41 protein-coding genes and 4 pseudogenes (1 of these 45 running past the window's edge) are annotated in these 57671 nt (G+C 67.6%); 21 read left to right on the plus strand and 24 right to left on the minus strand.

All coding sequences use genetic code 11. The annotated features are described in order from the left end of the window. Positions 1-149: pseudogene (locus BLV39_RS32935) on the minus strand (nucleotide sugar dehydrogenase); the annotation flags it as partial. A 239-nt stretch (positions 150-388) separates the two neighbouring features. Between BLV39_RS32935 and BLV39_RS32940 the strand changes: the two are divergent. From BLV39_RS32940 to BLV39_RS43265, 3 genes are all read left to right on the plus strand, one after another. Beyond that, on the plus strand, positions 389-1237 hold the full coding sequence (locus BLV39_RS32940) for a hypothetical protein (protein WP_090800966.1): 849 nt from the start codon (positions 389-391) through the stop codon (positions 1235-1237). Between the two features lie 1061 nt (positions 1238-2298). Continuing rightward, on the plus strand, positions 2299-2598 hold the full coding sequence (locus tag BLV39_RS32950; protein WP_204082746.1) for a hypothetical protein: 300 nt from the start codon (positions 2299-2301) through the stop codon (positions 2596-2598). Between the two features lie 22 nt (positions 2599-2620). Further along, the gene (locus BLV39_RS43265) at positions 2621-2764 is read left to right on the plus strand and encodes a hypothetical protein (RefSeq protein WP_176985204.1); all 144 of its coding nucleotides are present in this window, start codon (positions 2621-2623) and stop codon (positions 2762-2764) included. Between the two features lie 207 nt (positions 2765-2971). Here BLV39_RS43265 and BLV39_RS32955 read toward each other — a convergent pair. The 3 genes and pseudogenes from BLV39_RS32955 to BLV39_RS32965 form a co-directional block, all read right to left on the minus strand. Beyond that, positions 2972-3238 (minus strand): annotated as a pseudogene (locus BLV39_RS32955) (thiolase family protein); the annotation flags it as partial. A gap of 19 nt (positions 3239-3257) precedes the next feature. Beyond that, complete coding sequence (locus BLV39_RS32960; RefSeq protein WP_090800968.1) at positions 3258-4124, minus strand: zinc-binding dehydrogenase; 867 nt, start codon at positions 4122-4124, stop codon at positions 3258-3260. Positions 4125-4833: 709 nt separating this feature from the next. Next, positions 4834-5430: a DUF5317 family protein gene (locus BLV39_RS32965; RefSeq protein WP_090800970.1), complete on the minus strand. Its 597-nt coding sequence runs from the start codon at positions 5428-5430 to the stop codon at positions 4834-4836. 1359 nt (positions 5431-6789) lie between these two features. On the opposite strand from BLV39_RS32965, the pseudogene BLV39_RS44460 reads away from it, so the two are divergent. Further along, positions 6790-7134: pseudogene (locus BLV39_RS44460) on the plus strand (transposase); the annotation flags it as partial. A gap of 22 nt (positions 7135-7156) precedes the next feature. Here the strand turns inward: BLV39_RS44460 and BLV39_RS43770 are convergent. The 3 genes and pseudogenes from BLV39_RS43770 to BLV39_RS43775 form a co-directional block, all read right to left on the minus strand. Next, positions 7157-7384, minus strand: coding sequence for a hypothetical protein (locus BLV39_RS43770; RefSeq protein ID WP_204082749.1), 228 nt, complete (start codon positions 7382-7384; stop codon positions 7157-7159). Between the two features lie 34 nt (positions 7385-7418). Continuing rightward, a pseudogene (locus BLV39_RS45180) lies at positions 7419-7640 on the minus strand (transposase); the annotation flags it as partial. A 735-nt stretch (positions 7641-8375) separates the two neighbouring features. Then, entirely contained in the window at positions 8376-8648 is a 273-nt protein-coding gene (locus tag BLV39_RS43775) for a hypothetical protein (RefSeq protein ID WP_204082745.1), read from the minus strand. Positions 8649-9288: 640 nt separating this feature from the next. Between BLV39_RS43775 and BLV39_RS42585 the strand changes: the two genes are divergently transcribed. Then, entirely contained in the window at positions 9289-10074 is a 786-nt protein-coding gene (locus BLV39_RS42585) for a hypothetical protein (RefSeq protein ID WP_143049988.1), read from the plus strand. A 498-nt stretch (positions 10075-10572) separates the two neighbouring features. On the opposite strand, the gene BLV39_RS32985 is transcribed toward BLV39_RS42585, so the two are convergent. After that, positions 10573-11286: a hypothetical protein gene (locus tag BLV39_RS32985; RefSeq protein WP_090800972.1), complete on the minus strand. Its 714-nt coding sequence runs from the start codon at positions 11284-11286 to the stop codon at positions 10573-10575. 243 nt (positions 11287-11529) lie between these two features. Here BLV39_RS32985 and BLV39_RS43270 point away from each other — a divergent pair, with 243 nt between their 5' ends. The 4 genes from BLV39_RS43270 (at position 11530) to BLV39_RS43280 (ending at position 13723) form a co-directional block, all read left to right on the plus strand. Further along, the gene (locus BLV39_RS43270; RefSeq protein ID WP_176985206.1) at positions 11530-11790 is read left to right on the plus strand and encodes a hypothetical protein; all 261 of its coding nucleotides are present in this window, start codon (positions 11530-11532) and stop codon (positions 11788-11790) included. 615 nt (positions 11791-12405) lie between these two features. Beyond that, positions 12406-12579, plus strand: a complete 174-nt coding sequence (locus BLV39_RS43275) for a hypothetical protein (RefSeq protein WP_176985207.1) — start codon at positions 12406-12408, stop codon at positions 12577-12579. A 487-nt stretch (positions 12580-13066) separates the two neighbouring features. After that, on the plus strand, positions 13067-13546 hold the full coding sequence (locus tag BLV39_RS32990) for a hypothetical protein (protein WP_143049990.1): 480 nt from the start codon (positions 13067-13069) through the stop codon (positions 13544-13546). A 12-nt stretch (positions 13547-13558) separates the two neighbouring features. Next, on the plus strand, positions 13559-13723 hold the full coding sequence (locus BLV39_RS43280; RefSeq protein ID WP_176985208.1) for a hypothetical protein: 165 nt from the start codon (positions 13559-13561) through the stop codon (positions 13721-13723). A gap of 197 nt (positions 13724-13920) precedes the next feature. On the opposite strand, the gene BLV39_RS32995 is transcribed toward BLV39_RS43280, so the two are convergent. Then, a complete protein-coding gene (locus tag BLV39_RS32995; RefSeq protein ID WP_143049991.1) occupies positions 13921-14706 on the minus strand; it encodes a hypothetical protein in 786 nt (261 codons plus the stop codon). A 427-nt stretch (positions 14707-15133) separates the two neighbouring features. Then, positions 15134-16591 carry a recombinase family protein gene (locus BLV39_RS33000; protein WP_090800979.1) on the minus strand — a complete coding sequence of 486 codons (1458 nt, stop codon included), beginning with the start codon at positions 16589-16591 and terminating at the stop codon, positions 15134-15136. Positions 16592-18036: 1445 nt separating this feature from the next. Between BLV39_RS33000 and BLV39_RS33010 the strand changes: the two genes are divergently transcribed. Then, complete coding sequence (locus tag BLV39_RS33010) at positions 18037-19287, plus strand: AlbA family DNA-binding domain-containing protein (RefSeq protein WP_090800983.1); 1251 nt, start codon at positions 18037-18039, stop codon at positions 19285-19287. A gap of 149 nt (positions 19288-19436) precedes the next feature. Here the strand turns inward: BLV39_RS33010 and BLV39_RS33015 are convergent, their stop codons facing one another. The 3 genes from BLV39_RS33015 to BLV39_RS33025 form a co-directional block, all read right to left on the minus strand. Continuing rightward, positions 19437-23717: a hypothetical protein gene (locus BLV39_RS33015; RefSeq protein ID WP_090800985.1), complete on the minus strand. Its 4281-nt coding sequence runs from the start codon at positions 23715-23717 to the stop codon at positions 19437-19439. Between the two features lie 731 nt (positions 23718-24448). After that, complete coding sequence (locus tag BLV39_RS33020) at positions 24449-26347, minus strand: UvrD-helicase domain-containing protein (protein WP_176985209.1); 1899 nt, start codon at positions 26345-26347, stop codon at positions 24449-24451. A gap of 154 nt (positions 26348-26501) precedes the next feature. Beyond that, positions 26502-28394 (minus strand): ATP-dependent nuclease, encoded by a 1893-nt coding sequence (locus tag BLV39_RS33025; RefSeq protein WP_204082744.1) that lies wholly within the window; start codon positions 28392-28394, stop codon positions 26502-26504. A gap of 1070 nt (positions 28395-29464) precedes the next feature. Between BLV39_RS33025 and BLV39_RS42600 the strand changes: the two genes are divergently transcribed. Continuing rightward, complete coding sequence (locus tag BLV39_RS42600; RefSeq protein WP_143049992.1) at positions 29465-29836, plus strand: hypothetical protein; 372 nt, start codon at positions 29465-29467, stop codon at positions 29834-29836. Between the two features lie 947 nt (positions 29837-30783). On the opposite strand, the gene BLV39_RS33030 is transcribed toward BLV39_RS42600, so the two are convergent. Genes BLV39_RS33030 through BLV39_RS44465 form a run of 3 tightly spaced genes read right to left on the minus strand, consistent with a single transcriptional unit; the run spans position 30784 to position 32604 of the window. Continuing rightward, the gene (locus BLV39_RS33030) at positions 30784-32097 is read right to left on the minus strand and encodes a hypothetical protein (protein ID WP_090800990.1); all 1314 of its coding nucleotides are present in this window, start codon (positions 32095-32097) and stop codon (positions 30784-30786) included. Continuing rightward, positions 32094-32414 (minus strand): sigma-70 family RNA polymerase sigma factor, encoded by a 321-nt coding sequence (locus BLV39_RS33035; RefSeq protein ID WP_239083570.1) that lies wholly within the window; start codon positions 32412-32414, stop codon positions 32094-32096. Before BLV39_RS33035 ends, BLV39_RS33030 begins: the two co-directional genes overlap by 4 nt. Then, the gene (locus BLV39_RS44465; RefSeq protein WP_239083569.1) at positions 32374-32604 is read right to left on the minus strand and encodes a SigE family RNA polymerase sigma factor; all 231 of its coding nucleotides are present in this window, start codon (positions 32602-32604) and stop codon (positions 32374-32376) included. Before BLV39_RS44465 ends, BLV39_RS33035 begins: the two co-directional genes overlap by 41 nt. Before the next feature lie 496 nt (positions 32605-33100). Between BLV39_RS44465 and BLV39_RS43285 the strand changes: the two genes are divergently transcribed. Further along, the gene (locus BLV39_RS43285) at positions 33101-33277 is read left to right on the plus strand and encodes a hypothetical protein (RefSeq protein WP_176985210.1); all 177 of its coding nucleotides are present in this window, start codon (positions 33101-33103) and stop codon (positions 33275-33277) included. 522 nt (positions 33278-33799) lie between these two features. Then, the gene (locus tag BLV39_RS33040; protein ID WP_090800992.1) at positions 33800-34669 is read left to right on the plus strand and encodes an alpha/beta fold hydrolase; all 870 of its coding nucleotides are present in this window, start codon (positions 33800-33802) and stop codon (positions 34667-34669) included. A gap of 68 nt (positions 34670-34737) precedes the next feature. Here the strand turns inward: BLV39_RS33040 and BLV39_RS33045 are convergent, their stop codons facing one another. Next, complete coding sequence (locus tag BLV39_RS33045; protein WP_090800994.1) at positions 34738-35169, minus strand: hypothetical protein; 432 nt, start codon at positions 35167-35169, stop codon at positions 34738-34740. 490 nt (positions 35170-35659) lie between these two features. Here BLV39_RS33045 and BLV39_RS33050 point away from each other — a divergent pair, with 490 nt between their 5' ends. The 5 genes from BLV39_RS33050 to BLV39_RS33075 all read left to right on the plus strand — a co-directional run bounded on the left by BLV39_RS33050 (position 35660) and on the right by BLV39_RS33075 (position 43383). Then, positions 35660-38557 (plus strand): M20/M25/M40 family metallo-hydrolase, encoded by a 2898-nt coding sequence (locus BLV39_RS33050; protein WP_176985211.1) that lies wholly within the window; start codon positions 35660-35662, stop codon positions 38555-38557. A gap of 43 nt (positions 38558-38600) precedes the next feature. Continuing rightward, a complete protein-coding gene (locus BLV39_RS33055) occupies positions 38601-41120 on the plus strand; it encodes a S8 family serine peptidase (protein WP_176985212.1) in 2520 nt (839 codons plus the stop codon). 433 nt (positions 41121-41553) lie between these two features. Then, positions 41554-42429 (plus strand): MBL fold metallo-hydrolase, encoded by an 876-nt coding sequence (locus BLV39_RS33065; RefSeq protein ID WP_090801003.1) that lies wholly within the window; start codon positions 41554-41556, stop codon positions 42427-42429. Further along, entirely contained in the window at positions 42426-42899 is a 474-nt protein-coding gene (locus tag BLV39_RS33070; RefSeq protein ID WP_090801005.1) for a MarR family winged helix-turn-helix transcriptional regulator, read from the plus strand. Before BLV39_RS33065 ends, BLV39_RS33070 begins: the two co-directional genes overlap by 4 nt. Before the next feature lie 37 nt (positions 42900-42936). Further along, complete coding sequence (locus tag BLV39_RS33075) at positions 42937-43383, plus strand: SRPBCC family protein (RefSeq protein WP_090801007.1); 447 nt, start codon at positions 42937-42939, stop codon at positions 43381-43383. Between the two features lie 46 nt (positions 43384-43429). Here the strand turns inward: BLV39_RS33075 and BLV39_RS33080 are convergent, their stop codons facing one another. After that, positions 43430-46492, minus strand: a complete 3063-nt coding sequence (locus BLV39_RS33080; RefSeq protein WP_143049993.1) for a lantibiotic dehydratase — start codon at positions 46490-46492, stop codon at positions 43430-43432. A 64-nt stretch (positions 46493-46556) separates the two neighbouring features. After that, entirely contained in the window at positions 46557-46688 is a 132-nt protein-coding gene (locus BLV39_RS44890; protein ID WP_275414250.1) for a hypothetical protein, read from the minus strand. Here BLV39_RS44890 and BLV39_RS33085 point away from each other — a divergent pair. Continuing rightward, positions 46672-48108, plus strand: coding sequence for an MFS transporter (locus BLV39_RS33085; protein ID WP_143049994.1), 1437 nt, complete (start codon positions 46672-46674; stop codon positions 48106-48108). The two genes, BLV39_RS44890 and BLV39_RS33085, sit on opposite strands and share 17 nt — an antisense overlap. Before the next feature lie 17 nt (positions 48109-48125). Next, positions 48126-48860, plus strand: a complete 735-nt coding sequence (locus tag BLV39_RS33090) for a class I SAM-dependent methyltransferase (protein ID WP_176985213.1) — start codon at positions 48126-48128, stop codon at positions 48858-48860. Between the two features lie 48 nt (positions 48861-48908). Here the strand turns inward: BLV39_RS33090 and BLV39_RS33095 are convergent, their stop codons facing one another. The 4 genes from BLV39_RS33095 to BLV39_RS33110 form a co-directional block, all read right to left on the minus strand. Further along, positions 48909-50849 (minus strand): PqqD family peptide modification chaperone, encoded by a 1941-nt coding sequence (locus BLV39_RS33095; protein ID WP_090801016.1) that lies wholly within the window; start codon positions 50847-50849, stop codon positions 48909-48911. A 10-nt stretch (positions 50850-50859) separates the two neighbouring features. Beyond that, a complete protein-coding gene (locus BLV39_RS33100) occupies positions 50860-51690 on the minus strand; it encodes a hypothetical protein (RefSeq protein ID WP_090801018.1) in 831 nt (276 codons plus the stop codon). Beyond that, positions 51687-52523 carry an MbnB/TglH/ChrH family RiPP precursor modification enzyme gene (locus BLV39_RS33105; protein ID WP_204082741.1) on the minus strand — a complete coding sequence of 279 codons (837 nt, stop codon included), beginning with the start codon at positions 52521-52523 and terminating at the stop codon, positions 51687-51689. Before BLV39_RS33105 ends, BLV39_RS33100 begins: the two co-directional genes overlap by 4 nt. Before the next feature lie 102 nt (positions 52524-52625). Continuing rightward, positions 52626-52823, minus strand: coding sequence for a hypothetical protein (locus BLV39_RS33110; protein ID WP_090801020.1), 198 nt, complete (start codon positions 52821-52823; stop codon positions 52626-52628). 140 nt (positions 52824-52963) lie between these two features. Between BLV39_RS33110 and BLV39_RS33115 the strand changes: the two genes are divergently transcribed. Further along, complete coding sequence (locus tag BLV39_RS33115) at positions 52964-54898, plus strand: S9 family peptidase (protein WP_090801022.1); 1935 nt, start codon at positions 52964-52966, stop codon at positions 54896-54898. Between the two features lie 6 nt (positions 54899-54904). Here the strand turns inward: BLV39_RS33115 and BLV39_RS33120 are convergent, their stop codons facing one another. Beyond that, positions 54905-57671 carry the 3' portion of a lantibiotic dehydratase gene (locus BLV39_RS33120; protein ID WP_090801024.1) on the minus strand. It continues 263 nt past the right edge of the window, so the window shows 2767 of its 3030 coding nt (coding positions 264-3030); its start codon lies off the right edge, out of view; its stop codon occupies positions 54905-54907.

The following is a 57671-nucleotide window of genomic DNA, read 5'->3' on the forward strand; positions in this document are numbered from 1 at the left end:
ACGATCTGCGGAAGCTCGAAGAGCTCGGTCATCGCCTTGCCCTCGGCGATCCGCTCGGGGCAGAACGCCACGTCGACCGCGACACCCTTGCCGGCCAGCAGTTTCTCCGTCAGTGCGGTGACGCCCGGATAGACGGTGCTGCGCAGCACTGCGGAGGCCTACACCGCAGAACCACGCACCACCTTTAGATTTCCTGGTGGCGCCGGGGCCGCATGGCTGACGGTCTGCCTGGTGAAGACCTGCTCGAGGCGACTTCGAAGCGACGTTGGGCCATCGCCGCAGGCGTCATCCCCTTGTGAAGCATGCGTCTGGCAAGGGGTCCGACACCCAGATGAGGGCCGAGTCGTTCTGACGGAACCGATTCGGCCGCGGGTACGTCGCAGCAGGTATGAGACCAAGCCTGCTCGTACTCCTTCTCGCCGGTCTGTTCATCACACCTCTGGCCGGCTGCGCCGAACCCGCCGCTGATCCCGTCGGGTCGGAGCCGGACGGCGAGTCGGCCGCGCCGGCGAGCTATCCGGGCCGCTACCGCGTCAGCGGGACCGTGTTGGAGAACGGCGAGCACGGCCCGCGGCTGTGCCGTGGTGAGGCCCCGGACTCATTGCTACCCCAGTGCGGTGGTCTCGACATCGTCGGCTGGTCCTGGGACGGCCTCGACCACGAGGACCAAGCCGAGACCCGCTGGGGCTCCTTCGAGATCGTGGCGACCTTCGACGGCGAACGCCTCACGCTTGTCGAGCCGCCGCAATCGCCAACCATTCAACGGCCGAGTCCCAAGCCGAACCTCATTACCCCTTGTCCGCCGCCGCCCGGCGGCTGGCGGGTCGTCGACGAGGCGAAGGCCACGGTCAACGCGTACAAGGAGGCGGCCCTGCTAGCCGACGCGGCACCCGGCGCGGCCGGAAACTGGATCGACCAGAACGGCGGCACCAACGACCCACGCAGACTCGTGCTAAACGTCCGCTTTACCGGCGACTTGGCCGCGCCAGAGGCTCGGCTACGCGCAATCTGGGGTGGCGCGCTGTGCGTATCGCATGCGGCCCGCTCTACCGTCGAACTCAACCGAATCGCTGCCGAACTATCGGTCGTGCCGGGCATCCTCAGCGCACGCGTGGCACTACCGACCAACCAAGTCGTCGCGGATGTCTATGTTGCCTCGGACGCCCGCCGCGCGGAGGTGGAGGCCCGATATGGCCCAGGCGTCGTCATGCTGACCGGTTGGCTGCAGCCGGCCTAGAGGTGGCGGACACATCCCAACGACCGCCTACCGGCCAGCATCACGTCGGCGACTAAGCCGCGCCCCTGGGGACAAGTAAGTCGGCAACCGCTGCGAGCGTCCGTTCACAATGGCCACCTCGAGATGCTCTATGGCTCGCTGTCCCTCACCGGATCGTACTGGCGCTATATCACCGGCGTGCACACTCTAGCCCGTGTCTGTTCGTGCTCTCCGGCCGGCGAATCGGCTCGGTCTGGCTTATCTAGGCGTGTTCACAGCCGCGTCAGCACTTTGGCGGCGCACTGAGTGCGACCACATGGATCCGGGCGGACGACGACTTCGTGCCAGGCCTGAGCCTGCTTTCCCTCGCCATGGTGGCGGCCATTTTCGTGCAAGACCTCTCACGGCTGCCTTCCCGAACGGGCCTGCTGTTCTTGACATGGTCCCGGTCCGCGATGCTCATGTACGCCAGCGCGACGAGCCTTCACGTCGCCGTCCTCGAACGGCGCGGCGAGCGGGTCGAAGCCACCGTCACGAGGTTCGGCGCGGTCACGAGATGCTATCCACATATGATCGGAAGGCAGGCTCGTGCTATTACGCCCTGGCGGATCCTGAGGGAGCCCGCATTCCCGGCGAACCCGCGGGTGGAGCCCAAGACCGCAGATCCGCTTGACCGTCACTGCCGAGCTCCAGTCCTCCGTCGGACGAGGTGCGGGCATGGGCGCCGATCACCCGGCACACGTCGTACGCGGACGGTTCGGGATCGACCCGCCCGTTGCCGCGACCGAACCGCTAGCCCGCTCCGACCCGGCACCCGGACCGTCCCGGGTGCCGGATCGGCCCGTTTCCTCGAGACGTTCAGCGCTGGCGCCACCGAACCTGTTCGAGCAGACTTCCCGCCCATGATCGACTTTGCGAACGGTACCGTCTTCAAGCTGCACCCCGCGCCGCCGCAGGAGCTCGGGCCGCTGGTGGCGCCGCTGCTCATCCCCCAGGAGCAGGTGGTCGCCTGCTAACAGCAGGGCATCGTCGATGGCTGGTACGTCGACACCGACGAGCATGGCGCCGAGGACAAGTGGATCATGGTCGCCGCCAGCAACACCGACGTGTCCGACTGGGCGGACGGCGAGCACCCATGCGAGGCGCTCGGCCCTCGTATCCAGGGCAACCCGCTGGGCTTGGAGGAACATAGGTGTGTGCCATTTAACCTGCACGTGCCCGTCCTGCCGGATGCCCCGCGCAGCTACACCGGACTGCGGGCGTATCTAGCCGCGTTGGAGAGCCGGTTCGCCCCCGGCCATCTAGCCGAGGGCATCGTGTTTCACCACCCGGATGGCCGCCGAGCCAAAATCAAGCGAAAGGACTTTCCCCGCGCCGCGTAGCGGGACAGGACTGCTGTGGCGGGTGCTGGCCATCGTCCATGGCGCTTTCGGCGCGCCGACCGACGAGTTCGATCCGCACCTGCTGCGTCACCTCTCCGACGACATGCTCCGGTGGGTGAACGCGGACCCGACGAGGCAGGTCTGGATCACTCGTACCAGCGCTTAGAAAGGGCAGAGCCCGGCCGCTTCGTGCGGAACGGCCACGGCTCCGGCGTGGTGCGCAATCAGGCGAAGTCAAAGCGATCGAGTCCCGTGACCTTCGTGCCCAACGCACGCACATCGGCTACGAACCGCGTACTCGTCCTGCTGGCGTCGCGAAATTCCACGCTGGGTCGCGATGTTCTCCGCTGTCCCCCCATCGTGATGCACACATCACGCGACGCGCCATGTTTGCGCCATGTTCGTCGTAAGGCTCGCCGCAGCCGAGTAGCAGATCATCGATTTCTGCCGGGTCGAGTTGCGGCACCTGTTCGAGCGCCGCATGCACCATCTCCGTGGCGAGGTCATCGGGGCGTAGTTCCGTGAGTGAACCCTTCGCCGCACGGCCGATGGGCGAGCGCACGGCAGCCACGATGACTGCCTCAGGTGCGGTCGTGTCGTGCGGCGTTCGGCGGCTCCACCCTTGCCGAAAACTCTTCATCACTTCCCTGTCGACACGTCTACGCGGTCTCGTCTGAATACTGTGCTGTTCGCATCGAGCCCGGTGTAGCCACGTCGAGCACCGCCTTGCCGTTGACGCGGCGCTGGCGCATCGCTTCGGTCGCCTCCGCAAATCGGTCCCAGGATCCGCGCCAACCGATACGGACCGTTAGGACACGGGTCTCCACGAGGTGAACGAGCGTCTGCAAGTCGCTGCCCGCATCGCCGGTTGTCAGGTACGAGCTCAGCGCCTTCTGCGGTCCGACCGTCGCATACGGCGCGAAGACGGCCGGTTCACCCGAGGTCCAACCGATGCTTTGGAGGCTGCCGCCGGGCGCCAGAAGGCTCCACGCCTGAACTAGTTGTGGACCGCCGACGTTGTCGAGCACAACATCGACCGGCGTGTCGATCCCCTTGAGCCCGACCACCACCTCGTCAGCACCGGCTTCGCGTGGGCCCGCTCCCCTCTCGACAGAGCCGACCGACGCGATTACGTGGGCGCCGGCCGCGGCGGCCAACTGTATGGCGAAGCTCCCCACGCCGCCGGAGGCGCCGGTGACGAGGACCCGCTTGCCAAGCAGCGAACCGCAAGCTCGCAGCGTGCGAAGGGGCGCAAGTCCCGCCACCGGCAGGGCCGCCGCGACGGAAAGGTCGACCGACGCCGGAACTGTCGCCACAGAGGCGGCGTCGACGGCGACTCGCTCCGCGAAGGCGCCTTGGGCAAGTGCGACGACACGGACCCCCTCTCGCGGTCCCGTGCCGTCCGTGGCCGCCCGCACGACCACCCCGGCGATGTCTGATCCGAGCACCCCGCCGGGGGGGATGCGCCCTGAGCGCGCGTCATTTAGATCGCCGTGGTTAAGCGACGCGTGGTGCACCTCGATCACGACTTGTCCTTGGCGGGGTACTGGCTCAGGAACCATGGTCAGGCGCATCGTCAAAGCTATCGTGGGATCGGCCACGAGTGCTCGGATCATTGTGAATCTCCATTGTGGCGTGTCGCAGCCCTGACCTTGCTCGCTTGACGACGCTGGCGTCACGTCGGGGCTGACAGTCGGGGGATCTCGCATTGCTGATTGCCGTTGCCGCCGCATCTCTTGTGCGTCGGGTGCTGTAAGGGTCAGCCGGACAAGGTCGTGGACTTGGCTCCGCCTGTCGATGTGCGCTCCACGAACAGCCTCCGCATCGTGCCGATGCCTTCGATCGTCGAAGACAGCTTGTCGTTGGGTTGCAGGTATCGCTTCGGAGTCCGAGGGCCCAGACAGCGGCGAGGCCGTTGGCCGGCAGGGTCGCGGCCTCGCTGGCACGAATCCCGGTGGGCGCGGCGGTCAGCCATGCGGCATCGAGGACTACAACCTTCGGACGTGCTCCGGTAACCTGCACTCGGTAAGAGCCTTCCACGCTGGGCGATCAGCGCCTTCGACAAGCCAGATCATCCCAGACAGGCAGGCGTTCCTCATTTTTGATCATGAACCACAGCTAACCTTAACAAAGGGCCGAGGCTAGGCTAGGCAAGGTTGACAGCGAACATCCCTAAATTCTCACCGGTTCGCCATTGGTTCGCTCGGCCAACGGAGCGGCGCCCGGCTCGGGTCCTTAGGGCGAACGATTTCCGCCTGCTTTCCAGCTCCTTCGGTCATCGCCAAGCCGGCGCATCATGCCGGCGATCAGGAGCAGTGTGGCGATGACGATGAACAGGTCACCGATGCTGACTACGACGTGAAGCGGCCCGATCGGCAACGTGTCTCCGAGTGCGGCGAGTCGCGTCTGGGAACTCAGAATCGCGTAGCGGGGTTCGCCCGATACGGCAGCGGTGTCGATGCCGACGGCGCGAAGCCCAGCGCCTGAGACAGGCATGTGCCCGTTGGCCGCGATCACTACACCGTTGAGCGCCCCACCGGTCAACGCTAGCCAGATCCCCACCCGGATATGACTAGGGCGCCCCGGGATATTTAATGCGAGTGCCAAGCCGACCGCCGCAAAGCTCACACCTGTAACCCACAATTGAGCCGGTGCCGCGGCGAGTCCGTCGATAAGCGGAACGCGAATGACGGCCTGCGCCGTCGCGGCAAGGAGCACCAACCAGAGCCCCCGGATTCGCCAACGCGCGAGGGATCCGATCCGGCCGCCGAGGAGGCGACCGACGACGACGCCGGCAATGATCGGCCCGGCGAACAGGACCAGTTTTGTCATCGACGTCTGTGCCGAAGATTACCTTCGCCGCGTTCAGCCACCGTGCTCGAACGGCGCTCCCACCGTGTAGAGCAACGAAGCGAGCGCCGTGATGGCCAATGCGATCCTGAGCTTCGCACGCATTGAATTTACCTTCCTATTGTAATGCTTTCCCGGTGGCCGCCACGCAACGCCGACGACCTCTGACAGGAGGATCCTGGGGGAGGGCCCCGCTTATGTCAATCGCGGTCAACGAATTACTCGGTGGTCCGCCCGCGCTCGAGCAAGTTTATGGTCGTTCGATGATTTATCGATGGCATATTGTCGACGGGCGAGATCGGAGTTGGGGTACGGCGACCTTGGGCAACTCATCGGCGGCGGCGCCGTTTCTCGCGTCCTGCCTGCGGCGATGGCAAACCCGTGACGAACCTGTTGAGTCGCGGCCTACCTTTGGCTGGCCAGGGTGCTCCGGGTACAGGGCAGCCGCCGGCCTAGGGATCCCCCGTTTCTCCTAGCCCGGCGGCGCGTACCGGGCGTTTGGGTGATCCCGGCGCTGCATTGCTGTTCGTTACCACACCTTCAACGACGCCAAGGCCGATGTCGAGGTAGGCGTCCCGGTCAGCACCGTGACCGAGGGGGCCGGGCAGGTCAGCGGAGGCGAGCTACCCGGGGGTTCGGTCGCGTTCGTTGTCCACTTCGGATCGCACGAAGGACTCGGCGAGGCGTACGAGCGGCTGCGGTCGGGTGTCAACGACGCCGGCCGGGAGGCAGCTGGTCCTGCGTAGGGGATCTATCACTGGATTGACCTCACCGTCGCACCCGATCCGGCCGCCTGGCCCGCGCCGAATGAGTGGCGTACCGACCTCGTGCAGCCGCTGGAGTCGGAGCAACCGATAACGAACTGCACCAGCACCCGCTGCGCCCATGGCGTGGCGTAGGCGAGAGCGGCCACCGCGCGACGGTTCGTGAGAACAGCCGAGGATCGTGCGGTGGCCGTCCGCCAATAGCGCACCTTGCCCGTCCATCCTACGCAACCTGAAACGGCGAGGGTCTCCGTGCTCGAGTCCCCGCCCGGCGAGCCGACCGCACGTGCCACGGTCCAGCTTGGATAGCAGCCACCACGCGATCGCCGTGTACGCCCGCCACGCCACGAGTCAGGACAAGCGCGGCTGATGCCCGCTTCCACCAGGCCCAAGTCGAAGCACCGAGTCCAACATGGCTGGCCAAGCGCCGCCGTAAGCCGCGGTAACGACGCCAACTCCGACGTGTCGTGAGGCATCCGTAGGCACCTGTTGTCGATCGATGATCAACTTGGACTTGATCGTGTAATGGGGTGCCGCGCATGTCCGGTAGGGGCCGCGGAAACGGCGCGAACAGCACCTCAGCGGCGCTCGTGTCCTCGCCGAAATCGGCGACGACCGATCACGCTTCGCTGACGCGAGAGGTCTCGAGGCCTGCGCCGGGGCAGCCCCTGTCACCCGCGCCTCCGGCAAGAGCCGGGCCGTAATCGCTCGCCGCGTCAAGAACCAGAGGCTCGCCGCCGTCGGCTATGTCTGGGCCTTCGCTGCCCTCACCCACTCCACCGGCGCCAGGGCCCACTACGACCGCCGACGGCAAGCCGGCGACCACCACACCGCCGCCCAACGCAACCTCTTCAACCGCATGATCGGGTGCCTTCATCACTGCCTCAACAATTGCCTAACCTTCAGCGAAAGCGTCGCCTTCCACACCGCCCCCAAACCAACGACTACCTGCCGCTGCTTGACAGCACTTCCGCATCGGATGCCTTCTTCCCGGCGTCGTAGCCGCGCGTGTCCAGACCGACTGTGTCGGCGCCTTTGACGCTCTGGTAGTCGATGAGCCCGGCCGACGGCTCCGGTCCGCGACCCTGCACCGCGCGGGCTTCGGCCCGCAACGCGGCCAGCAGGTCCACTGTGACGCCGGCCTGCTCCCAGCGGGTGAAGTACCAATACACCGTCTGCCGAGGCGGCAGATCCGCCGGGCAGGTACCGCCACGGGCAACCCGACCGCACCACGTACAGGATCCCGTTGACGACCTCCCGCCGCGGATGCTTCTCCCGCCGGCCCTCGGTGGCCAGTTCCGGTAGCAGCGGCTCGATCAACGCCCACTGCGCATCGGTCAGATCGGACGGGTAACCACGACGGGATGACGACACCGCGGCAGCCTGCCCGCCGCGACGGTCGATGTCATGGCGCCACACCGACCACATGAGACATTCTCAAACACGCTCTTAGAGGCGTCGCAAACACGCTCGGCGGCTACCTAGCCTCCCTGGTCTGCTGAGCGGCGCCCGGTGCACGCGCCCCAAGAGTCCGAACAGGGCCGTTCGCGGTCGCCAGCTCGACCCAGACGGGGCGCCGCGTCGGTAGCGGATCCGGTCACAGGTCGACGGGTCCCACCGACGTGGTTGCCCAGTCGAGTTCGGGAGCACGAACCGAGATCGGCTAAATCAACGCAATCTTGCGCCCCACATTCTCGGTGGAATCTGACGGCGCCTTCTTGCTAGCCGGAAAGCGTTGCGATGCGACGGGTCCCGCGGTGGGTGGCAGGGTGCCCCGCGAGGTGAGTGTGGGGCGACGTGTGAGCAAGCGTGTGAGCATAAGATCTGAATCCACCGACTTCCGTCGATGGATTCTGTCTCTGACCTGCGCAAACATTGGGTGGGGCGAAGGGACTCGAAACCCTGACCCCCACGATGCCAGTACTCACCGGTCAAGCCTGTGTCGGACATAGTCCGGGTGGGCCGCACCGACCTCGATCCGGTTCTCGTCGGGGCCGTTAACGATCCGCAAGCAGTCGCTGGCGAAGACGAACTCCACTGCCACCGTTCCAGCCGCCAGGTCTCGGTCTGACGGCCGCCCATTCGAGGAGTGCGACCTCGCCCAGTTCCTGACCGAGAAACGATTCGAGACGCTCATCGTCGCGAGACCACTGGGGCGTGAGCTCAAACCACTCCCAGCGCGATGCTCGCCGCGGTGTCAATTGTGTCCCAGCCGATCGAAAGTTCGTCGAACTTCCAGTGGCAGATTTCTACCCGGACACCGTCGAAGTCCAGTACCACCGGGCAGTCTGCCAACCAGTCCCCATCCTCGGCGAACCGCACCAGCGCAAACCGCGTCAGTCGTTTGCCGATGAGTCCCGCCAGGCGCAATCCGTGCGCCTGTCGAACCGCGTCGACCCCGACCAGGAAGGATGGCTCGAAACCGGAAATCCCCATGTTCACAACGCTTGAGTCTCTCGGCCCTCGACCCAGCTGTCCAGCACATATCGACCGATAGGACCTTTGCCGCGCCACTTGACAGGCTGGATTCCATAAAACGGCGGGCGGACTCAATTCCCTGCTCCATGAACAGGGGCAGGTCGTCCCCAGCCGGACAAGCCGTCCGGCCGTCGCACCGGATGGGGGGCATCGCGGGCGCGCCAGCGGCGGACCATGCCGGTGCGACGTCGCCGCCGAGCGGGGCGGCCAGCTCGGCGGCAGTGCCCTATTCGGGGCGCTCCCAAGGCTACGACGATGGCGGAAGTGGAGAGGCGCGGCGCCCACCGCGGGATGACTCCTGCCGCCAGCGATCACGCCGGGTGCAGCTGGTCCGGGTTGATGCCCCGCGTTGACGGGCCAGGTACCGAGGCCGTCCATCGTGGTGACCTTGGTCAGCGGCATGCCTGCGGTCGAGGGTCCGACCAGCCGGCGCACGTCGACGCGGCCTCCGTCCTTGGCGTCGACCCGCCAGACCTTGCGCTCGCGGTCGGGCGGCGCGATCCGAGCCTCCGGGCCCGGACCGTAGACCCGATCCCGCGTGTGCGCACTTGTCCGTTACCCGTCTCGGGCATTTGTCCGATTGCCCTACGCTGGCGCCGTGATCGCTGCGGACGCGCCGAACGTCGCCGACTGGATGCAAGGCTGGGCTAGTCTTGGCGCGGCCGTGACGTCGCTGGTTGCCATCGTCCTAACCGGACGGTTACTCCGACACGAGGTCAAGGCGAGGCGCGATGATGTCGTCGAAGCATCGCGCTCCCAGGCCAAGCTCGTGACGATCGTGCCTCGGGTGCGCGGACTCAAGCTGGATTGGGAAGTCACCAATTTCAGCTCCGCACCCATCTACGGGGTTTTTGTGCTCATTCCGTCGGACCTCTGGGCGGGGGATCATGAGTCGGAGCGGCTCTGGCGTGGCGAGGACTACTACTTGCCCATGGCGCGCCTTGCTCCGGGAGAAATGAAGTCACAGATGGCTACGATCCCGGGGAGGGCTGCGCGGCTGATTGCGGCGGCCAAAGGCGGCCCTGCGTCTAATGCACGCGCTTGGACGATCTCGGTTAGATGCACGTTTGTGGACGCAGGCGGTCAGCAGTGGACGGTATGGCCGAACGGTGGCCTGCGGCAACAACGGGCCGATAGGCCACGACCCGCCTCGGTTCTCGTCGCCGAGTTGATCGCGCATTGGCTACGGCTCGATCGTGTCCGTTCCCGCGTATGGGTTTGGCGGTTCCGGCTCGACATGCGGATCCGCAACCTCCATCGCACGCAGGTGGTGCGCACCGGGTCAATTCCGGCGTCGGCAGCTGCGACTCGCGACGGCCAAGATAGAGGTCCAACTACCAGCGAGCGCGTGCCCGAGCGACCCCGTGAAGACGCGCGGGACTAGGTTGGGTCGGCCGAGCGCGCATCAGTTCAGCGGGCACAAATCGCCGTTTCGCGATGCCTCATTGGTATGGCGCTAAGGGTTGTCGAGGTCTGGGGACTTGCAGAATGCGGCCCTTCCAGAGACGCCCGTTCCTGCGCGTCGCCTACGCCACGTAGAGCGCCGAGCTGGCCCGACAGGTCGCCGGGCTCGTGCACCTCCAGCGCGCCAGCCGCCGCCTCCGCTGGGCCGGTGCCGTTCGGCGACGCCTCCTCGGGCACCTTCGACGCCCTGTTCATCGACGACCCCGCGGCGAGGCTGAGGCAATCGCGCACAGGCTCGAGCCCTACCTTGGTGCCTTGAAACGCGCAGCGGAGCGCATGGGACATCGTGGCGGTGGGTTCGTGCGCGGCCAGGGGTGACCGTGAAACTCGCCGACGAGCACGCGCGCGTCGCGTATGCGACGAGGTGAGGGGCGCGGGCTTTGCCCGGTGGCGAGTACGACCGCTCCGATAGGCGGGGTCAGATTAGTCGGCTGCGGATGGCCTGCAAGCGGCGTCCGACGTTGTGCTCCCAGAGATGATTCGCCACTTCGCGCGGGCTGCTCCCCATCCCGCCGTGGCACAGCCGTTCCTGCAGCTGCCCGAATGCGACCGCCGCGAGTTCGACGTTGCCGAGCAGCTGCCGGGGCGTGATGGTCATGACTGGGTCGGTGCCGCTGGCTGGCGGATGGAGGCGGCGGCTCAGAATCCCGGTCATCTCGCCATGCGCGACCCCGGAGTACAACGAGTAGACGATCGCATGTTCGCCCCGCACTGGGCCGGCGAGGACGGCCGCGACTCGGTCGGTCTTGCTTGGCAGCTGTTCTCCGCCGATGGTCGTCTTTCCCTTGGTCTTGCGGTGTCCCAGCCCTAGGTCGTCCACCCTTGTGAGTATCGATGCGAGATGCGCCTGCGCGCCCGCGATGCTTTGGGCGGAGCCGACCGCAGCTGCGTTCTTGACTGCAGTGCTGGCGGCCTCCCAGAAGTGGAGATACGTTCGCGCGACTCGCTGACGCACGGTGATCTGGGGGTCCACCAGCCAGTACGCGAACCCAGCACTTTCCAGCACCGAACGGGCGAGGACCTCCTGGCCGTATATAGGCAGCGGCGGTAATGGCGGTGCCAGGAGCTTGTCGATGCTGGTCAGGAAGTCGTCGATCGCGAAAATGCTGAGGCGGGCCATCTCGAAGGCCATCGTGGGCTCGTCCGGTCCCCACGGCTGGCCGTGCACGCCGACCTCGCTGTTGCGCAGGTCAGCGCCGAATGGCGAGTCGGGTCGAGGAGTCCAGAACGACGGCTCGCATCGGCGCCGAGCCGAACAAACACCAAACTCGTAACACCAGCCAAAAAGTCGTTAACTTCCGCCCGGAAACTTGCGTCACTGCCCGACTCGCATCCTGCAACCACCGGGCTCCCGCGAATTAGCACTGTCCATCAAGTGAAGGGCGATGAAGCGGAGGCTGTTCTTGTGCTCCTTTCTAAAGGTACGAAAGGAAGGCGCGCGGAAGGTAATAGCAAAGCCGCAGCGACCATGGAAGAGTGGCTCGGCGCCGAAAACCTCTCCAGCGAAGCCATACGTGTGCTTTACGTAGCAGCCACCCGGGCCCGACGTCTTCTCGGTATGGCCGTTCCAGCCGAATTCAGACTCAGAACAGCCGATTTCCTCAAACGCGTCGGCGTGCCGATGCAAGAACGCTGACCGAGCACATCGATCCGCACGGCTCTCGCAGGTGCTCCTCGGCCGCCCGGCGCCGGGTTAGTCCCAGCCACCGCGTCGAGCGAGGACCGCAAAGACGAAGCCAAGGAGTACGTTCGCAAGTCTCTGCCGACATGGCGGCGTACGAATAGATCCGCTGGCGTCGCCTCATCTGGTGCGATGTCGGTTGCGTTTCGGCGTCCGCTCTCGGCTCGACCGCCTCTCACCGAACATCGCCACACTGATGATGATCGTGACCCGGTTGGGGAAGAGAATGGCCACCCTTGAGGACCTGACACAGGCCGTGGCCGACGTCAAGGCCGTGATCTGCGGCGCCCAGGACCGGATCGCCGCGGACGTGTAGACGCTCGATCGCCGCCCTTCCGGAACTGTCCGAGCAGGACCAGGTCGTCCTCGCGGCCGCGGTGGCTTCCGTCGCTACCCTGTCGGCGATCGACCCGGTCCCGGACGCGCCGGCCGAGCCGGAGACCCCGGGCGAGCGCGACAGCGACAAGCCGGGCGCGAGCCTGGAAGACTTGCGGAGCCCGGCCGGTGGGGGACCAGCCGGGCACCGCACCACTCACCTCTCGACGAGCCGGACGAGACGAGCGTCCGCCGGTGCCGATGTTCGCCCGCGGCGGACGGCACGCCGGCGAACACGTCATCGCGGCCGTTCGCACCCTCTACAACCGCGCGATCGCCGACGGCCTCATCGAGCTCGGCGCGAGTCCCGCCCACAAGGGTCGCCAAACCGCGACGTCTGCCCAGCACCCGCCGCGCCCTCACGTCTGACGAACTCGCCGAGATCAACCTTGCTGCACGGTCCAGTGGCAACGGCGTAATCCTGGACGCCCTCGTCCGTCGCCTTCGCACCGAGACGGCCTGCCGCCGCGGCGGCGCTTTAGGCCTGCGGCTGATGGACCCCGAGGCCGACCGCGGAGTGGTCCGTCTTCGTGAGAAAGGTGGGACCGAGCGATGGCAACCAATCACCCTCGACCTCGCCACCGTCCTGGCGGAGCACGCGGGCTGCTGGGGCGCGGTTTTGCCGACCGATGTGCTGCTGCGGTTCCGTAGCGGTCCGGCTATCACGAGGCGTCGCTGTGACCATCTCTGGCGTCGTGTCGGTCAGCAACTGCCGTGGGTGGCGAAACGGGGAGTCTCGACCTACTGGCTGCGGCATACCACCCTGACCTGGGTCGAGCGCCACTTTGGATACGGGGGCGCCACGCACCTCTGGCGATCTCTGGCGTTTTCTGGCAGATCTGTTAGTGTCTGCATCATGAGTTCTGAGACGATCTACGCCCGGGTGCCGACCGCGATGAAGGAAGCGGTCGACGCGTACGCCAGCGAGCGGGGCACCAAGCTGACCGGCGCGGTGGTGGATCTGCTCGGCCGTGGGCTTGAAGCGGTTGCCGACGAGAAGTCCATCGACAACCTACGAACGAATCTGGCCCGCGTCACCGTCGAGAAGGCCGACGTGGAAGCCGAACTGGTCACCGCGCGGGCTCAGCTCGCCACGCTGGCCAACTTCGCCGATCGTGCTGGTCAGCGAGTCGGTACCTGCCCGAACTGCAAGAAGCCGATCACCGGGGCCGACCTTTTCGCGGTCACCCGCTGCCCGGCCTGCGAGCAGCCCCTGACCGACCTTCTCGCACCCAAAGCCGGCGCCGTCTCCACGCTCGATCAGCGGGAGATGCTGCTGCTGCTCGGCGCGCTCGGTGCGGTCCTTGGAATCGCCTACCTGTCCACCAAGAAGTAGAAGGAGTACCTGATGAAGAAGCAGACCCTGTCGGTGCTCGCGGTCGCCACCGTCGTGTACAACACCGCGGTGCTGGTCAAGAACGTGCACCAGGCCCGCGCCAATCCGACCCTGGCCAATGTGGCCGGCCTGATCGTCGCCAGCGGTGTCCTGATCGGCAGTCTCCGATCGTATTGACCAAGATGATGCGAACCAGTCGCTGTGGCCCGGTCCGATCCTCCCCACGCATGTGGGGAGGATCGGATTGGGCGGCGGACAGGCCCGCCGGGCTTGTACGACTGAGATGACCGAAGTGCGCAGGTCAATGCAGGACGGTCATGCAACCAAGCACCCCAGCGGTCGGTTGGGGTGACCACCGAAGCGTCCCTGGCGAGTCACCGCGTCGCGGCGGAATCCCGGGCCGGAACACGCATGGCGTCGAAGGTTCGTAGGACGAGGTCCGCCATCGAGAGCGCCAGCTGGAGCATCGGCGTCAGGCTCGGCAATGACGCGGTCACCCGGAGCTCCACGACAGTGTCGGTGGACGTCGGCAGCTCTTCGTGGTCAAGGAACGTCCGCGATGGCCAGGGGTCACCGTGCGCGAACGCGCTGCATGTCTTCCACAGGAACTCGGCGGTGGCTTCTGTGCCAGCGCCGAAACCGAGCGACTGTACGATTCTTCGCCAGTCGGCCCTTCGTTCCACGGCCCGCATCGTCAGCCCGTTACGGCCGGCGACCTGCCGGATCAGATCCAGCCGGCCATCTACGTCCGTGGCGCTGCGCTGCTGAGCCGCGGCCGCCAGGGCTTCGGCAATCGTGAGCGCCTTCAGGTTGGCCGCCTGGAACTGCAGTTCGCGCAGCACTCGTTCCTTGGTGTCTTCCCCGCGCAGCAGCCACATGGCCGAGGCGAAGTTCTCGACCGCTGCCCGCAGCAGGGTGAAGGCCCCGTAGGTAGGGATCGTGCCGGCGTCGACGGCCAGCAGCTTGATGGCCATCAGATGATCGATCGCGATGTCCAGGTGACGGTGGACGCCGTGCCCGACCTCGTAGGGTGTCGAAGCAGCGTTCGCGGCAAACAGGACAGAGCCGGGATGCACCGTGTATCCGTCATCGGCTTCACGCCGTCGCGTCAGATGCTCGATCTGGTCGAACAGAGCCCTCGGCATGCCGCGATCTTTCACCTGTGCACCCTAAGCACCAGGACTTCAGGTCAGCGAGCGAGTTCTTCCTGGCGTGCGGTAACTGCGTCACGGTTACGTCCGTCCACGCGGCTGCTAACACCCAGGCCTGACGCGCGAGCCTGCTCGACCAGCCGGCCCACCAGCTCGGCGTCCACGCCCTCATCAGCGGGCCGGTTCTTCTTGGCATTGCGGCAGTATCCGCTGCGACCGTCATGTCCGTCATCAGGTGCTACTCCCTCGATCAGGAGCTACACCGTTCGTTTTGCAGACCCGCGTTCGCACGAGGGTTGACGGGATAGCAACGCGGCGGCCGTCGAGGACATCGACGGCGCCTGCGGCGTTGTCGACGAGCGGAGTAACATGCGGTTATGCGTACTCAAAGTGCGCGCATCGGCGGACTTCGAGGGCTGGCATCCCCTCGGACACGTTAACCCCCACCAAAGGTATTCACGTTTCGTGGATGTCTTCGGTGGGGGTTTCTCGTTGGCTGCGGAATGGTCAGGCCGGGAATGGTGAGCTGGTCCGGTTGGCGCTGGTCTCCGGCTGCTGAAGTTGGGTTGTCCCACCCGGCTTTCGGGTCGTCGAGGCCGATATCGAGCGTGACGCTGACAGCGGTGCAGACGATCGTGATGCCGCGGACGCGTAGCTGCGCGGCGAGCCCGGCGGGGTTGCTGCCGTCGCCTCTTTCGGCGGCGCGCGGGGATAGCTGGGCGCGGGCCTGCTCGAGAAGGTGGTCCTCACGTACGTACAGAGTCTTGGGTCGGTCGGGTCGTGGGGCGTTGGCGCTCGTGTGGCCATGTCTGCAGCGGTAACGCGCCCTGCCGTGTACCCAGTGACCTTCGGCGCGACGTCCACAGATTCCGCAGATGACGAGGCCCGTCAGCTGATACCGGTTGACGTTGCCGTCGTCGGGTGCCGCGAGGGCGGTGACCTGCTGGACGCGGAGGAAGTCGGCTTCGCTGACCAGGGCTGGGTGGGCGCCGGGAGGGGAGATTTCCCATTGGTCGCGTGGATTCCAGCCGCGGGTGGGTCTGCCGCCCCGCGACAGTCTGCTTGTGTCGCCGGGTCGGGTCTCGTGGTGGTCGACGCTTTGCCGGTTCCATACCTGTCGACCGGTGTAGCGCGGGTTCGCCAGGATTGAGGCGACGGTCCGCAGTGTCCAGGCCGTGCCGGATCGATGCGGGTTTCGGGCCCGATCGTGGGCTGATGGTGGCGGCACACCACGTGCGTTGAGGGCGCGGGCGATGCCGGCGGTGCTGTGCCCGGCGAGTCGTTGCGCGAACATCCACTCCACGTGGGCCGCGGTGTCTGGGTCGAGGTCGAGGCGCTGCAAGCGCCGACCCCAGCGGGCGTGCTGCACGTTCGGATGCGGGCCGGCGTCGACCAACCTGTATCCATACGGTGGGCGGCCGCCGAGGTGACGGCCCTGGGTGCGTACTTGTGCGGCCATTGCCGCGGTGGTGCGCCGGCGAGCACGCAGCACCTCCCGTTGTGCCTGATGGCCCAGCAGCTGCAGCACCGCCTGGTGGGTGCTGTCGCTCAGATCGACCGGTCCGTCGAGCTCGGCCAGCCACACACTGATCCCGTATGCGTTGAGTTGGGCTGTGATGCTGCGCGCGTGGCCGGCGGTGAAGGCCCGTTCGAATTCGCCGATCACCACGGCGTCGAAGGTGCGGTCGGGCTGGGCGGCGGAACGTAATAGGGCGGCAGCCGCGGGGCGATGCTGCCAAGGCAGAGCACGGGAGTAGCCGATGTCAAAGAACTCGACAGTGATCTGACCATGGCCGTCGATCAGCTGGACAGCGTTGTCACGCTGCCATTCGCGCGACGACACCGGATCCTGGAACTGCTCCGTTGACGTTCGCCCGTAGAAGGCGAACCGCAACGCGCGACCCAGTACTCCCGAAAGGCGCGGGCCGCGAGTTCGAGGCCGCGCCGCGGTCTGACAGAGCCACGAGGCCAAGCGGCTGTCGCCGGTACCTGCGGCAGGCACGTGAGTGGTCGACGACATGCCGGTTACCTCGATCCGTGGCTTTGTAGCGGCCGACATCGGCAGTGCCCGCGACCGGTGTGGCCACGAACCCACTACGGCCTGATGTCACCGTCAGGCCTGACGAAGTTCGCACCGTAGGTAGACGAACTCGTAGTCGCGCGGAGCGTGAGCGCGTATCGGCCATGGAGGGAACAGCAAGGTGTGCCGACTTCGGGTTGCCTGGACATCGACTCAGAGCGCCGGTTCGAGTCGTGCCTCACGACCCGAGGCGTGCGGCTGCGGGTGTCGGGTGTGGAAGCTGGCCCTCGGGCGCACAGCGAACGCCTCGAACTGTGGTGGGACCTGCGGCTCCCGGTTCTCGACTGAAGGAGCGACGGGCCGGCGACCCTCCAAAACGCGATCCCGTAGGGCGACGCCGAGAGGGCCGCTGCCGCGGAGATGCTGCCGGCCGAGGCTGCCGTACGCGAACGCCGGCCGGTCGGCGTGGGTGTAGGCGGCAGTCGGCCGCGCTCGTCCAGCCGCTGCCGGATCTGCTCCGCGTCGGGCCGGCGCGGCGTTCGAGCAACGGCCCGACCTCGACGCGCTAGTCGTCGGTCAGCGGCGTTGACCGACTCGCGAACCACGGCCGGTCGTGGACATCGAATTGCCCGACCAAGATCGTGTACGGCGCCGACGGCCAGCCGTCACGCCGGCGATGATGGCCTCCGTGGTCTTGCGCACGCGGCTCTTCCGGCCGGCGCGGCCGAGACGGTAGCCCTGGTCGAGGCGCTTGCATCGCCGGCGCTCGAGGCAGGGCACATCTATCAGCGGGAGGTCGTAGGACGGGTCAAGCGTCGAAGGAGAATGATTGCGATCACGCCGGTGGTGGACGGTAGGGCGAATACCCATCCGCGCCAGTCGTCGTTGCGGGCTAGATAGACCCAGCTCAGCGCGGCGATTGCAGCGAGGATGGTGAGCACCGACCCCGCGGTGAGGATGGAGATGAGCGGGCCTCGCTGGTCGGCCGAATTCATCGGCGGGGCCAGGCGCGTAGGGCAGTCACGTTGCTCCAGTATGTCGTCAGCATGGGTCCACCGAGAATATCGCCGGGACCATGTTGGGCCTGGCGTTTGGTCCGGCAGGTAAGGGTGAAAGTCAACGGCAAGGCAAGCCGGTAAGCAGCCGAGGCGGGCATCTGGCGAACCTTTGTTAGGCACGCGAGGGCAGCTAGGGTCTAGGTCAAGCTTAGGTTCAAATCGTCGCCGAGGACGTCTTCGCCTACTTCACCATCGCCGTGCTGGCCGACGGCAGCGAGCTGGCTACCCGGCCGTAGAGCGAGCGCGACTAAGGTCCAGCCCATGACCTTCACTGCTCTTCACCGTGCGGTCGGGGCGGCGCCGGGACCGTTGACCGACCAACTCCTCGACGACGCCGTCGCTGCCGGTGTGATGGAGACAGACGACCTGGACTGGAAGCGCGAACTTCCACCCATGAAGGGCCTGCCGCTGACGGATTTCCCCAAGGACGTGGCTGCCATGGCGAACAGCGGCGGCGGATTGATCGTCTACGGCGTGGAAGAGGTCCAGAAGGCAGCGTCCGGGCGCGTCGACGTGAGCGACGTTGATGAAAAGTACGAGCGGTCCTTACTGAGCGCCACGATCACAGCCATCTCTCCGCCGGTGTTTGGTGTGAAGGTCCACCGTCTGTCGACCGGCGGCAAGCGGGCCGCCGTAATCGAGGTCCCCGCCAGTGTCGATGGGCCGCACCTCATCTATAAGGATCAGTTCTTCGGCGCTCCTGTACGGAACGGGGCCGACACGGTGTGGATGAAGGAACGGCAAATCGAGGCGATGTACCGAGCGCGGTTCGAGGAGCGACGGCACGCCGCTGAGGCGCTGGATGCGCTGTTCTCGGACGCGTCTGCCGGCCGGGACAATGGCAAACGGGCGTGGCTGATCGCCGTCGCTCACCCCAGGGTTCCGAACGGTCGCGAACGTCTCAGCCGTGATCGCGCCCGGCTGGCGTTCTCGGAGGCCGCGGAACTGACGCCGTCGTACGCAAGAGTCGATGGGAATCGTCCGCTTGAGAACGTCGACCGATTGAATCCTTGCCCAGGGCTTCGTCGATGGGTTGCCAGAAATACGGCAATCAGCACTAATGCGGCGTGGAGAGAGGCGTGGGCCAGCATCCACTGGGACGGCTCGGTGACGCTGGCGGTAGCGGTCGGTGCGCATCGCTCTGGCCGCGACACCTACCTCGAGGGCTGGGAGGTCGATTGCAGGGGGATTGAGCGTGCTGTCGCAGACTTCATGGCGCTCGTACGGGCCACAGCCGAAGCCACCGGCAACGAGGATTACGACGTTCGGATTGGGATCAGTTGGACCGGGATCTCGCCCCTGATGATCTTGGCGAACGATTCCGGCTACGCCTCGGACCGCACCTCGATCCCTCTGCATCGCTACACACCGGTCGAGTCCACGGTGAACGCCGCTGAGGCCAATCCTGAATTCCACCGGCACGTTCACGATCTCGCTCTGGATTGCGTGAACCAAGGCGGAGTCTCCGACGTGTGCTTGATCCGCCTGCCGGCACCCCAGAACGAGGCGTAGCGCTCGTCTCGAAGCCCGCTTGGCGGCAAGGTGCGCGCTCGTGGTCTCCACGGTGGACCGTTCCGCTGACCTGTCGGCGAGGGTAGAAAGCAACGACCGCGTCGGCTGCGACAAGCACCGTTGGGCGAGAACCCCCTGACAGCCGGAGGTCAAGGCGTGTCGGCGGTCGGGTTCTTTCGGCGTGACCAGCTGCTGGGTACGGGTAGGTTGCCGTTGATGACGAGGGTGACTACGACGTTGGGTGAATGTGGGTTGGTCATGCCGTGTTGCTTGGGGCCAAGGACGAAGAGGTAGTTCTCGGGAGTGCCGACGGGGAGGACTTTCCGGCTCATATCGAGGATGACGAGGATGGAGAGCCGTGTTCCGTCGGCGGCGGCGTACTGGGTTGGTTGGCCTATGTATTTCGTTGCTGATTGGGGTGTCACGGGTTGATCTCGTGCGACCTTCAGTTCGGCGGTGATGCCGTCGTGTCGGGTGTCGAGGAATCCGTGGGCGAGCGCGGTGCCGCGTTCGACGCGCCCTCCGAGAGTCGGGTCGGCGAGTAGCGCTGCGTGTAGGTCGTCGTGGAACTGACGTTCCTTGACGTACTGGCCGCGGCGGTACTTTTTGTTCCAGGTCATGGCGAGGCCGGCGCGGGAGATGGCGTTGAGCAGCCGCGCGAATGCTTGGAGCTGGTTGTGGGGGTAGCCGGCGGCAGCAAGTTTTTCGTAGATGGCGAGGAGGTGTTCGTCGAACACCTCGTACTGGGTGCTGGCGTCCCGGGCGGAGTCGTACGGGCGGACGCGGAACTCGCGGTGGCCGGCGACGTCGAGGGGTTGGTTCCTCGGTTTGCCGTCCTCGTCGACGCCGCGCCAGGTAAGGCGGATGAGGACGGGTGGCGCATGCTGGGTGGTGGGCACGGCGTAGCGAACGTGAAGCGTGCCGGATCCTTCGTAGGTGTTCGGGTCGTCGGTGTGTTCGTGCCGTTGCCAAGTCAACACGGGCCGTTGGAGTTCAGTGTCGTTCAGCGTGCTGATCAATTCGGAGTCCAGGCGCTGCGCCCAGGCGGGCCACGGGTCCGTCTGGACCTGGAGGCTAAGGGTGTGAGTAAGGCCAGGGTCTACGACGGCCGGTCCGGTGAGGAGTTTGTCGTCAATGGAGACGAGTGCGACTGCGACGGTGGGGCTGTCGGGTTCGGGGTCGGCTGGCGGCCTCCACGGGCCGGCTGCGTGTCCGCGCTGCGGAGCTCTGATGAACAGTAATGGCGCTGGAAGCGCCGCCGCCATCGCGAGGACTTGTTTCACGTCGGGAGGCCTCGCCATGTCGGTTGGGGCGACGAGAAGAGCGTGGAGTTCGTGCGCGCGAGGCAACAGCGGGTCGTCGTCTCGGTGAGCGGCAAGGTCGACTGCCCCAGCCCTGCGATGGGCTGCAGTCCGGTGTGCCGCAGCTTGGGCGAGGTCGGCGTTCAGGTCTGCGGCCTCGGCATCGAGTAGTTGCGCGACACTGTCGAGCAACTGGGCGGTGATGGTCACACCGGTGTGGGTGGCAGTGCCGGTGGATCTCCCGCCGGTTCGCAGGGTCTTGGTGAGGGCGCGTAGGCCCTTGGCGCGGCTGGTGAGCTTCTCTGCCGGATCAGTCGACTCCTGGTGCGCGGCGCCGCGTTCGGTTGGGGTGTCGGCGACCGCTGCGGTGACGTCTCTGGGGGTGGGGACGTCGAGCAGCTCGCAGATGATTGCGGCGCGCACCGCGGCAGCTTGGGCAAACGGCCACAGCCAACGCAAGTCGTCCTCGGAGTGGCCCAAGCAGTCGGCGATAGCGGCGCCGACGTCGTCGATTGCCGCACCCACCGTCGCGCTGTCTACGCCTTCACCCGTTTCGGATCCGACAGTGACCTGGAGCCGTGCGAACGCAAGTGCGAGAGCGGTGAGCGCACGCTGGCTGCCACGCGCCGGTTCGTGCGGAACGCGTTCCAGCGCAGCATGGAGGAGCGTGACGACGTCATGGCGTCGTTCGGCGCGGGCGAGTACCTCCGCGTACTCCATCGATCCGTAGTGCGATTCTGGCGAGTGCCGGGCCCCGATGTCGATGATGTCGGCGGCGGGCAGACCTAGCAGGCCAGCGCCGCAGTCGAGAAGTCCGTTGAGTGCTTCTTCGGCTTCGTCGCGTTGCCGCCACCCGTAGGTGCTGCGCGGGGCGAGTGCCAGCCAGAGCGCCGCGAGCTCGGGAGCGACGCGAGCGTCCGGCTGCCACGGCTGGTCAGTGAGTTTTGTGGCCTGATGCCATTCCATCGCGGGAACTCGCGTCAGCGCGCGCTTCTCCAGGACGGAGAGCACATGCGGGTCGGAGACGTGACTGCGAAGTGCGCCCAGTGCTGCGAGAAAGGTCTCGAGGTGTTCCGTGACGTCGATGCCCTCGATCACCCGGTTTGCGTATAAGGCCAATTGGGCTCTGGCTTCGGGCACGGTCCACGACAGCTGGCGGGCGGCGTCGAGGACAGCGTCGATCACGACGACGTAGGTGTCGCCGATCAACGCCGGCAGCAGATCTGCGACTGTGGAGGGGAGCGCGTGCCTTCCGCCGATGGTCGTCCATGCCTTCAGCGCAGCCGAACGTGAACCGGGGTCCGTGTCGACCAGGTAGGTGTGCAGCGTCGGCAGGCTCGCCTGGAGCACCCCTGGTTGGTCGCCGTGCTGGCTGCCAACCTCGCCGAGCGTGGCGAGAAGTGGCACGACCACCTCGGTGCCGAGGTCGTTGTCACGTTCGTTTGTGATGAGCGCGGTCACGGTTCGGATCACTTTTAGCGGGTCGGTCCCGGACGCCGACTCGACCGCGCTGAGAAGCCGCCGCGCGGACTGGTACAGGGTGTTCTTCCGCGACCATTCCTCCATCCCGGCCAACGGGTCTGGTGGTGCGGTGGAGGTGAGCGCACTACTCGGGACTTTCTCCCGCTGCCGGGTCAGCGTGACGAACGCGCCGAGGGTTGCATCTAGACGGTCGGACAAGCTACCCCCGTGCCAGCGGCCCATTCGCTCGATGGCCTCGGCCGCAGAGAATGTGACCCCATGCCCCCAAGACTCGTCGGTGCGAGCAAGCAGGAACGCGAACGCCGCCTCGGAGACTGCGGCAACCACCTCGGGGTTGGTGACGGGGTCGTGGGCACGCCGGTGCACGTACTCGGTGTCGACCATGTCGACCGCATCGCGGACCGCACCGACAAGCCCGTCACGGATCTTCTCCGAAGCGTGCTTCCCGGCGTCCTCAAGCATTTCGACCACCCGAGCTGGCGAGGCGACAAGCATCCTCCCCAGCGCACGCTCCGCAGTCCCAACCGTGCCCGGGTCGTAGCTGTCCTCCGGAGGAACGCCGAGCGACACCGCCAGATTTGGGAGCAGCTCGAGCGCAACCTCCAGGTGGGTGCTGGCGAGATGCTCGATCGCCCCTGCTGCTGCACGCCGGTCGAAGTCTGAAACTGGGTGCGGCCGATGGTGGGGCGCCATGATGATGCTCGTCACCACAGGACGTGGAAGCATCGCTGCCAACCGCTCGACCACAGCCTCACGGGCCAAGTCGGCCAGGACCCGCAACGGGCCGGGGTCGTTCGCCTGGACCACCGGCGTTGGGCCGGAGAAGTGGTGGTCCTCCGACGTCTTCGACCCGGCCAACGCCACGGCCGACCAGATCACGGCGCCATCGACAGCTGCCGGATCGATCAAGCTTGCGTGGTCGGTCAGGCAACGTCCAGCCTCGATACTCGGCTTGCTTCGCAGCTCTGCCAACGCAGCCGTAACTAGCCGATCCCCAAGCTCGGGGCGCTGAGACGCGAGATGCCGCAGCGGCTCCAATAGCTCACTCACACCGACCTTCTCCACCAAATCGAACAGCTCGTCGATGATGGCGAGGTCGAACCGGTCGCTTGCGCGTCCCGCGATCGTGGTCAAACGTCGACGCGCACCCTTCGTCGCATCGAGATCTCCGTCGGCTGCAGGGTCGGGATCGAGCACATCGAGGTCGTCCAAGATTCCAGAACTCACCGGGTCTTCCATCGCCCGCAAGCTCCGCCGGCGCTCCGAACGTTCAGCACGCGCGACGACCCGCAACCGAAGGGCCTCGGCCTCCTCAGCTTCCGCGACCGCTGCCCGCTCCCGGCGAGCGTGGGCCTCGGTCTCTAGGTTCGGAAGCCGGCCAGTCGGGCTCCGCATCTCACAGCCACCACAGTGCTCGGCATAGAAGTCAAACGTGAGATGGTCCAACCGCATGCCCGATGTGTTGCCAATGGCGACCGGGCACTCGACCCGACGCATGTTCAGCGGCAGTCCGGTTACGTCCTCGAGCATCCCGCGGCCGCCCGACTCTACGAACCGCATGTGCCGGCAATGGTTTGTCGCCAGCTCCATGACGCGGGCATTCTCATGACCCAACTCGAGGCGCTTGGCGAACTCTGCTTCCTCCAAGATCCAACTTTCGCTAGCAGGGGTGGAATCAGCCTCCAGTCTCCCGCAAGCCACCGACGCCATCCCAACCGCCGAACGGCCAGCGCCCAGCCTCGGTTGGCTGTTGGGACACCTACGCCTTAACGGGCGGCGCTGCGGCCACCCCCACAATGCGGTAGTCGACTGACGACACTGGCTGGCTGCCAACGTCGCGCACGCCCGAGCGCCGCGCTCGGACGACGGCCGGGTCTGCCGGGAATCACCACCGACTCGCATGGTCTGATCATCATCAGGCGTGACAACCCCGACGACAGCGGGAGCAGACCGCGCATGGAACTGTCCGCGACAGGCGCGTCGAGGCGCGCACCTACGACTGGCTGCTGCGAGCGGCCAACCACGTACATCCGCTTGGCTGGGGATTGCTCGGGGTTGAACCTTTCGGTGAGGGACGACTACTCCCAAGACCTCGTCGTCCTAGGGCGCGCTCGACCGACGACGCGTAAACGCCTGGCCGGCGCCATGTCGGCGGTTGAGGCGCCCAAGACGTCAGGATCCGGGCGAGCGCGGTTCGGCAATGCCGGTCTCGCTGGGCCCGTTTGCGGAGGCAATTCGCTCGGGTCGTGCCGGCGCGCTCCGCGAACGTGGGTCGCCGTCCGCGGCCGAACCTGACCGTATGGGATTTCTTGCGGGACGGCGGCTTGTGGATTTCGCGGTCCACCGTGCGCGTTGGGCCCGGCACCCGAGCCCTGAGCCTACCTACCGCTCAGGGCTGGAACGGTCAGGTCTGTCTCAGGAACGCCCGCCCTCCGTAGCAGGTCAAAGAGCGGAGCAACCTGCGCGCGGGAGCCTCGCTGCGAGCAGTGTGTGATCACGACGCGTTGCTTGGCGCGCGATACCGCCACAAAGAACGTGGCCAACCCTTCAGGATTGTCGGGGGTGTAGCTCCACCATGTCTTGTCGTCCAGGCCGATCATCACCATGGTGTCGAACTCAAGTCCTTTGCTCTTGTGGACTGTCATGAGGGGAACGCAGTCCGTGCCTTCGAATGCGTCGAGCACATCGACCCAAGCCAGGCACGAGGTCGCAGACCTCACGAGGTGGAGCTGCATCGCCTCTCGCACAATCGAAAGCGTGTCCGCGCTGCGGTACATAGGGAAGGCCTTGGCGACGGACTCCAGGTCAACGAACTCGTCGATCTTTGTCAACAAGAGCTCACAGGTTTCCTTGCCAACCGGAGTGCTAGATAGGTGCGTGCGCAGATCTCTGACGAACGCGGCCAGGCGCCTGCCAAGGACCGGGCCAGCACTTTCTGCGCCGGGGTCGTGAGCCCGTAGGTGTCGGATGGTCTCAGCGACAACGAGCCACGTATCGCGATCGCGCTTTCGGGTCGCCAGTCGGAGAAGGCCGAGATAAAGCGCCACTAGTGGCTCGATGACTAGGTCCTGCAGAGTGGTGCGTCCGAGGCGCTGAGCCTCGTTACGCACCCTGAGACCCACGTTGGCGAACTCGTGCGCCAGTAGCGGTTCGAAGTCCCCTGCCCTCTGCCGGACAAGCAACCCGTAGTCGCGAGGACGTAGTGCGCGGCGGGCCATGTCCCTGCTTACGTGTTCGGCGACATACCGGGCCTCGCTCTGCGTCGAGTCGAGGCTCCAGATTCCGGCGGCATCCCGAACATCGATGGCGGCAACCTGGCGGGATTGGGCGGCCTCAACAGACGAGTCGAGGGCTTGGGCCAGCACGTGCTGGATCCGAACGAGTTCGGGGCTCGATCTGTAGTTGCAAAGTAGCTGGATGGGCTCGGTATCGAAGTCCTTCCGCAGTCTTGCGAATACATCTGGCACCGCGCCGGCCCATTCCATGATCTTCTGCTTCTCGTCTCCGACGGCCGTGACGCAAACACCGAGAACGCCGAAGACCGACAACAGGAAGTCGTATTGAGCGAAACTCGTGTCCTGGCATTCGTCTATGAAGACGTAAGGGTAGGTTTGCCTGAGCGCTCGAAGGATGAGCGGATTGTGGCGCAGGATCAGTTCGGCCAGCCGGTTAAGCATGGTGAAGGACAGGTTGGCCGGCTCCGCGCCGCGACCCCGAAGTTGATCAAACCACCACCAGTTAGCCACGAACTCAGTAGCGTTCTGGCTGTCGGACTGCTCGACGGGCAGCCGCCATTGACCAAGCACCGTGCTCTCGAAGGCTGCGGGATCCATCGCGGCGATCGAACGGCCCCACGCTGGGGAATTAGCGTGACGGCTGAGGAACCCCTTGACCCTCACCTTGTCGATCGCAGAGACGTCACCGTATCCGTTTGGAAGTCGCCAGCGTGCAGGTAGCGCCGATGCGAATCGGTCAACCAGGCCTTTGGTGAACGCGTCAAACGTGACAGAGGTGAACCTGCGGCTCAGCCCTGGGGGGCATCGCTTCCCGACTCGGGCCTGCAGGTTCTCCGCGGCATCGCGTTTGAACGAGATGGCCAGGATCCTCGAGGGGTAACGGCATTGGCCGGTCTCCAGAAGGAACGTTGCCCGTTGCGCGAGCAATTCGGTCTTGCCGGCACCGGGACCGGCAACCACACAGGCGCTGCGCCCGGCACGCACGGCGGCCCAGGCCGCCTGTTCGAGGTCGTCCACACCCGACGGAAGCCACTTGTCCACAGGGGTTCTTCGCATCACGCAGCCGAATCTGCGCCCAGGGACTCGCCGGCTCCGTCCATCCGTTGGTCTCGGCCAGGTGGAAGCACCCGGTCGGCGACGTGGCGGACCAGCGATTGCAGCACTTCGGGAGCGTCCTTCGCAAGTTGGTCATCGGTCACGCGGGCGAGCGCATGAACGTGGGTGTTCGGCTTGCCCCGTCCGAGGAACAGGTAGCGGTACCAAATGAAGTCCTCGGCCCAGTCCGCGCCGAGGTATGAATTGGAATCGCCTTCGCTGCCGAGAACCGCCGCAGCTGCGTCACCACGACGCTGTGGGCCCATCCGACCGGCTGGGAGATGAGTGTAGTGCTCCCGCAGAGCACGCAGCATCGCCATGTCGAGGTCGAGCGGCTCACAGAAGTAGACGCCAAACGGCGGAGTCCGTCCAACCACGCTCGCAGGTCGTCTCCGGAGCCGGATGGTTCAGCACCTAATCCCGCCACCAGTACCTGGGCGTCATGCTCGGCGGCATCGTCGCCAAAAAGATCCTTTGCGGTAATGCCGATCGCCAACAGCTGCCGGCAGGCATTTTGGACGCGTCCCCACCCGCCGCCGTCCCGGCCTCTGTCGAGGTCTAGGAGGGTGGCATATGGAATACCCAATCCGCTGAGGAGCCGCCAGAGGTGGTTCACATGTCGACCCCCGAGGGGAACAACGGCCACGAACGACCGGTCAATCTCAACACCCGTAGCCTCGGCGATCCGCGGGATGACGACCTCCTCGGAGCTTCCCTCGCCAAGGATGACGAAGCTGGCGAAATAGAGCTCGGGATATGTCCGCACCGCTTCACGTACATACTTCGCTGCGTCGTCGGGGTCTGCCGGCAACTCAATGCTTCGGACCTGGGCCTTGCGCCCACTGTCAACGCGGAAATGCCGGACCTGGCTAGGATCGATTCTCGCAAGAATGCTCGGGGAGTGGCTTGAGATGATCGCCTGTACACCGGGCTGGCCCGCTATGTCCTGAAGCTGACGGATGATTCGCGACAGGTAGAAGGGAGAGAGGTTGTTCTCCGGCTCCTCGACGGCTACAACTGTCAGAAAGGGCTTGATCAGCTTGTCGGTGTCCCAAGCATCGTCCATGTCAGTGACACCCGACTCGATGTCCAGCGCAGCTGCGGTCATCGAGATATGGAACAGCGATCGCTGCCCGTCGCTCAGCTCGCTGAGCGGCCGGTCGCCGCCCAACTCGTCCGGTCGGAACTTCATCTGAACTCCGCGGACGAACTCACCCAGACGTACGTCGATCGGTGCGAGCACCGGCGTGCTGTCGGTGCCTCCGCCGTAGAGGCCGCTCCATCGCTCGGCAGTCTGAGCTGACACACGCGCCACCCCTGGCTCTGCCAGAAAGGCGTTGTTAAGCGTTGCTCCAGTCATCGCCAGGGTCTCGCGGAGGTCATCGCTCCACCTCATCGCGCGCCAAAGCCGACCACGCAAAAAATCGGCCATGTGCGACGTGCCGTCCCGTACTGCAGGCACATAGACCATCCGGAGGTGAGCACGATCCTCGGCACCGAACCGCAGAAGCCTCTCGACGTCGCTTGACGCGGGTTCTGGCGGCAAGACCACATAATGCTGCTGATCGATCACTCCGTCATGGGTGCCATCGTCCACCCAGGTCGCCTCGAGCCGCAGGCGACACACCGGCGCGCGATCGCCGTCGCCGTCGACCGTCATCTGATTGAAGAATTCGGGAACGGCTACGGTGTCGGAGCCCTCGTCCATCAACTCGGGAAACACCAACTTCAGCTCGACGCTGAGGGTTCGCTTGTCCGGCGCGTCCACTTCGTCCGGTGGCACATGGAAGTCTTGCCGGACGATGGACTGTCGCCCCGCCCCCAGGACTCGCAGCAGCGACAACATTAAGGCCGTCTTGCCGGACCCGTTGTCCCCGATGAACACGGTCAGGCCGGCATCGAGCTCAACCGTCGTCGGTGTCGGTCCGAAGCACCGGAATCCCTTAAGCACAACATGGCTGATTAGCACTGATCTCCACTCGCCGATCGCCATCGCCACCATACGATGCACACGGCACGCAGATTTGACCCCTTGGCGTGCTGGTGCCGTCGTCGCTGTCTTTGGCTTGGTCAATTGAGGGCACGCTCGCCCGAGCGGGCGGCTTAGTGGTCGCCTTCGCGATGCAAGGCGACGGCCTTCCGGGTAGGACGACGCCAGAGGCATCGCCTGGCCGAAAAACATCGCCACCCATGACGGTCCCCTCTCGCTCGTCAGTGGTTATCGTCGGAGCGATCGGTAGGATCGACGAAGCGCATCGCACCTTTGCAACTCGATGGTGCGTTCGAGCATGATCCCCAATCATTGAACGCGAGCCGTCCGCGGAGATCTAGGTCTGGTCACCCGTTCGGGGGGACCATCGACCACATCGTCCATGGCACTGACAACAAGCAGAGCGGCGGAGCGGATGTTGGGTGAGGGCGCGTTCTGGTCGAGGGGTTCGTCCTCGAGGTGGGTACTGGCCCACGAGTCGGGTTGTCGTTTGGCGTGACGTTTGTCGCCGTCTGCGAGGCACTTGGTCAACGAGAGGTCGTTCATGTCGAGGAGCCGCGATTGACGCTGTGACGTTCGATGATCCGTCGTTGTTGCCGGAGGCGCTCAACTCCAACAGGCGACTTATGCGACGTGCACTGATCACGATCGGGAGGTTCACGCGCAGCACATGCGAGGAGGCACGTCGCGAAAGCCGCGAGCTCGTCGACGGGCCCGCATTCATCCGACTCCTCGGCCCGAGCTTCGGTCGGCCCTGGGCGAAGGGCCGTGCCGGGACCTGCCGGGCTCGTCGACAGTCCTGCCCGTATGGGAGGTGGCAGCGGTGACCGTCAGCGTTCACGTCCCGTGGCGGCTCGGCTGCCGAAACCGCGACGCCGCCCGGCAGTGGGTGTCCGCCCGCTGGGCCAAGCACTCCGCAAAGCCAACGGCGGCACGTTTGTTGTCGCCGACGGGGACGTTTGGACACGCCCCGTCGTCGGTAGAGCTCGCCGTTGCGAACGTCCGCGCCGGCGTCCGCCCGTGGGCGGTCCCGCACTGGGACTTTGCGCCAGCTGACCGAGGGTGCGACCGGTATGGTCGTCCTGCCCGACCTTTCACAACGAGGTGCCGCTCGAGTCCCGCTTCCGCGGCTGGGCGGCGAAGACGAGGCGTGGGGCACCGCCGTACACACGATCGCCGGCTACCCGTGGCGCGGCCTCCTCCCGCTCTTCCATCTCAGGCACCTGCCGCAGCAGCGGATCAACCGGCACATCGGCTCCGGGCCGAGCAACGAGCTGTGGGTCCGCTACACGTACGCCGCTGGCGTCCGCCGGACGTCTAGATGGCGACAAACATCTACTCACCAAATCCCGCGGCAGTGGGAACGACTCCGCGATCGGGTAGAACTCGCCGTGGACTCCTCCTCCGGCTGCCCGACCGAGTCGAACTCGCCGCAGCCGGCGTAGCTCAGCTCATGAGGGATGCACCCACCGCTCCGCTGTCACCGGGGGGAATCGGTCGCGCCGGGAACCGCGTGAGTGCGTCGTAGCTATTGTCCATGATGGAGCCTTAGAAGCGTTGCCAGAGTGACGCGTCGGCCTTGGGCGCCGTCCTGTTGGCCGTAGGGGTAGCATGCGCTTATGCGCACTCAAAGTGCGTTCCAGCGCGGACGTTGGGGGCTGGCATCCCCCCTCGGACACAAACCGATTGCCAACGGTGCGGCTCAAGATCGATTTGGGCGCGCACCGTTCTTGTTTGTGGGTCATAGGTCAGGTGGAGGCCGAGCTCGCGGTAACGTCGAGCTTGTGCTCGGGTTCGGCGTCGCGTATCGCGGTGACCAGGTCGCCGAGTTCCTCGATGATCGCGGTGATCTGTTCTTGGGCCGGCTGGGTGGCGTCGTTGCTCTCTCGCTAGCGGAGCATGCTGGTGTTCCCGCTGGGCTTGTTCGCGTTCGGCTTCGGTTTCGGCGATCCACGCAGTGGCCACAGCCGGGGATGCGCCGGCGTCGAGGGCGGCCCGGTAGCGCGCGAGTTCCGCATTGCACTCGGCCACGGTGGGTCCGAGTGGCTGGGCGTAAGCACGCCTATGCGCGCTTGTCGCCGGCCCTGCGTGCGAGCAGCCGCCGATGTCGAACAGATGAGGAGACGATTCGACAGTTTGCGTAGGCGGACCGGTTTCGCCGCTCGGGTCGTATGTAGCGAGTGCGGCTCGGTAGTGGGCATCGGCAACCCGGCGGAGGTTCGTCGGCGACGACACGGTCAATCGGCGTGAGGCTGCGCAGTGGTAGTAGAGGCGTCCGTGCCGACGTCGAGCCGCGACCGGTGGCTGGAGGAAAGTAGAGGCCTAGGGTGGCTGGACGCTGCGCACCACACCGTTACCACGGGCCCGTCCGAGTGGGGCAGGCCCGTGGACGTCAGATCAGGAACGCGCCACCGCGGGTGAACACGACCTGGACCTCGCCGGTCGCCCGCAGCACAGTGCGCCGGTCGCCGGTCACCGGGTCGAGCGTCTCCAGCCGCGTAGTCATCCACGGTGAACGGTCGTCGTTCGCGCTCAGCAGGAAGCCGTCCGCACCGACCGCGATTAGCCGCAGGACGTACTTCTCGCTCCCCGGCGCAGGCAGCCGGAACCGCCGCAGCGGCAGGCCGGTGCCGGGGTCGACCTCGTAGACGTCGGCGGGCGAGTACGTCCTGGACTCGCTTGCTGGGACGCGCACCTGTGGCTGGAACACCAGCCCGCCGGTGTCCGGACGGACGCGGATCGCCTCGTCGACCCCACCGTGCCAGCCGAACGGGTCGGTCAGGCCGAGCGTGTTGGCGAGCACCGAGACCGAGCGGCTCGTCTGGTCGACAGGGTCGACGAAGCCGACGCCGAAGCCGAGGTCGCTCGGCGGGAGCGAGAGTGTCCCAGGGGGCGGAGCGGGCGACTCGGTGGTCACGGGCAGGTCCGGCTGCGGGGTCGCCGACGCGTCCAGCGACAACCCGGGGATGGCGCTCAACGGCACGTCTTGCCGAACGGTGTCCAGCCGCCGGGGCATCAGCAACAGCTCACCGTCGGCGGACATCCCGCGCGGCGACCACCACGCCGGGTCCGGCACCGGCACCGTCTGGTTCCTGCCGTCCTCGGGCCGGTAGACGGTCGCGACCTCCGGCGGCCGAACGTCGGGCCGGCGCCGCGCCAGCACGGCCAGTGTGCCGTCGACCGACCACCCGGCGACATCGCTGTCCACCACCCTGCGGGTCCGGCCGTCGACCAGCGAGTGGAACACCAGGTCGCCGCCGGCCTCGTACGCCAGCCAGCGTCCGTCCGGCGACATCCCGCGGGCATCGCCCGGGACCTGGTAGCTCTTGCCGTCGCTGGTCAGCAGGCTCTGGGCCGCGCCGGGGGTCGCCGTGCGGTAGACCAGTGCACCCGGGCCGACACCCCGGTCGGTCGGCAGCACGGGCTGCTGGGCGGGTTCCGACGGGATTAACGTCGGCGGCAGCCAGTCGAGCCGGCCCGTCGTGGCCGGCCGGGTGGCGTCGACGGTCTCGTAGTCCGGTGCCGGCGTGCCGCGGTCGCTCGTCACCGCCACCGCCGCCGTTCCGGCGGCGAGCAGGGCCGCTGCGGCCGCGACGCCTCGGGTGATCAGGTTGTGCCGCCGGGCGCGGCGCATCGCCGCCCCGGTCACGTCGTAGTGCTTGGCCCGGTCGGCGGTCTCGGCGAAGTGCTCGCGCAACCCGGTCATCGGCCGGCCTCCTCAACGGTCAGTTCGGCCAGATGTGGGGCGATGACCCGCAGCCGGCCGAGGGCGTACGCGGTCTGGCTCTTCACGGTGCCCTCGGTGACACCGAGGATCTCGGCGGCCTCGGCCACCGACCGGTCGTCGTAGAAACGCAGCACCAGCACCGCCCGCTGGCGCGGAGTGAGCCTGGCGAGGGCCGCGTCGACGGCCAGCCGGCGGGTGGCGTCGTCGATCGGGTCGTCGGGCGCGGGACGGTCTGGCAGGTCGTCGAGCGACCACTCACCGCGCTTGCGCCACAGCGAGATGGCGGCGTGGTAGATCGCCCGGCGGACCCAGGCCTGCGGTTTGCTCGTAGCGCCGGATCCGGTGCCAACTCTTCGCGGCCTTGAACAGGGCGGTTTGCAGCAGGTCCTCTGCCGCCGTGTGGTTGCCGGCGAGCACGAACGCCAGCCGCGACCACGCGCCGTTATGGGTCTCTACGAACTCACGGAAGCCGTCGAAGCCGGTCACTCCCGTAAACACGCTCCGGCTCCCGAACCGGTTGGAACGAATCTCTAAGTGCACGGCCCCGTCGCGGGCCACCGGCGCTCGTCGGGCCTGGCGGCCCAGACTCGACGCCGAACAGCACGCCCTCCGGGACCACCCTGACTATGACGGGTCACGATCCCCAGGTAGCGGCGGGCGGTTGCCCAGTCGCGCGCTGGCCCGAGGCGAGCCGTCGGCGACATGATCTGGCCGTGGCGGAAGAGCAGCCGCAAGTAGTGGCTATCGACGCGACGCTGCTGGTTGGTGCTCGGCGCTGAGGCGCGCATTGGACGACACCGGCAACGATGAGCGACCCGGACCCGGCGCACTCGATCCAGGCTGGCGACGACTTGAAAGTGGTGACGACGGCGGCACTACGCTGACGGCATCCCCAATCATGGCCATGGGACCGCGCGGCGTTACCTCCTTCGTGGCGCGGGTTGGACTTGAGGCGGTGCGTCGAGCGCGGGACACTGCGCGCATGGGTGGAACAGTTCTCGGCGGCCAGGACCGCCCGCCGCCGCAGCGTTGGGGTTGGGACGACAAGCGGGCGTTCGGCCGGGCGCTGGCGACTCAGGCCGGAGGTAAGGCCGCCGAACCGGAGGCGAACGCGCAGGAGCGCGCCACGGACACGGAGAAGTCAGCCGAGGCCGAGTAGGTGCGTTCTTCGATAACTCCCTACCCGTGACCGCGAGAGTCATCACGGTTGAGCGGGCCTGGATTCGTGCGACCGCGTCTGCGGTGCGGCGGATGCGGTGTTGACGGTACAACTACGCGCTGGTGCGCAAATTCAGGTGTGCGTGTTCAGAGACATTTGAACACGCACTTTTGCATGTGACGGTGCCGTCGATTGTTGCTCGGTGGCAGGGGTGGTCCTCGTGATCGCCCCTCTGCCTGCTGTCGGCTAATCCGCCACGCATAGACCAGACGGCCTCAACCAGGTCATGCACCTGCCCCGACGGTGAGTCCCTGACTCGAAATCCGTGCGGCGCGCAGGAGGTCCACGACGCCGGGCCGCGTACCGACCGGATTTGAGTTCGCCAAGACGTCTTGCAGTGGACCTTTCAGGTCGGGTCCCGGAAGTTCATCGATGATCTGCCCACGGTGAACTGCGGCAGCGGGGCGATGGACGATGTCCTCGCGCGCCATCCGATGGGTGGCTCTTCGAAGGGATCGGGACATGACGACGATTTCCACTCGGGACGGCCGGTTGCTCGACGTGGAGGTAAGCGGCACCGCCGATGGTGTACCGCTGGTCTTCCACCACGGAACCCCTGGGTCGGCTTGGCCGTTGCGTTACATGCAGCGGTGCGTGCACGAGCGGGGCCTGCGGCTCGTGACGTTCTCCCGGGCCGGTTACGCCGGCTCTACGCGCGCTGCGGGCCGGGCTGTGGTGGACGTGGTCGCGGATGTGCGGGACGTGCTCGACCACGTCGGCGCTGCGCGCTGCCTGGTGGCGGGCTGGTCCGGGGGCGGGCCGCACGCCCTCGCGACGGCCGCGCGGCTGCCGGAGCGGGTGGTGTCGGCGCTGGTGATCGCCGGGGTCGCGCCGTACGACGCCGAGGGCCTGGATTTTCTCGCCGGGATGGGCGAGGACAACGTCACGGAGTTCGGCGCGGCGGCGCGGGGGGAGCAGGACCTGCGCCCGTACCTGGAGAAGGAGGCCGAGGGGCTGCGCGACACTGACGCCGCGGGTCTGATCGCCGGGTTGTCGAGTTTGCTGCCGCCCGTGGACCGGGCCGTGCTGACCGACGAGTTCGGCGTGGATCTGACGATCGGCTTCGCGGAGGGGCTGCGTCTGGGCGTCGACGGCTGGCTCGACGACGACCTCGCCTTCACCAGGGACTGGGGTTTCGAGCTGGCCGAGATCGCCGTGCCGACGTACGTGTGGCAGGGCAGCGAGGACCTGATGGTGCCGTACGCCCACGGCAAGTGGCTCGCCGCGCACGTGCCGGGGGTGACCGCCCACCTGGAGCAAGGGGAGGGACACCTGTCGGTGGCGGTCGGGGCTTTCGACCACATGCTCGACGAACTCGTTGCCGCGCTGTGATGCCGCGCGATCTCCGATCCGGCCGCTGAGAATGCCGCCTGGGTGCACGGGGCCGGCCCAAGCTTGGATCAGGTCGATGTAACGATCGAGCCAGATTTACGATCATCGACTAGAGGAACGCTCAGTTGACCATGGCCGCCCGGCCCGATCTGGGTGCTGCCGCTGTACAGCCGCATCGCCGCGCCGCACGTCTGGCGGTTGATCGCGTAGCCCCAGTCCATCCAGTTACTCAAGTTGTAGTAGCCGTAGTTGTAGAACTGGAAGTAGTGCCGCCATTCCCTGTCCCCGTCGACGATGACGAGGGCGCAGGCGTACCCGGTCGGGCAGACCGGCACGAAGCCGTTGTACGCGAAGTTCTCGACTACCGGCGAGGTCGAGGGTCGTACGACCGCCGCGGCGGCCCTGGTGACGGTCGCTTGCGCCGGGGTGGGCGCTGTCACCACCGCCAGCGACGCCATCACGACGCCGAGCAGTCCGATGCTGAGGATTTTCCGTCTCATTCCGACCCTCCTGTTTCGAGTCCCGTACCGGTCGAAGCACCCCCGTTGGTGACGTGCCGGTCCGACTCCCATCTCGCCGACGCTCTGGCGTTGGACGGTGCCGATCGGGAGCGGCTCTTCGGCGACTACAACGCGTGGCCGTGACGTTTGGAGCGATGTGTTGACGCCGGCGCGGCGACACCGGGACGGCGCATGTGGAGAGAGCCCGTCTGAGCTGCCGGACAGTCTCGCGCGTTATCGAGCCTCGGGCTGCCTGCAACCTGTCGACGGCATCCGGTCCGTGACCACCCGGCGTGAGCACAGGTAACGGCGAGATAACTCAGGGATACAGAACCGCCAATGATCATTAGCATCGAGGCCAACCAAGCGGCCTCGTCTGGCCATCCACGATGGACGAATCGACGTACCGCGAAGATCATCCGATGTTTGGGTCTGATCATTCAGGGAGATCGCGGAGATGCGGAAGAAGCCTCTTGCTCTGACACTTGCCATGTCATTGCTCCTGTCCATGGGTGTGCCGGCTGCCGCGTCCGCCACGAGCTCCGGCAACAAGCGCTTCCAGCCCGGTGTCACCTACGACCTGTCCGTGACCGACGCCGAGCGCGACGCGATTCACGCGGAAGTCGAGGCGTTGGCTGGACGCGTCAACAGCGCCAGGGCGGGGGACGGCAGCTACGACCCGCTCAGTCTGATCGGGGCGATGCTGGACGGGTCGAGCTATGACTCCATCTCCCGAGGCGGCACGGCCGCGACGGCGTACCCCTTCCCGGTCAGCAACACCGAAGCCAACCAGAACGAGTACGACCGCAAGGTCGCCAAGCTCGCCTGGGTGGTCAAGCTGGCCACCGATCTGGGGTTCCCGGTGGTCGTCCAACGTCAACCCGACAAGTACGTCTACGCGGAGATCGGTGACCCGGACGCCCCCGAGATGGTCATGGCGTTGAGCCACCTCGACTCGCCGACGGCTTCCGTTTCGGCGGCCCAGCTCGCGCGCTGGCGGGACGCCGATGGCAACCTCGGCACTCCTGGCGCCTACCACTCTCCCTACGTCCAGGACGGCTGGGTCTACGGGGCGGGCATCCAGGACGACAGCGGCCCGACGCTGGCGACGCTGCTCGCGGCCAAGGCGCTGCTCGAGGCCGGGTTGCCCATCGACCGACGCATCCGCATCGTCATGGGGATCTACGAAGACGGCGGTCCCGGCACGCCGTCGACGACGAACACCGCCACCTTCCAGTCCATCCCGTACAACTCGAACCCGAGCTTCTACGACAACTGGGCCTACAAGAACCTCAACCGCGAAGAGATGCCGATCGCGGCGTACACCTCGGACTCGCGGTTCCCGGTCATCGTCGGCAACTCCGGAGCGGTGACCCCGGCGGTGTCGATGAGCCTGTCCGCGGACAGCGCCAAGGCCTTCCGGCTGACGGGTGCCACGGCCGGCGTCACTCTCCGCGAATGCGACCCGACGCTCAAGGACATCGCGTACGGCAGCACCACGCAGATCGCCTCTCGGGCCATTTTCACCCTCGATGTGGCAGGGGCGAGCTCCGCCGAGCGCCGCCGGTTCGTGTCGGCGATCACCGACGCCGCGAAGTCGAAGCGTTGGCTCCCGGCTGCTCGCGGCACCACGCCCAAGGTGCAGACCACGATCACTGGCGATGCGCTCACGCTGGAGATCAACACCGATGTGGCGATGGAGATGCCGACCCCGCAGTACGGCAAGAACGCCGTCGTGTGGGGGATGTACCTGCTCTCCAAGGGACTCGGCGCGGTGAGCGTCTCGGCCGCCGACATGCAGTTGAAGAAGGCCGCTGACGGCATCGCCGACCTGTTCTTCCGCGACGGTGTCGAAGGCGAGGCCTACATCGGCAAGTACATGGGCATCCCGGCGAACCTGTTGCGCAACCCGAGCAACGGCACGCCGAACCTGACCTTCGCCCTCATGGGCGGCATCAACTCAGAGACTCCGACGAGCTTCTACACCGACGCCACCGGAAGCCTCAACATCCCGATGTACGTGCGCAGCATGCACGTCACCGCGGCTGACTCCAGCCAGGCGACGGCGGCGGTCACAGCCGCCTTCCAGGCGAAGGGGTTCGCCATCGGCGACCTCGGCTCGCCGGTCGGCGCCGGCTTGTACGTCGATCACGACAACCCGCTGACGGCTCTTCAGTTCGGCAGCTACCGCGCCTCGGTCGAGGGCAATCCGAAGGAGTTCGCGGATCCGAACTCCCTCAAGGACGTGGTCTATCCGCAGGGCACGACCGGCGGCACCCTGGCCAGCAGCTACCGCAACAAGATGACCGCTTTCGGCGCCGTCATCCCGGGCAACGAGCGCTGGTGGCACACCGCCAACGAGCGGATGAAGGTCGACTCGGCAGTGCAGATGACCAAGATCATGGCCGACGGGATGCTGGAGATGGCCCGGTACTCAGGGCCCGCCGGTGCCAAGTTCATGTCGGCCAACATCCCAGGGCTGAACGCCGACCGGTCGGACCTCGACCTGCTCGACGTCACGATCGGAACCTTCAAGGACGCGTCGGCCGCGGTCGGCACGAGCCAGTTGGGCAGCCAGGCCCTGCTCGGCGCCACGACGTTCAACGTTCCGATGTGGAACGTGCGCGGAAACTCGGCTCCGACGGCGTCGGCTTTCGCGCTGGGGCACGCCCCGGGCGGGGTCTACCTGCCGCTGACCGACACCGATTACCTGAACAGCACGTACGTGGCACCGATGCGGCTGGAGTTCAAGGTGGAGCGTCCCGGCTACATGTCGGACCCGGCTTGGGCGAAGTTCGTCGCCGGCGGCTACGGCGACTTCCAGTTCAACATTCTCGTCCGCGACACGGTTGTGCCGCTGGCAGTTCCCGCGGGGCAGAGTGCGGACAAGTACTTCTCCTCGCGCATCTCGGCCAACAACCCCGACGCCATCTACCTGTCGGTGAACCTCGCGATCACCGATGCGCCGTACACCGGGGTGCAGCCCATCCTCGCGGATTCCAAGACGGACCTCTACACGGTCAACCCGACGTACCTGGCCTCGAACCCGGATCCGTTCCCCGGGCGCGGTGCCATCGAGCAGCGTGGCTTCTTCCAGTTCGGTGACGGGCAGAAGAACGCGGAGTTCTCCTCACCCGACGCCGTGTACGTGACAGTCGCCAACGCGGTCGTCGGTGCGAAACCGTCGGCTGTGGTGAAGAAGCTGAAGGGCAATACGAACGAGTTGACCATCACGGTGAAGCAGACCCATGTCGACGGCAGCGAGACTCCCGTGGCGGCCACGTTCACCATCAAGAACAACGCTGCTGGCACCTACCAGGTCGGCGATTACCAGGTGTACGTCGAAATCAAGGGCAACACCCAGGTGCGGTCGATCTTCCTCGTGTGAGAAGCGGCCGTCAGAGATATCGACCCCTCGTGAAGGAGCCGCAATGAGCATGATGTCCACGAGTCGGCGACAGTTCCTGCAACGACTGGGAGGCGCCATTGCTGCCGGAGCAGGCGTCACGTTGATTCCGGTCGGGTTCGCCTCGGCATCGCCCAACACCGGCCAGGCGTTGACTCCTGGCGATGCTGGCAGCGTGCCGACGTACCCGGGAGACCCCGGCTTTGTCGCCAGGAGTCCAGAGGAACTGGCTGCCGCCAAAGCCAGTTGGGAAACGCCGGAATATGGCTACTACACCGGGCACAATCCCGCGAATCCCGGCACAGCGGTTGATTCCCCATGGCAGCTCGTCGCGGTGAACGCGTCCACCGCGTACGCCCTGGGCTACTTCGGGCAGGGCGTCGCGCTGGGCATGATGGATTCGGGCTACCGGACTACACACGAAGCATTTCAGACCGGGCTGATCGTTCCGGTGAGAGCGGAGGGTGTCTACGGCACGTCCGGCTTCGGGTATCGAAACGCAGCGACCCCGGGGAACCCGTTCACCGCGGGGGAGCCGTTCACTGTGGCCGGTGATCAGGCGAGAACGACCGACTACAGCCACGGGACCGGCATGCTCGGAGTTACCTCCGGCATACGTGATGCCAAAGACCAGCACGGCATCGCCTTCGGATCGACGATGTATGTGGCCAAGACCGGCGGTTCCGACACCCAGTCGCACGGTCCCTTCCACGACTACGTCTACTGGCATACGGCCAACAAGGCACTGGTCGGTGCGGGCGCCCAGGTCATCAACAGCAGTTGGGGCTCTTTTGTCCAGACCATCGACAGAGCCCGCTTCGACGGTCGCGGAAACGATCTTGGGGTCAACGGCAACCTCGCCAACGCTTACCAAGTAGCTGGCAAAGACAGCGTCAGCCCCACGGCGATGGCGACCATTGTCCCCAACGAGTACCTGAAGGATCTGGAGTACCAGTACTTCTTCTTCCTGAAGAGTTATTCAAGAGGCGGCATTCAATATAATCCGCACCACCCCGGACTTTCCTTCATGGACGCCATCTGGGACGCCATCAAGGACAGCGGCACCGTCAACGTGCGGTCGTCCGGGAACAACGACTGGAGCAACCCGTATTTCCGCCCGGCGTACCCCCTCTTCAATCCTGCGGCGGAAGGGCAGTGGGTAGCCGTTGGCGGGGTGCAACCGCCCACGGCCAGCAATCCCGAATACACCAAGCAGTCCGGGTTCAACGAGGCTGGGCTCGCCAAATGGTGGACCGTGTCGACCCCTTCGAACAGCGTTCGGACCACGAGTAGCGGTGGCGACACCAACTATTCGAACTCGAGCGGCACGTCACCGGCGACGCCCGTTGCGACGGCGGTGATGGGGGTTCTGCTCTCCCGCTATCCGAATATGGACGCCATGCAGGTGCGTGAGCTGATGTTCACCACGGCGAACAACAAGATGTCCGACGGCGTGAGGTTCCTCGGCACCGGGCAAACCTCCCCCTCCGGGGCATCCATCGCCTGGACCGCTCCCGACGGTCTTCCGGACGATCGCTGGGGCTGGGGGATTCCCGATCTGGCCAAGGGCATGTACGGCCCCGGCCAGTTCCTGAGCCCCATGACGTACGACATGGACAAGGCGCCCCTGGACGTCTGGTCGAACGACATCAGCCAGATCGCGATCAAGGAAAGGGAAAAGGAAGATCTGCGGTGGCTGGCGGCCTACAAGAAGGAGGGCATCGCCTACGCCGGTGAGTTCAGCCCCAACGTGCTGAACCGGGACGGCACGCTTGACGAGCAGGCCTTCGTGCTTCAGGGCATTTTGGCCGATCCTGCCGTTCAAGCCATCACCGACGGCCATCCCGAGTTGTACGACAAGATCTCCTATGTGGACGCTGTCAAGTGGCGCAAGCGATGGATGGATGCGCGCGCGGCCCACATTCAGCACAAGATCCGCCACAACCTCTACACGGCTTCTCTGGTCAAGCAAGGCCGTGGCACGCTGATCATGACCGGCGACAACACCTTCAAGGGCCGCACGACGGTCGAAGGCGGCAAGCTCGCGATCAACGGCTCGCACGCGAGCTCCGTCGACGTCAAGCGCGGCACGCTCAGCGGCACCGGTTTCGTGGCGGGCAGCGTCGACGTCCACAGTGGTGTGTTGGAGCCTGGCCTGTCGGCTGAGGAAGCGGCGTCCGCGGCGTCCCTCACCCTCACCGACGTCGTGCCCGGCAACGTCCTGAAGGTCGGCGGCGACGTGACCGTCGGCCGCGCGGGTAGCCTCGCCATCACCGTCTCCGGCGACCATGACTACACGAGCGTGCGGGCCGAGGGTGACCTGGTGCTGGGCGGCGAACTCGACCTGGACATTCGCGCGCGCCTCACTCCGGGCACGGTTCTGACGATCATGAGCGGCGACTCGATCAAGGGCAACTTCCATTCCCTGCCGGAACGGCGGGTCCTGAACGCAGGCCGCCACCTGCTCAGGGTGTCCTATCGGCACGGCGATGTGACGCTGACCGTCGTGCGGACGCTGCCCGGGGCAGGGTCCGACCGCGTCTAGCCACGTGGCTTGGCCAGACAGGCTCAGGTTCGCCTGAGTCTGTCTGGCCAGGCGTCTTTCTCGCGCGGCGAAACCCGGATGTCGAACCGACCGTTTCCCCGGCGAGGTCACCCCTGGCGGCTTCAGCGGGTCCGCGCACAAAAGACTCCCGTAGAGCTCGATGGCGGCCGAGACGTTCGCGGCCATGGGCACGATGACAGCCCGGACGCTCGTGCCCTCCCACGTGGGGCGCCTTCCGCGGACGAACCTCGAGATGGCCGACCTCGACGGGGAGGCGCACCGCGGCGTCGAACGCATCTTTCCGCGATCGTTCAGATGCCTCGCTATGGCCCGGACCCGCTGCGACCTGGGACCCACAGCTCTTGACAGGGAGGGCGGGCCCGGCGTCTAATCCATGTCGTGACATACATGTCACGACATCTAAGGAGTCGCGATGGCAGGCGTCACCCGGGTTGCGGTCGTCAGCACCGGCACCGTCCAGATCCGCCCCGAACACCGCGAGACGAACGGCACCCCGCTGATGTGGTGGCTCAACACGTCTCGCCGATGGACCGACCCCCTACCGATCAATGTGTACGTGATCGAGCACGACAAAGGGCTCGTGCTGTTCGACACCGGCCAGGACCGCCGCTCGGTCACCGACCCGGGGTACTTCCCCGGCGGTCCGGCCGGCCACATCTACCGCCGGCTTGCCAAGTTCGACGTTCCTGCGGGGGCAACCCTGACCGACCGCCTTCGCGAACAGGGCTACAACATCGGCGACGTGCGCGTTGCCGTCCTCTCCCACCTGCACCAGGACCACATCGGCGGCCTACGGGAGCTGCCCAGATCAGCGAAGATTCTGGTTCATGCCGCCGAGCTCGCGGCGGTCGACAAGAAGCTCGCAGTCTTCGCCGGCCTGATGCGGGAACACATCCGCGTGCCGGGCGTCAGCTTCACGGCCGTCACTCCGCAGCGCGTCGAGGACCCGGACCTCGCGCCGTTCTCCCACGCGCACGACGTCATGGGTGACGGCTCACTTATGCTGCTGCCCACCCCCGGGCATACGCCCGGGTCGATGTCGCTGCTGTTACGCGACCAGGGTCTGCCGCCCATGCTGTTCGTCGGCGACGTCACCTACGACGTGCAGCGCCTCGCAGCCGACCGCATCCCCGGCGTCGGCGACCCCACCGGACTGCACGAGGTCACCCGGCGAGTCAACCTGTTGGCCGCCCGCCACCCGGGCATGCCGGTTCTCGCCGCGCACGACCCCGCCGCGGCCGGGCTCCTGGCCACGGCGGTGCGGGAACACGGCACGATGCGGGGGTGAGAACAGCCGAGCAGCTTCGCTACTTCATCCTCGCCGCACAACGGGAAGGCAACCGCCAGCTGACCGTGATGCTGTCCGAGGTCGGCGTCACACCGGCGCAGTCGGAGGCATTGCGCATCCTCGCCGATCACGGCCCGCTCGCGCTCAAGGATCTCGGTGAGATGCTCGTCTGCGACACCGGCGCCAGCCCGAGCCGCATCGTCGATCGACTCGTCGCCGCAGCCCTCGTGGAAAAGACCACCGGCGAACAGGACCGGCGGCAGGTCAAGCTCACGCTCACCACGCAGGGCCGGGAGAAAGCCGCCCGCGTCGCGGAGATCGAGAACCAGCTCTACGACCTGCTCGACCGCGCTGGCGAGGGAGCGGACATGGGCGCCTTCATCAGCTTCCTTCGCGGGTTCACCCGGCAATCACCCGCCGGACTCGCCCTGGCGAACCGCCTCGACGCCGAAAAGAAGCACACGGAATGACCGCGTCGCACAATGCGACATTCGCACGGGGGATTCAATGACCTTCCAGCTACGCCTGGACATCGCTGCCCCAGCCGACAGAGTATTCGACTTCGTAGCCGACTTCACGACCATGCCGATGTGGTATTCGGCGGTGCAACGCGTGGAGCGGGTCGAAGGCGTCGGCGGCCTCGGCACCCGGTATCGCGTATATCGGAACCTTCCCAACGGGCCCGCCCGCAACGAAGTGTCGATCACCAGTTACACCCAAGACCAGGAAGTCACCTTCACCTCGTTGAGCGGGCCAACCCCGTTCACCTATCGCTACCTGGTCCAGCCTGGAGGCGGCACCACGAGACTCATCCTCGAGGGAACCATCAGCGCATCAGGGCTGACCGGCCCCGCCGCACTCCTGGGGCCGCTCGCCGAGCGACTCTTCAAAGCCGGGATGCGGGACAACCTCGGCCAGCTCAAGCAGCTCCTGGAGCAATCCCGTAACCCATGACAGGTGATGGAACGATGGGGACGGATTCCGGGGCCAACGCCGACGGTCAGTTTCGGCGTCGATCTGCCCCGTGGCGGTCCTGTTCCAGCTTCGACCGGATCGCGTTTCCCGCCAGAGCGAGCACGTCGCTTTCGCGTCGACGATCAGTGCCGAAGACGCGATTGCAATGCAGGTGAGCGAACGACAGAGCTATCCGTTCGAGCTCTGCGGGAGCAGGGTCTGTGGCCTCGAGCCGAGTCACGTAGCCGCGGGCGCTGTCCCGCCGTCTCGCCCACGCGTCCAGAACGCTGCCGCAGCCCGGAAGGGCGGCGACGCCCGGCCGGTCCGCGCGCGTGTCGATCAGCTCCAGGATCTCGGCTCGCGAGGAGCGGAACGCTGCCCGTTGTGTTGGCTCGTTGCTCCATGCGGCCAGCCATCGCGCGATGGTCTCGGCGGGGCCAAAGGTGAGCAGCAGGTCGACGGCGCTGGCCGTCACGAGTCGGGTCCGGCCCGGCTCGTCCCCCCGCGTCAGGTCCAACTCGGCGACCGCGGCGTCGCTGTCGGCCTGGAACACCCGCTCGGCCGCGTCGAGCACCTCCGCTCCGCCGTACCGTTCCTGCTCCGGGTCGTAGCTGTCGAGCACCAGGCGCTGACTCAGCCCGGCGCTCCAGTCGTGGAGCACCGCCAGCCCGGCCGACCAGAGGGCGGCCGATTCGCCTTTCACCCGGATCCGTAGATGCGGTTCGGGGTCGGCGTAGCGCAGGTAGAACCAGCGGTCGAGCGAAACGGCGCGGCCGATCAGAGAGATCAGGTCGGGTAGGTGGTCGCGAATCACGTCATCCTGACGTGCGGCGGCGCAGTAGACCTTGGCGTAGAGCCACTCGCCGCCCGGGCGGTGGAGCTGTTCACCGGTGCGCACCCTGGCGGTCGAGAGCGACGGTTCCGAGTGGGGCTGCCGCCCCACGAGCGGGACGACCACCTCGCAGAGGTGCGGGCCGCGGTGGCCGAGCAGCCAGCCGTCACGGTAGTCCTCTCCGCCGGGAAGCTCGGTGATCACCGGTGGGGCCCGACGCACCTGCCGCCGCAGGATTCGGAGGTGTATCTCGTCGTCGAGGCACAGCGGGATACGCCGATCACGGTCTGCCAACAGGACCCTGTCGGGGATGCCTTCCTCGGCCTGCCAGCGACGTACCGCTTCGGTCCAGCGGCCCGGCTCGGCGTGGGCGGCGGATACCAGCGCCGTGCCGGCGGTGTTCCAGGACGCGGAGGACAGGATGGCGCGGCCGAGTCGCACCCGGGGCAGGAAGGGTGCGTGGCGAGTGGGACCCCAGCTCCACGGGAGCATCGCCCGCACCCCGTCGTCGCCGAGATCGCGCAGGAAGCGGACCACAGCGGGCAGGACGCCGTCCGCGCGGAGCAGGTCGAAGATGACGGGTCGGACGGCACGGCCGTCGGATAGCGAGACCAGGAACAAGCTTGCGGCGGTCGCACCGACGGCGAGCCGCCGCAGCGGTAGCTCGCCGGGTCGCCGCGGCGCGGTCGGCACGGAGACCGGGATCCGGCGGCACAACCACGACGGTGCCGCGGCGACGTTCGCTGCCCGGCCGGCGAGCGGCCGGTACTCCACTGTCGCGTCGGTGCGGCCGTCGCTGGCCGCCCGTACCACTTCCTCGATCTCGGTGCGAACGTTGTCGGGGAAGAGGTGGGTGAACCGTGCGAATGCCGTGCCCACCGGGTGGGTACCGAGATCGGGCGCGACGACGAGCCGGAAGTCGCCGGCGGACAGGGCATCGGCAGTGGGTGCCATCAGCCGGCCGTACAGCTCGAGAGACGCGGGAGCGGCGCCCCACGTGTCGTCCGCGAGCGTCGCGACGTCGTCCTCGGTGAGGACGACCTCGCGGTTGCGCTGTCGCGCCGCGTCGGTGACCAGCCGGGCCAGTAGGGCGCAGCGCGCGGGGTGTGGGTCGGGCGCGGGTTCGGGCCGGCCGCGCGACGGTGGTCCGAGACCGTGGTCCGGGGAGAGTAGCTCCAGCACCGGGACGAGCCGTTCGGTCCCGTACCGGTCGAGGAAACGTCGATGGTAGGCCGCCAACGGTCGCCAAGGCCGGCTCGGGGAGATCCGCCACAGCGCGTCGGCCGCTCGGGCGGCTTCTTGTGCGACCTCGCGAGGCAGCTCGATCGTCGCGTCGATCGCCAGGTCTACCTGGATCGGTGTGTCAGTCTGGTGCAGCGCGAGCATCGGTTCGCTGGCCTGCCGCAACAGCGTGCTGCCGGTTCCCGGCGGTTGGCGGTCGTACGCGTCCAGGCGGCCCTTGATGTCGGCGAACACGCCGGCCCACTGTGTGGTGGGCACGCGGTCCGCCCGGCCGACGACATGCTCCATGGGGTCCTGGCAGGCGCTGGTCGGTTCCAGGTCGGTCAACAGGAAGCGCAGCTCCACCAGTCTGGCGATCAGGTCCGTGAGGCGCTCCCGCGGTACGACCGGAAAGGCGGTCGCAACCCGGTCCACCAGGTGACGGCAGTGGACGGGGTGCGCGGCGGCGGCCAGGACGGCGGCCACGACGGGTGTACGCCGCACGGAGGTCTCGGCCAGCTCGCCGGATCCAATGAGGACCACCCGGTCGCCGATCACCGAGTACGCGTCGTCGGCGGTCAACCGCAACGCGGGCAGCAGCTCTCGCTCCATCCGCCGCAGCGCATGGCGCAACCACTCCCGGTCCGGTCGGCTGACCGTTCTGTGCCGGTCGCCGAGACGGACGCGCGCCTGGTCGGCCAGCCGGGCGGTGGCGACCCCGGCCAGCAAGCCGAACGGGGTCGCACGGGCGGCTGCCCGCAGGTGGTAGCCGGTGACCGACATGGCGATCCGCCACAGTTCGGCGGTGGGCGGAGGAGCCCCGCTCTGGTCGGTTGCCCGTGACCAGGCATCGGCGAGGCTTCGGCTGGCTACCTCGACCGCCTCCCGCAGCAGCGGGTCCCGGGCCAGAGCGCGCAGCCGGTCCACGAGCGCCGATCGGTCGTCGAGACCTGCCCGGTCCGGTGGCGGTGGCAGGTCGGAAGGCAGCGTCGGTACGCGCACGAGCATGAGGTCGAGGGCCCGGAACCTCAACGGCGACGGAATGGGATCGGGCACATCGCCTCCTGGTGGGTGACCGGGGCGGGTGCGGGCCGCAGGCCCGCACCCGCCGGTGGTGCGGTCAGTGGCGGGGCGCGAGGGTGGTCTCGTGAATCGGGCCGGCCAGGGTGGTCTCGTGGATCGGCTCCTGCTCGCCGGTCGACGCCGTGCGCTCGTCGAGGTGGAGCAGGTCGTCGATGTCCGTGCTGTTCATCTCGGTGTCCCCTTTCGCTGTCGTCGGTGGTGGTCGTGCCTCCGGATGGCACGCAGCCGAGGTTGGCATCGGGTTCTACGCGAGACGTACACGCGTCGTCGACGAGCAGAGCGTGTGTAGGCAGCCGCGATTGGCTTGCAGGATGCCCACTCGCAACGACATCGCGGTGCGGGAGCGCGGCCGCGTGCGACGCCTCGTTTCCGGGCTTGGCTGGTGGGATGCGCTGGCAACACCCGGCACCGGCCGGATGCTCGCGCTCAACGCACTGATCGACTCGGCGGGCACCGGCTTGGCCGCCGTCAGCCTGCCCGTCTACCTGCTGCGCGTGGTGCACCTGTCACCGTCTGAGTTCGCCCTCGTGCTCGCCGCCGGCGGCGTCGCCGAGCTGGCCATGTCCGTGCCGGCCGGCAGTCTGGCCGGCCGCCTCGGGCTGTGGCGGTACGCGATCGCGACGCGATGGTCGCGCGCGGTGCTGTACGCCGTTTTCGCCTGTACGACCTCGATGTGGCTCTTGTTGGCGCTCTCGGTGACGATCGGCGCCCTGCGAGCGGCCGGCAACGGGCTCAACCAGAGCATGACCGCCGAGGTGGTGGGGCCCGAGCAGCGGGGCGACACCCTGGCCGTGACCCGCGCCGTCCGCAACCTCGGTTACCTGGTCTCCGGTGGCCTCGGAGTGCTCGTTCTCGCTGCACCGTCCGATGTGCCTCTGCGCATCGCGTTGGTCGCCAACGGGTTGTCCTTCGTCGTCGGCGCGTTGCTGCTGACGCGCATCCGCCCTCGGCCCGGGTCGCCGGCGGGCGGTCAGGCAGTGCCCGGCCGGCAGATGGACTTCTCCGTGCTGCGCGATCTTCGCTATCTCGGTCTCATCGCCTCCGCCGCCGTGTTCGCCAGCACGATTCGCGTCCTGGACGTCGCGTTGCCTTTGTTCGTTCTCCGGGAGGCCGGGGTCCCCTTGGGGATCGTCGCCGGCATCGTCATGCTGAACACCCTGCTGGTGGTGTTGTTGCAACACCGCTTCTCCCGTTGGGTCACCGATCTGCCCACCGCGTTGCGCGCCTTGCGGTGGAGCGCGCTGAGCCTGGCCGCGATGGCGATCGTGCTCGCTGTGCTGCCCGGTCGGCCCGCCGCGGCGGTGGCCGTCGGTCTGACGCTGGCGGGGTTGCTGCTGACCATCGGCGAGCTGACCGAATCGCCCGCCTGGTGGACGCTGTCCTTCTCGTTCGCGCCCGCCGGCCGCTCCAGCGAGTACCTGGCGGCCTTCGACCTCAACTACGCCCTCCTGAACATCCTCGGCCCGCCGTTGCTGGTCGTGGTCGTGGAGCACGGCACGGCGGGTTGGTTGGGCTACGCCTGCGCGGTGGCGGCAGCGACACAGCTGGCACATGTCTTGGCCCGCCGTCAGCCGGCGGCGGGTCGCTAACCGCAGAAGGGGGACAGGTGCTCCGCGACGACCACACGTACCAAGCCGACCTCGCGCTCGTACACGACCTGGGTTTCGGGTTTCACGGCGACCGCTGCGCACCGGGCATCCGCGATCTGCTCGAGCCGGTACGCCGACGCGGCGGACTGGTGCTCGAGCTCGGCTGCGGCAGCGGTTCGTTGACCCGACACCTGCTGGCGGCCGGGCACCGCGTGCTCGCCACGGACGGTTCGCCGGCCATGGTCGCCCGGGCCCGGGCCGCCGTGCCCGCGGCGCAGGTTCGCCGGCTCGTCCTGCCGGAAGACCCGCTTCCTTCCGTCGACGCCGTCGTGGGTGTGGGCAACGTCCTCAACTACCTGCGTGACGAGTCCGAAGTGGAGCGGGCGCTGACGGCGATCGCCGCGGCGCTGCGGCCCGACGGAGTGCTCGCCCTCGACCTCGTCGACCGTCGGTGGGGTGAAGATCCCCGGCACCTGGCGCCGATGGGTCGGGTACGGCCGAGCTGGGCGGTCTTCGCGACGTCCGCGCTGCCCGATCCTGGGCTGCTGGTCCGGGACTTCACCACGTTCGTGCGCGCGGAGGACGGTGGCTGGCGCCGGGCCGACGAACGCCACGAGATCCGGCTGCTGCAGGGGCAGCGGGTGGCCGACCACCTGCGCGCAGGCGGTGTGGAAGCCACGGTCAACCCGTCGTTCGGCGCCGAGCGGCTGCGGGCCGGCATGGTCGCCGTCATCGGTCGTCGCACCGGGTGACGCGCGGCGGGGGCCCGGCGCCTGCCGGGCCCCCGCCGGGGAAGCGGACTACAGCCGTATCGCGCGCAGGTCGACCAGGTCGAGCAGCATGCGCTCGACGGCCGCTTCGTCGATGCCGTACTGGTCCACCAGACGAGCCGTGATGTCGGCGATGCGGGTTTGCCCGTCGCACAGGCGCAGCACTTCCTCGGTGGCCGTGCTGATGCGGACCACCTTGCCGTCGAGGTCGCCCCGTTTGAGGAAGAGGAAGGTCGCTTGTTGGTCGTCGGCGGCGTCGTAGGGCGCGCCGGCACGGACGGCGGCGAGCAGGGTTTCGACGTCGCGGCGGTGGGGCCGGATGCGAATGGTGTTGCTGGCCACGGGCGCGCGGGTGCCCCATGACACCGGGTCGGAAAGGACGAGGGGGGCGGCTCCTCTGCGGGGGAACATCGTCGCGCCGTGCAGGCTTTCGAGGTCGAGGTGGCTCCAGAGCAGGTCGCGTTCGAAGAGGGCGGCGGGCTCGGCGACCGGCGGCAGGCCGGCGTCGGGCTCGCCGACGGCGTCGACGATCGCGTTGGCGGCCGCGTAGGCCCGATGGGCCTCCGAGACGGCGGGCCTGGTGATCGCCTCGCGGACGATGCCGTCGACCGCGTCGCCGAGCAGGGCCACCGTGGCCGGCATGAACCGGTTGACCAAACGCTGCCAGGCGGGCACGTCGTCCGTGGTCGATGGCGCCGCGCCAGCCTTGGCGGCGATCGCCCGCTCGAACAAGCGCACGAACGCCTCGCCGAGACCTTCGTCGGCGGTGGCGTCCGGGCCCTGCGCGACGGCCGCCCCGGCTTTGCCGATGGCCCGCGCCGCCTCCGGATCCGTGATGATCCGATCCAGGACACGGCTGAGCTCGTCGGTGTCGACGGGGTTCTCGACGACGAGAACGTTCTCGCCGTGCCGGAGCTCGTCGCGGTTGTACTGCTTGTCGGCGATCTCCCGGGAGACGACGAGACACGTGCCCGCCGCCATCACCTCCCGCGGAATTCCGGGACTGTGGATGGGGACCGGGAAGTCGCGCTCCAGGAAGCAGCCGGCGGTCAGGGCGCGCAGGAACTCGGGCACCCGCCAGGGCGGCATGAAGGGCAGCGTCCACGTCGTCTCCGCGAGGCCGGCGGTGTCGACGGCCCGCAGGAACCGCTCGCGCTGGTACCCGCCGGACATCACGAGCAGGTTGAACCGCCGGCCGGACTCTTTGCACCGGCGCAGCGCCGCCACCAGGTCGTAGCTGCCCTTGAACTCGCTGAGCTTGCCGTAGATGCCGATGGTGGGCAGCTCGTCGGGCATCGGTGCGGTGTTGGTGATCCACGGATGGCCGGCCGCGGCCAGCGCCGCGATCCTCGCGTTGACGTCGAGCGGCGTCACGTTCGGATCACTGAACCCCACGGGCGCACCGCGGGGCGGCATCGAGGCGACCCGTTCGGCGGGGATGCCGTACCCCTCGATCGTGCCCGGATTGGCGACGATGAGATCCGCTCGCCGCAGCACCTCCCGGTAGGCCATCGAGAGGTCCGGGTGGGCGAGGAGCCGGGTCCGGTCGCTGCCCGCATGCTGCACGACGTGCGGGCGCCCGGTCCACGCGGCGGCGAGGTGGGCGGCCAGGCCGTACGGCTCCAGGTAGTAGGAGAAGACGACATCGGCGTCGATGCGCCGGATCTCCTCGGTGGCCAGGGCCGCCAGCTTGGTGGCGAAGGGCTTGTGGTCCGGGATGTGCGCGGCGTGCTTGCGGCCCAGCGGTGAGGTCGCGACCAGCGTCACCGACCCCCCGTTGGGAAAGGTCGCCTCCAGCTTGGCCCTGTCGGCCGGCTCCATCCAGATCCGGTAGTCGTCTTCGACCTCGTCGGCGTTCGTCACCACGCTGACCTGGTGACCCGCAGCGGCCAGGGACATCACCAGCCGGTAGCTCAACGCGCTGACCCCGCCCTGGATCGGTGGGTACTTCACGACGGCGCAGATACGCATCTCTGGTTCCTCATTCGCGCGTGACGGACAGGACGGTGAGGCCCGCGAGGCCTCGAAGGGTCGCGAGGGCGCCTTCCCGGTGGCCGGCGTCGTCCCCGGCCACCTGGTCGAGCAGTTGGTCGACGGTGTGCCGGCCGTCGCAGCGCAGCAGCAGCTCGACGGTGGCCACGCCGATCCGGTGGAACAGCGGGCGGGGCTGGTCCCAGACCTTGCGCAGCAGGACACCCCCTGGTCGTGGTGGCGCGGCGGCGAGGGCGGCCAGTGTCGTCTCCGCGGGCAGCGCCAACACGTCGATGCTCGCCGCCACGACGCGGACGTCGGCGGTCATCCAGGGGCGTGCCTCGCCGCCGAGGTCGGCACCGCCGGCGCCGGCCGTCACCGCCTTGTCGCGGGCGGCCGAGGCCGCCGCGTTGTCGCTGCGCAGGTCGGCGATCGCGAGCTCGAAGCGCGCGAGATCGAGCAGCCGGGGCGGGATCCGAGCCTCCTGCCGCGTCAGCCAGGCCACGAAGTCGGTGCCGTGCGTCGCCGGCCGGAGCATGTCGAGGTCGGGGCGCAGTAAGGCGTCGTCCACATAGGTGCCAACCAGCCGGTAACCGTCGAACTCCCGGAGAACGGCCATGGTCTGCGGAAGGCTCTGCTCGAGGACCGCGTGGCGTTTGCCCCTGATGATGCCCTGGCTGAGCTGGATGGTGGCCGGGGACGCCGAGCGCAACAGCTCCAGCTCGTCCGCGTTGAGGCCGTACGTGGTCCGGACCCGGTCCGGATCCCGGTACAGCGCGATCAGCAAGCTCTGGGAGACGAGCACGTTCGCGTACGCCTCGTAGAAGGCCGGCCCGATCATGCGGGCGCCGCCGCTCGCATGGCGGATCGGGCCCGCTCGACCTCGCCGAGCAACTCGCCGAAGTCGTCGGGGAAGTCCTGGTCGCGTTCGATCAGCGACGCCTTCAGCGGTGCGCGCCGCAGCAACTCGTCGAAGAGCGCCCAGACCGGCTCGGGTACGGGCGAGGAGTGCGAGTCGAGCAACGTCTCGTGTGCCTCCGTGCCCCCGGCCAGATGCACCTGGACCACGCGCTCGGTCGGGATGGCGTCGAGGAAGCCCGCGGCGTCGTAGCCGTGGTTGCGCGCGTTGGTGTGCAGGTTGGTCAGGTCCAGCAGCAGCCCGCACTCGCAGTGCTCGCAGAGCTCGGCGATGAACTCGGCTTCGGTCAGCTCGGTGCGCAGGTCGACGTGGTAGGTGATGTTCTCCAGGATGAAGGGCACACCGACCCGCTCCTGGATCCGTTGGGCCTTGCGGCCGAGCTCCTTGGCCAGCGCCCGGGAACGGGGGAGGGGTGTCAGCGAGCCCAGCGAGACGCCGCCGGCCCGGGTGAAGCAGAGATGGTCGCTGAAGTACGGCGCGTCGATCTCCTCCACCAGCGCGGCCAGTGCGTCGAGGTAGTCCTCGTCCACCTCGCCGGGAGTGCCGATCGACATCTCGATGCCGTGCGGCACGATCGGGAACGCCGCGCTGAGCTCCGCCAGGCGTTCGCGGCCCTGTACCGAGGCGAAGAGGTAGTGCTCGCTGATCACCTCGAGCCAATCGATCCGGTCGCGGTGCTCCATTGTCGGCTGGTGGATCTCGCGCCGGTAGCCGAGTCCGCTACCCAGGTGCGGTAGGTCATGCAGGGGTGTCACGGGATACCGCCTTTCGCGGCTGGTCGACCGACGGTAGGGCGCCCGGCCGGCGGGTCCACGCCCGCGCGGCGCGCGCCGCCCACCGGCCGGACGGTCGGGGACTCAGATCTCCAGCACGGTGTGACCGGTCGAGATGATCGTGCAGCACGAGCCGCACAGTCCGCCCTGGCAGGACCCGTAGCAGTTGCAGGTCAGGGCGACCGGGCCGTCGCCCGAACCCCCGATGAGCGTCTCGGTGGCGACCGTTTCCAGCAGGAACGGTTCCTGCCCGGCAGTTGCCCCCGTCTTGGCGATGGTCATTACTACCTCCCTCGATAGTGCGGATGCGGCACCGGCCCGAGGCCGGCGCCAGACAACGTCCCAGGCGGACCTACACGTCGCGCACACAGCGCCGGCCGTGGGCGTAGCAGGTGTGTAGCTCGGCCCGTGATGCTCCAGCGGTGTTCACCACGGCGACCGGGGAGGCGCTCGCTCCGTGCTTCGTGGCGCCGCGGGTTCGTGGGTTGGCCGTGGCGCCCGACGGCGACCGGTATGCCCTGGAGATCGACACGATGACCTCGTCCGGTGGCCGGCTGCCACCAGCGGTGTGGTTGGGCCGGATCGGCACGCCGCCCCGGCCGGCGTTCGTGGGTCGCCAGGTCACCTTGCTCTCCGGCGGGGTGGCCCTGTACCGGGCGCGCTCGGTGGAACGGCCCGGCCGCGACGCGCTGTGGCGCCGCGACGAAACAGCGGCGGCGGAGGAGATCGCCGCGCCGCCCGGAGGCGTCGCCGGCTACCGTGCCGCCACGCGGTCCGGGGTTGTCGTCTATGCCACCCGGACGCCCCACAGCGCCGATGCCGTGCTCTTCGACGGCGGGCAACCGGTTGGGTCGTTGCGCGGCGACGGCGGGGGGCGGCCGCGGCTCGTGCTGCTGCGGCCCGGGTGCGAGCCGACCGCGCTACCCGATCCCCCTGATGGCGTCTTGGACGGAGCGTTCGACCTCAGCGCGGACGGCACGCGGATCGTGGCCACCTGCCGCCTGCGCGGTGGAACCGCCTACCGAACCGTCCTGCTCGTGGCCGAGTGCGACCGGCACGACCGCTGGCGGTGGCGAACCGTGCTCGACGACCCGGAGGGCTCGTTCGCCCATCCGGTCCTGAGCCCGGACGGCCGCAGGATCGTCTGCATGCGCGGCGACAGCGGCCGCAGGCGCTCCGGAAACAACGCGGGCACACCCCCGGACACCGCCCTCTGGATCGCCGACCTGGACCCTCCGGGTGGCGCCCGCCGGGTGGCAGCGGAACTGGAGTGCCGGGCCGGCGAGGCGGCCTGGTCTCCGGACGGAGAGCGGCTCTACGTCTGCGCGGACCGCTGCGGCAACCGCCCGGTCTACGAGATCACCGTCGACGGCGGCTACCGGCGTCTCACCGCCGTCGGCGCGTTCGAACAGGTCGCAGCGGCCGGGGACGCGGTGTACGCACTGCGTTCCGCGCTGGACTCACCGCCGGCTCCCGTCGTGATCCGGGCGTCGGCCGTTCCCGGACGGCGAGGGCCGTACCCGCTGGGAATGCCGGCGGCGGCGGGTCGGCCGGGCACCCTGGAGCGTGTCTCGGTGGTGACGGAGGACGGGCACCGCGTTCACGGATGGCTTTGCCGGCCGCCGAGCACCGGCCGAAAGGTGCCGTTGCAGGTCTGGCTGCACGGCGGCCCGTACGCGAGCTGGGCGGCCTGGTCGTGGCGCTGGAACCCCTGGCTGGCCGTGCGGCGCGGCTACGCCGTCCTGCTACCTGATCCGGCACCGTCCATTGGGTACGGACGGGCCTTCCGGCGCAGGGCATGGGGCGACTGGTCAGGCGCGCCGCGTACCGACGTGTTGTCGATCGTGGCCGAGGTGCGTGGACGTCCCGGCATCGACGCGTCCCGCGTGGCCGTGCTGGGCTCCTCGTTCGGCGGTTTCCTGGTCAACCTGCTGGTGACGCGCTCCGACGCCTTCCAGGCGGCGGTCAGTCACGCGGGGATGTGGGACCTCGCCGCCTTTGCCAGCGGCAGTGTGGTCGCGGCGCCGTTCATCGCCGAGTTCGGGCATCCGGTCGATCCGGCGGGAGCGGGCTACGCGGCGCACTCGCCCCGGACCGGTGCGGCGGCCGTCCGGACGCCGATCCTCGTCAGCCACGGCAGCCGGGACGACAAGGTGCCCTACACAGAGGCGCTTGCCCAGTACGCCGACCTGTGCCACCTCGGCAAACCCGTGCGGCTACTGCTTCTTTCCGACGAGGGCCACGAAATCGCCCGGGCGGCGAACGTCCAGCTGTGGTACGAGTGTGTCTTCGCGTTCCTGGCCCACGTCCTCGACGGGGTGCCCTTCGAGGTGCCGGGTCCGCTGCGGCGGGCTTGACGTGTCCTATGTGCTTGGTTGGTGATGGCGGGCGCGGTCCGCGTGGGCCCGCATCGCGCCGCGGGCGATAGCCACCGCCGCGTGCTCCGCCTCGGTGTCGAGCCCGAGGAGCCGGTTGCAGTGCAGGTGGACCAGGCTGGCGGCGACACCGGCGGGCCGTTCGGTGAGATGAAGCCGGCGGCCCAACTCGGCCAGGGCCGACCGGCGCCGTGTCCAACTGGCCACCAGAGCGTCCCCAGCGGGTAGAGCGCGGATCGAGGCGAAGTCGTCCGCTGGGTCGACGAGCGCTACGGCCGAGCGGCGCATGGAGGTGAACACGGCGCGCCCGGCCGCGCTGACCGGTCGGGCGGACCACGCCGCGGTGAGCTCCGGGTCACCCAGCGAGCGCACGAGGTCGACGATGCCGGCAGCGGCGACCAGGAGAGGCTCGGCGCCGACCGGAGCGGAGCGCAACTCGTCCAGCACGGTCAGGCTGTCGGCGGTGAAAACGCGCTCGGCGGCCGCGATCGCGTGGAGGCCCCCATACCGCTCGATCTCGGGCTCGTACCCGTCGAGCAGCAGTTCGCCGGCGAGCCCTCGCCGGCGCAACATCTCCGTCCAGTCCCGGACGGCCGAGAGGCCGGCGCTCCACAGCCGCTCGTCCGTGGAACGGAAGCGGAGCCGCAGGTGCGAGGCCGGATCCGCGAACCGGACGAAGTGCCAAGCGTCCACGTGGAGAGGACCGAGGAGCGCGTCGAGCAGGCCGGGCAGGTGCTCGCGCAGAACGATCAGCTCTGTCGATCGGGGTACGTAGAGCCGGGCAGAGAGCCACGAGCCGCCCGGCAGGACGAGCCGGTCGGAGCGTGGCGGGGCGCCGCGTACGGAAACGGGCTCGGGCGGTGCCGGTCGGGGCCCGGTCAACGGGATCACCAACTCGACCGTGTGTGCGCCATCGGGTCCGGTGAACCACCCGTCCGGGCAGTCCTCACCGCCGGGCAGTTCCAGCAGGCATGCCCCGGCCGTGCGAGCGACCTGCTGGCGCAGCATCCGAAGATGCAGGGGATCGGTGAGGTTCACTGGAATGTACTGGTCGTCCGCCGTACGCAGCAGCGCGGCGTCGGGGAGCCGGACGGCCTCTCGCCAGCGGGCGAACCGGTCTGCCCAGGACGCCGCGTCCGCTGCCGGCCCGGTGAGTGCGGGACTGAGGTTCCAGCGGGCCGATGACAGGACGGTACGACCGAGGCGGATCCGCGGCAGGAAGGGCGCCTCGTCCAGCCCGGCCCAGTCCCAGCCGGTGAGCTCACCGCGGTAGCCGGTGGCGAGCTCGTCGAGGAGACGAGCGACAGGCGATTCGAGCGCGCCGGGATGCAGCAGGTCGAACCGGATGGGCACGACGTCGCGTCCGTCGTCGAGCGTGACCAGCCGGAGCCGGTGCTCGGTCGCGGTGACCCCCAACGCCGACAGGGGCAGTTCGCCGCCACCGCGGAGCCCAGGGCCGACGCCGACGCGAATGTGGCGGTCCATCCAGTCGGGGGCGGCGCCGCAGTTCGCCGCCTCCTCGCCCGCCGTGCGGCAGACGAGGACGGCATGCCGCACGGCGCCATCGGTGTACGCCGCCCGCACCGCTTCGCGCACCGGGCCCGCCGCCTGGCCGAGGAGCGCCGAGAACCGACCGAACGACGCACCGAGCCGACGGGTCCCCAGCGACCTACCTAGGACCAGGCGGAAGTCGCCAGCGTCCAAATGGGACGGTGATGCGGCACGGAGGACCGCGTACAGCTCTACTTCGGCGGGAGCGTCGACGTCGCGGTCCTGGTTGGCCAGGCGAGCCACGGCCGCCTGGTCGAGGACGATCTCACGGGCACCTTCCGCCACTGCTGCGTGCACGTACTCGGCGAGGAGCCGGCGCCGGCCCGGCAGCGGCGTGGCGGGTGCGCGGTTCCGGCCAGTGATCGGACCGAGCCCGGTGGCGCCGAGCAGCTCGGCGAGCGGCACCACCCGTCGAGGGCCGTAGCGGTGGAAGAAGCGCCGGTGGTAGGCGGCCAACGGCGAACGCCGCGCCGGGCCGGACATCCGCCAGATCGCCTCGACCGCCCGTGCCGCCTCGTCGACGACACCGTGGGGCAGCCGCACCTCCGCGTCCAGCCGCAGGTCGACGCGGATGGGCCGATCGGCCGCTTGGAGCGACCGCATCGTCGCGCTGACACGGTCGAAGATCGCCGCCCTTCGTGACGGGATCGCCGCCTCGTACTCGCGGAGCCCGGAACGGATGTGCCGCAAGACCGGATTCGCTGGGTGGTCCGGCCGATGGGCCAGCCGGTCGAGCACGTGGCCAAGGCCGTCGTCCACCTCGGAGGTCGGTGTGAGGTCGGAGTGGAGGAAGCCCAGCGTGACCAACCGTCCGATCAGTTCGGGCAGGAAGCGGGTCGGCGAGTCCGGCAGGGCGTTGGCAGCCTCCTCCAGCAGGCGTGCGAAGCCGATCGGAGCGCTCGCCGTGCGCAGTAGCGTCCGAATGGGCTCGGTGGCCTGGACGACTGTCTCCACCCCACGTCGCGGTAACACCAGGTGGTCACCGCGCTCGTGGACGGTCGCGTCAGCGACCAGCCGCGCTCGCGCCAGCAGGTCCGGCTCCCGCTCCAGCCGGGCGGCCACGGAGAGCAGCCAGGACGCGTCCGGCCGGGCGTGGTGGTGGTGCCGCACGCCGACGCGGACCCGGGCGCTGTCCCCGATGGTCCCGATCGCGATCCCCGCGAACAGCCCTGACGGCGTGGGTCGGTGACTCATCCGCAACGCG

Origin of the sequence: Asanoa ishikariensis (genome assembly GCF_900107455.1) — a bacterium.
Lineage (GTDB): Bacteria > Actinomycetota > Actinomycetes > Mycobacteriales > Micromonosporaceae > Asanoa > Asanoa ishikariensis.

Bases quoted from the DNA above. Each gene is read 5' to 3' on its own strand.
- BLV39_RS33065 (WP_090801003.1), top strand. From the start codon at position 41,554: ATGGCAGGCGTCACCCGGGTTGCGGTCGTCAGCACCGGCACCGTCCAG.
- BLV39_RS43775 (WP_204082745.1), bottom strand. From the start codon at position 8,648: ATGGGGATTTCCGGTTTCGAGCCATCCTTCCTGGTCGGGGTCGACGCG.
- BLV39_RS32985 (WP_090800972.1), bottom strand. From the start codon at position 11,286: ATGGCCTTCGAGATGGCCCGCCTCAGCATTTTCGCGATCGACGACTTC.
- BLV39_RS33085 (WP_143049994.1), top strand. From the start codon at position 46,672: ATGTCCGTGCTGTTCATCTCGGTGTCCCCTTTCGCTGTCGTCGGTGGT.
- BLV39_RS32950 (WP_204082746.1), top strand. From the start codon at position 2,299: ATGGTCGCCGCCAGCAACACCGACGTGTCCGACTGGGCGGACGGCGAG.
- BLV39_RS33040 (WP_090800992.1), top strand. From the start codon at position 33,800: ATGACGACGATTTCCACTCGGGACGGCCGGTTGCTCGACGTGGAGGTA.
- BLV39_RS33010 (WP_090800983.1), top strand. From the start codon at position 18,037: ATGACCTTCACTGCTCTTCACCGTGCGGTCGGGGCGGCGCCGGGACCG.
- BLV39_RS33030 (WP_090800990.1), bottom strand. From the start codon at position 32,097: ATGACCGGGTTGCGCGAGCACTTCGCCGAGACCGCCGACCGGGCCAAG.
- BLV39_RS42600 (WP_143049992.1), top strand. From the start codon at position 29,465: ATGGTCGTCCTGCCCGACCTTTCACAACGAGGTGCCGCTCGAGTCCCG.
- BLV39_RS43280 (WP_176985208.1), top strand. From the start codon at position 13,559: ATGAAGAAGCAGACCCTGTCGGTGCTCGCGGTCGCCACCGTCGTGTAC.
- BLV39_RS33095 (WP_090801016.1), bottom strand. From the start codon at position 50,849: ATGCGTATCTGCGCCGTCGTGAAGTACCCACCGATCCAGGGCGGGGTC.
- BLV39_RS33110 (WP_090801020.1), bottom strand. From the start codon at position 52,823: ATGACCATCGCCAAGACGGGGGCAACTGCCGGGCAGGAACCGTTCCTG.
- BLV39_RS32940 (WP_090800966.1), top strand. From the start codon at position 389: ATGAGACCAAGCCTGCTCGTACTCCTTCTCGCCGGTCTGTTCATCACA.
- BLV39_RS33025 (WP_204082744.1), bottom strand. From the start codon at position 28,394: ATGGCGATCGGCGAGTGGAGATCAGTGCTAATCAGCCATGTTGTGCTT.
- BLV39_RS43285 (WP_176985210.1), top strand. From the start codon at position 33,101: ATGGGTGGAACAGTTCTCGGCGGCCAGGACCGCCCGCCGCCGCAGCGT.
- BLV39_RS32965 (WP_090800970.1), bottom strand. From the start codon at position 5,430: ATGACAAAACTGGTCCTGTTCGCCGGGCCGATCATTGCCGGCGTCGTC.
- BLV39_RS33055 (WP_176985212.1), top strand. From the start codon at position 38,601: ATGAGCATGATGTCCACGAGTCGGCGACAGTTCCTGCAACGACTGGGA.
- BLV39_RS44890 (WP_275414250.1), bottom strand. From the start codon at position 46,688: ATGAACAGCACGGACATCGACGACCTGCTCCACCTCGACGAGCGCACG.
- BLV39_RS33045 (WP_090800994.1), bottom strand. From the start codon at position 35,169: ATGAGACGGAAAATCCTCAGCATCGGACTGCTCGGCGTCGTGATGGCG.
- BLV39_RS33100 (WP_090801018.1), bottom strand. From the start codon at position 51,690: ATGATCGGGCCGGCCTTCTACGAGGCGTACGCGAACGTGCTCGTCTCC.
- BLV39_RS33075 (WP_090801007.1), top strand. From the start codon at position 42,937: ATGACCTTCCAGCTACGCCTGGACATCGCTGCCCCAGCCGACAGAGTA.
- BLV39_RS32990 (WP_143049990.1), top strand. From the start codon at position 13,067: ATGAGTTCTGAGACGATCTACGCCCGGGTGCCGACCGCGATGAAGGAA.
- BLV39_RS33050 (WP_176985211.1), top strand. From the start codon at position 35,660: ATGTCATTGCTCCTGTCCATGGGTGTGCCGGCTGCCGCGTCCGCCACG.